The 57,671-nt window shown below is 66.5% G+C and carries 50 protein-coding genes and 2 tRNA genes (1 of these 52 running past the window's edge); 24 read left to right on the top strand and 28 right to left on the bottom strand.

What is annotated here, in order from left to right; translation table 11 throughout:
* Together TK90_RS05525 and TK90_RS05515 are read left to right on the top strand one after the other, a co-directional pair.
* On the top strand, positions 1-1,504 hold the 3' portion of the coding sequence (locus TK90_RS05525) for an EAL domain-containing protein (RefSeq protein WP_041444204.1). Its footprint begins 788 nt before the window's first position; 1,504 of the gene's 2,292 nt are visible here — the last part of the coding sequence; its start codon lies off the left edge, out of view; its stop codon occupies positions 1,502-1,504.
* 549 nt (positions 1,505-2,053) lie between these two features.
* A protein-coding gene (locus TK90_RS05515; RefSeq protein ID WP_148216244.1) for an IS3 family transposase occupies positions 2,054-3,225 on the top strand; the annotation gives its coding sequence in 2 pieces (ribosomal slippage) (positions 2,054-2,312 and positions 2,312-3,225; 1,173 coding nt in all).
* Positions 3,226-3,257: 32 nt separating this feature from the next.
* On the opposite strand, the gene TK90_RS05510 is transcribed toward TK90_RS05515, so the two are convergent.
* Positions 3,258-3,869, bottom strand: a complete 612-nt coding sequence (locus TK90_RS05510; protein WP_012982502.1) for a bifunctional 2-polyprenyl-6-hydroxyphenol methylase/3-demethylubiquinol 3-O-methyltransferase UbiG — start codon at positions 3,867-3,869, stop codon at positions 3,258-3,260.
* Positions 3,870-3,982: 113 nt separating this feature from the next.
* On the opposite strand from TK90_RS05510, the gene TK90_RS05505 reads away from it, so the two are divergent.
* Positions 3,983-7,117: an error-prone DNA polymerase gene (locus tag TK90_RS05505; protein ID WP_012982501.1), complete on the top strand. Its 3,135-nt coding sequence runs from the start codon at positions 3,983-3,985 to the stop codon at positions 7,115-7,117.
* 27 nt (positions 7,118-7,144) lie between these two features.
* Here TK90_RS05505 and TK90_RS05500 read toward each other — a convergent pair whose 3' ends face one another.
* Together TK90_RS05500 and TK90_RS05495 are read right to left on the bottom strand one after the other, a co-directional pair.
* The gene (locus TK90_RS05500; protein ID WP_012982500.1) at positions 7,145-8,575 is read right to left on the bottom strand and encodes a mannose-1-phosphate guanylyltransferase/mannose-6-phosphate isomerase; all 1,431 of its coding nucleotides are present in this window, start codon (positions 8,573-8,575) and stop codon (positions 7,145-7,147) included.
* Positions 8,576-8,580: 5 nt separating this feature from the next.
* Positions 8,581-9,927, bottom strand: coding sequence for a phosphomannomutase/phosphoglucomutase (locus TK90_RS05495; protein ID WP_012982499.1), 1,347 nt, complete (start codon positions 9,925-9,927; stop codon positions 8,581-8,583).
* 183 nt (positions 9,928-10,110) lie between these two features.
* On the opposite strand from TK90_RS05495, the gene TK90_RS05490 reads away from it, so the two are divergent.
* Entirely contained in the window at positions 10,111-10,872 is a 762-nt protein-coding gene (locus TK90_RS05490) for a class I SAM-dependent methyltransferase (RefSeq protein ID WP_012982498.1), read from the top strand.
* Positions 10,873-10,951: 79 nt separating this feature from the next.
* Here TK90_RS05490 and TK90_RS05485 read toward each other — a convergent pair whose 3' ends face one another.
* The 4 genes from TK90_RS05485 to TK90_RS05470 form a co-directional block, all read right to left on the bottom strand.
* Positions 10,952-12,226: a diguanylate cyclase gene (locus TK90_RS05485; protein ID WP_012982497.1), complete on the bottom strand. Its 1,275-nt coding sequence runs from the start codon at positions 12,224-12,226 to the stop codon at positions 10,952-10,954.
* 68 nt (positions 12,227-12,294) lie between these two features.
* On the bottom strand, positions 12,295-12,687 hold the full coding sequence (locus TK90_RS05480; protein ID WP_012982496.1) for a CBS domain-containing protein: 393 nt from the start codon (positions 12,685-12,687) through the stop codon (positions 12,295-12,297).
* Between the two features lie 13 nt (positions 12,688-12,700).
* On the bottom strand, positions 12,701-13,048 hold the full coding sequence (locus tag TK90_RS05475) for a P-II family nitrogen regulator (RefSeq protein ID WP_012982495.1): 348 nt from the start codon (positions 13,046-13,048) through the stop codon (positions 12,701-12,703).
* Positions 13,045-14,565, bottom strand: coding sequence for a DUF1538 domain-containing protein (locus tag TK90_RS05470; protein ID WP_012982494.1), 1,521 nt, complete (start codon positions 14,563-14,565; stop codon positions 13,045-13,047). The genes TK90_RS05475 and TK90_RS05470 overlap by 4 nt, the downstream gene beginning before the upstream one ends.
* 60 nt (positions 14,566-14,625) lie before the next feature.
* Between TK90_RS05470 and TK90_RS05465 the strand changes: the two genes are divergently transcribed.
* Positions 14,626-15,330, top strand: coding sequence for an SDR family NAD(P)-dependent oxidoreductase (locus TK90_RS05465; protein ID WP_012982493.1), 705 nt, complete (start codon positions 14,626-14,628; stop codon positions 15,328-15,330).
* 92 nt (positions 15,331-15,422) lie between these two features.
* Positions 15,423-16,073 carry an OmpW family protein gene (locus TK90_RS05460; protein WP_012982492.1) on the top strand — a complete coding sequence of 217 codons (651 nt, stop codon included), beginning with the start codon at positions 15,423-15,425 and terminating at the stop codon, positions 16,071-16,073.
* A 6-nt stretch (positions 16,074-16,079) separates the two neighbouring features.
* Here the strand turns inward: TK90_RS05460 and TK90_RS05455 are convergent, their stop codons facing one another.
* Genes TK90_RS05455 through TK90_RS05445 form a run of 3 tightly spaced genes read right to left on the bottom strand, consistent with a single transcriptional unit; the run spans position 16,080 to position 19,646 of the window.
* Positions 16,080-16,499 carry an HIT domain-containing protein gene (locus TK90_RS05455; RefSeq protein WP_012982491.1) on the bottom strand — a complete coding sequence of 140 codons (420 nt, stop codon included), beginning with the start codon at positions 16,497-16,499 and terminating at the stop codon, positions 16,080-16,082.
* Entirely contained in the window at positions 16,496-18,472 is a 1,977-nt protein-coding gene (locus TK90_RS05450) for a M1 family metallopeptidase (RefSeq protein WP_012982490.1), read from the bottom strand. Before TK90_RS05450 ends, TK90_RS05455 begins: the two co-directional genes overlap by 4 nt.
* Before the next feature lie 13 nt (positions 18,473-18,485).
* Positions 18,486-19,646, bottom strand: coding sequence for a ChaN family lipoprotein (locus TK90_RS05445; protein WP_012982489.1), 1,161 nt, complete (start codon positions 19,644-19,646; stop codon positions 18,486-18,488).
* A gap of 89 nt (positions 19,647-19,735) precedes the next feature.
* On the opposite strand from TK90_RS05445, the gene TK90_RS05440 reads away from it, so the two are divergent.
* The gene (locus TK90_RS05440; RefSeq protein WP_012982488.1) at positions 19,736-20,524 is read left to right on the top strand and encodes an FkbM family methyltransferase; all 789 of its coding nucleotides are present in this window, start codon (positions 19,736-19,738) and stop codon (positions 20,522-20,524) included.
* 32 nt (positions 20,525-20,556) lie between these two features.
* Complete coding sequence (locus TK90_RS05435; protein ID WP_012982487.1) at positions 20,557-21,360, top strand: creatininase family protein; 804 nt, start codon at positions 20,557-20,559, stop codon at positions 21,358-21,360.
* A gap of 9 nt (positions 21,361-21,369) precedes the next feature.
* Here TK90_RS05435 and TK90_RS05430 read toward each other — a convergent pair whose 3' ends face one another.
* Complete coding sequence (locus TK90_RS05430; RefSeq protein ID WP_012982486.1) at positions 21,370-22,761, bottom strand: M17 family metallopeptidase; 1,392 nt, start codon at positions 22,759-22,761, stop codon at positions 21,370-21,372.
* 88 nt (positions 22,762-22,849) lie between these two features.
* Between TK90_RS05430 and TK90_RS05425 the strand changes: the two genes are divergently transcribed.
* From TK90_RS05425 to mnmD, 4 genes are all read left to right on the top strand, one after another.
* Entirely contained in the window at positions 22,850-23,827 is a 978-nt protein-coding gene (locus TK90_RS05425; RefSeq protein ID WP_012982485.1) for an ABC transporter ATP-binding protein, read from the top strand.
* Positions 23,824-24,606 carry an ABC transporter permease gene (locus TK90_RS05420; RefSeq protein ID WP_012982484.1) on the top strand — a complete coding sequence of 261 codons (783 nt, stop codon included), beginning with the start codon at positions 23,824-23,826 and terminating at the stop codon, positions 24,604-24,606. The genes TK90_RS05425 and TK90_RS05420 overlap by 4 nt, the downstream gene beginning before the upstream one ends.
* Before the next feature lie 111 nt (positions 24,607-24,717).
* Positions 24,718-26,241 (top strand): peptidoglycan DD-metalloendopeptidase family protein, encoded by a 1,524-nt coding sequence (locus TK90_RS05415; RefSeq protein ID WP_012982483.1) that lies wholly within the window; start codon positions 24,718-24,720, stop codon positions 26,239-26,241.
* A gap of 60 nt (positions 26,242-26,301) precedes the next feature.
* Positions 26,302-28,161: a tRNA (5-methylaminomethyl-2-thiouridine)(34)-methyltransferase MnmD gene (gene mnmD, locus TK90_RS05410; RefSeq protein WP_012982482.1), complete on the top strand. Its 1,860-nt coding sequence runs from the start codon at positions 26,302-26,304 to the stop codon at positions 28,159-28,161.
* A gap of 38 nt (positions 28,162-28,199) precedes the next feature.
* Here mnmD and TK90_RS05405 read toward each other — a convergent pair whose 3' ends face one another.
* The 4 genes from TK90_RS05405 to TK90_RS05390 form a co-directional block, all read right to left on the bottom strand.
* Entirely contained in the window at positions 28,200-30,476 is a 2,277-nt protein-coding gene (locus tag TK90_RS05405) for a diguanylate cyclase (protein WP_012982481.1), read from the bottom strand.
* A gap of 146 nt (positions 30,477-30,622) precedes the next feature.
* Positions 30,623-30,709 (bottom strand) — tRNA-Leu (locus TK90_RS05400).
* Between the two features lie 43 nt (positions 30,710-30,752).
* Entirely contained in the window at positions 30,753-32,726 is a 1,974-nt protein-coding gene (locus TK90_RS05395; RefSeq protein ID WP_012982480.1) for a M48 family metallopeptidase, read from the bottom strand.
* Between the two features lie 9 nt (positions 32,727-32,735).
* Positions 32,736-33,320, bottom strand: a complete 585-nt coding sequence (locus TK90_RS05390) for a LemA family protein (RefSeq protein ID WP_012982479.1) — start codon at positions 33,318-33,320, stop codon at positions 32,736-32,738.
* 140 nt (positions 33,321-33,460) lie between these two features.
* On the opposite strand from TK90_RS05390, the gene TK90_RS05385 reads away from it, so the two are divergent.
* The 5 genes from TK90_RS05385 to TK90_RS14650 all read left to right on the top strand — a co-directional run bounded on the left by TK90_RS05385 (position 33,461) and on the right by TK90_RS14650 (position 36,957).
* Positions 33,461-34,285 carry a motility protein A gene (locus TK90_RS05385; RefSeq protein ID WP_012982478.1) on the top strand — a complete coding sequence of 275 codons (825 nt, stop codon included), beginning with the start codon at positions 33,461-33,463 and terminating at the stop codon, positions 34,283-34,285.
* A 2-nt stretch (positions 34,286-34,287) separates the two neighbouring features.
* A complete protein-coding gene (locus tag TK90_RS05380) occupies positions 34,288-35,106 on the top strand; it encodes an OmpA family protein (RefSeq protein WP_012982477.1) in 819 nt (272 codons plus the stop codon).
* Positions 35,107-35,225: 119 nt separating this feature from the next.
* Complete coding sequence (locus TK90_RS05375; protein ID WP_012982476.1) at positions 35,226-36,131, top strand: HPP family protein; 906 nt, start codon at positions 35,226-35,228, stop codon at positions 36,129-36,131.
* Between the two features lie 75 nt (positions 36,132-36,206).
* A tRNA-Arg gene (locus TK90_RS05370) sits at positions 36,207-36,283 on the top strand.
* 347 nt (positions 36,284-36,630) lie between these two features.
* Positions 36,631-36,957 carry a hypothetical protein gene (locus TK90_RS14650; RefSeq protein WP_012982475.1) on the top strand — a complete coding sequence of 109 codons (327 nt, stop codon included), beginning with the start codon at positions 36,631-36,633 and terminating at the stop codon, positions 36,955-36,957.
* On the opposite strand, the gene TK90_RS05360 is transcribed toward TK90_RS14650, so the two are convergent.
* Positions 36,865-37,632, bottom strand: a complete 768-nt coding sequence (locus TK90_RS05360; protein ID WP_012982474.1) for an arylesterase — start codon at positions 37,630-37,632, stop codon at positions 36,865-36,867. The two genes, TK90_RS14650 and TK90_RS05360, sit on opposite strands and share 93 nt — an antisense overlap.
* On the opposite strand from TK90_RS05360, the gene TK90_RS05355 reads away from it, so the two are divergent.
* Positions 37,631-38,341, top strand: a complete 711-nt coding sequence (locus TK90_RS05355) for an ABC transporter ATP-binding protein (protein ID WP_012982473.1) — start codon at positions 37,631-37,633, stop codon at positions 38,339-38,341. The genes TK90_RS05360 and TK90_RS05355 overlap by 2 nt on opposite strands.
* The gene (locus tag TK90_RS05350; protein WP_012982472.1) at positions 38,338-40,860 is read left to right on the top strand and encodes an ABC transporter permease; all 2,523 of its coding nucleotides are present in this window, start codon (positions 38,338-38,340) and stop codon (positions 40,858-40,860) included. Before TK90_RS05355 ends, TK90_RS05350 begins: the two co-directional genes overlap by 4 nt.
* Before the next feature lie 13 nt (positions 40,861-40,873).
* Here the strand turns inward: TK90_RS05350 and TK90_RS05345 are convergent, their stop codons facing one another.
* Positions 40,874-41,755 (bottom strand): undecaprenyl-diphosphate phosphatase, encoded by an 882-nt coding sequence (locus TK90_RS05345; protein ID WP_012982471.1) that lies wholly within the window; start codon positions 41,753-41,755, stop codon positions 40,874-40,876.
* Between the two features lie 258 nt (positions 41,756-42,013).
* Between TK90_RS05345 and TK90_RS05340 the strand changes: the two genes are divergently transcribed.
* Positions 42,014-42,445, top strand: a complete 432-nt coding sequence (locus TK90_RS05340; RefSeq protein ID WP_012982470.1) for an Rrf2 family transcriptional regulator — start codon at positions 42,014-42,016, stop codon at positions 42,443-42,445.
* Positions 42,446-42,468: 23 nt separating this feature from the next.
* Positions 42,469-44,133 carry an ExeM/NucH family extracellular endonuclease gene (locus TK90_RS05335; RefSeq protein ID WP_012982469.1) on the top strand — a complete coding sequence of 555 codons (1,665 nt, stop codon included), beginning with the start codon at positions 42,469-42,471 and terminating at the stop codon, positions 44,131-44,133.
* On the opposite strand, the gene TK90_RS05330 is transcribed toward TK90_RS05335, so the two are convergent.
* The 10 genes from TK90_RS05330 to TK90_RS05285 form a co-directional block, all read right to left on the bottom strand.
* Positions 44,130-45,062: a mechanosensitive ion channel family protein gene (locus TK90_RS05330; protein WP_012982468.1), complete on the bottom strand. Its 933-nt coding sequence runs from the start codon at positions 45,060-45,062 to the stop codon at positions 44,130-44,132. The genes TK90_RS05335 and TK90_RS05330 overlap by 4 nt on opposite strands.
* Before the next feature lie 9 nt (positions 45,063-45,071).
* Positions 45,072-45,878, bottom strand: a complete 807-nt coding sequence (locus tag TK90_RS05325; RefSeq protein ID WP_012982467.1) for a hypothetical protein — start codon at positions 45,876-45,878, stop codon at positions 45,072-45,074.
* A 66-nt stretch (positions 45,879-45,944) separates the two neighbouring features.
* Entirely contained in the window at positions 45,945-47,030 is a 1,086-nt protein-coding gene (locus tag TK90_RS05320) for a PA0069 family radical SAM protein (protein WP_012982466.1), read from the bottom strand.
* 92 nt (positions 47,031-47,122) lie between these two features.
* Positions 47,123-47,614: an O-acetyl-ADP-ribose deacetylase gene (locus TK90_RS05315; protein WP_012982465.1), complete on the bottom strand. Its 492-nt coding sequence runs from the start codon at positions 47,612-47,614 to the stop codon at positions 47,123-47,125.
* A gap of 7 nt (positions 47,615-47,621) precedes the next feature.
* Positions 47,622-48,086, bottom strand: coding sequence for a hypothetical protein (locus tag TK90_RS05310; RefSeq protein WP_012982464.1), 465 nt, complete (start codon positions 48,084-48,086; stop codon positions 47,622-47,624).
* A gap of 123 nt (positions 48,087-48,209) precedes the next feature.
* Complete coding sequence (pyrC, locus tag TK90_RS05305; RefSeq protein ID WP_012982463.1) at positions 48,210-49,247, bottom strand: dihydroorotase; 1,038 nt, start codon at positions 49,245-49,247, stop codon at positions 48,210-48,212.
* A gap of 66 nt (positions 49,248-49,313) precedes the next feature.
* Positions 49,314-49,571: a DUF167 domain-containing protein gene (locus TK90_RS05300; RefSeq protein ID WP_012982462.1), complete on the bottom strand. Its 258-nt coding sequence runs from the start codon at positions 49,569-49,571 to the stop codon at positions 49,314-49,316.
* Between the two features lie 5 nt (positions 49,572-49,576).
* Complete coding sequence (locus tag TK90_RS05295) at positions 49,577-50,323, bottom strand: class I SAM-dependent methyltransferase (protein ID WP_012982461.1); 747 nt, start codon at positions 50,321-50,323, stop codon at positions 49,577-49,579.
* Between the two features lie 72 nt (positions 50,324-50,395).
* Positions 50,396-51,289, bottom strand: coding sequence for a hypothetical protein (locus tag TK90_RS05290; RefSeq protein ID WP_041444312.1), 894 nt, complete (start codon positions 51,287-51,289; stop codon positions 50,396-50,398).
* Positions 51,290-51,453: 164 nt separating this feature from the next.
* The gene (locus tag TK90_RS05285) at positions 51,454-52,311 is read right to left on the bottom strand and encodes an alpha/beta hydrolase (protein WP_012982459.1); all 858 of its coding nucleotides are present in this window, start codon (positions 52,309-52,311) and stop codon (positions 51,454-51,456) included.
* Positions 52,312-52,429: 118 nt separating this feature from the next.
* Between TK90_RS05285 and TK90_RS05280 the strand changes: the two genes are divergently transcribed.
* Positions 52,430-54,631: a bifunctional (p)ppGpp synthetase/guanosine-3',5'-bis(diphosphate) 3'-pyrophosphohydrolase gene (locus TK90_RS05280; RefSeq protein WP_012982458.1), complete on the top strand. Its 2,202-nt coding sequence runs from the start codon at positions 52,430-52,432 to the stop codon at positions 54,629-54,631.
* A gap of 106 nt (positions 54,632-54,737) precedes the next feature.
* Here TK90_RS05280 and TK90_RS15030 read toward each other — a convergent pair whose 3' ends face one another.
* The gene (locus TK90_RS15030; protein WP_012982457.1) at positions 54,738-55,202 is read right to left on the bottom strand and encodes a hypothetical protein; all 465 of its coding nucleotides are present in this window, start codon (positions 55,200-55,202) and stop codon (positions 54,738-54,740) included.
* Between the two features lie 344 nt (positions 55,203-55,546).
* Between TK90_RS15030 and aat the strand changes: the two genes are divergently transcribed.
* Positions 55,547-56,314 (top strand): leucyl/phenylalanyl-tRNA--protein transferase, encoded by a 768-nt coding sequence (gene aat, locus TK90_RS05275; protein ID WP_012982456.1) that lies wholly within the window; start codon positions 55,547-55,549, stop codon positions 56,312-56,314.
* 283 nt (positions 56,315-56,597) lie between these two features.
* Positions 56,598-57,590, top strand: coding sequence for an IS110 family transposase (locus tag TK90_RS05270; RefSeq protein WP_012982455.1), 993 nt, complete (start codon positions 56,598-56,600; stop codon positions 57,588-57,590).
* Positions 57,591-57,671 lie beyond the last annotated feature (81 nt).

Genomic DNA, 57,671 nt, shown 5'->3' with positions numbered 1-57,671 from the left:
AGCGCTGGAGAGCCTGCCCGAGGCCATTGTGATCGACGTGGACATCGCGGCCGACCAGGCCGCGGCCCTGTCCCGCTCCCTGGATCAGGATCCGTCGCTGTTCGACATCCCGCGTGTTCTGCTGACGCCACCAGAAGGCCCTGGAGCCGAGCCGAGCCCTCGGCTTGCGCACATACCGCCGGAGGCGGCGCCCGCGCGTGTCCGTGCAGAGGCGCGCCTCTGCCGCCGACGTCGTCGGGCCGGGCGCGCCCCCGGCACCCTGCGCTCCGGCGATCTGGCACCTCTGCTCGCCCACTGGCGCGCGGGGCTGGCGACTCAGCCCGGGATGGTCGCCCTCGCCTGTATCGAATGGGACGAGGCCTCGAGTCTGATCCGGGAACAGGGGGTAGCCGGTTTCTCGCTGCTTCAGCGGCGTCTGCTGGGACGAATCTCGTCGGGCCTGGCCGCGGGCGAGCGCGTCACCCGATTCAGCGAGAACGCAATCCTGGTGCTGCTCAACCGCGTCGACGCGGAAGCCCTGTCGGACTGGGGTGATGCCCTTTATGCGAAGGTCCCGGCGCCGCATGGTGCCCCGAGCCACGCGCCGTCCCCGGGTTTGAGCATCGGTATCACGGCACTGGCCGACCTTCCCGCGGCGGATGCGGTGGATCAGTCTTTGGCGCTTTGCGCGCAGGCCCGCCGAGAGGGCGGCAACCGTATCCAGCTGGATCCGGCGCTGGTCACACCGGAGTGCGGTGCCGCACAGCAGCAGCACTGGCGCCAGGTGATCACCCGGGCGATTCACGAGCAGCGCCTCTTTCTGGTGTATCAGCCCATCGCCAATATCGCCGGCTCTGATAACGCCGAGCGTTACGAGGTCCTGCTCCGGATTCGCGATCCGGAAGGGCATGTCCAGCTCCCCGGCCCGTTCGTGAACATGGCCGCGCATCTGGACCTCGATCGAGCGCTGGACCGCTGGGTACTGACCAACGCGGTGGACATCCTGGCGGCCCGACTGCGCACCCATCCCGATTCGGTGTTCTTCGTCAAACTCTCGCGGGGATCACTGCGCGATCCGGAACTGGTCGGCTGGCTGGGTCGCATCCTGGCTGATGCGGCCCTGCCGCCTCGGGCACTGGTGCTGCAACTGGCGGAGGAAGACATCGTGGCGGATCCGGAGCAGGCCGAACGGGTCACCGGGGCGTTGCGCGATATCCAGGTGGGAGTGGCCGTGGAACACTTCGGTCTTGCCAGCGACCAACCGACCCAACTCCTGCGCAGCCTGCGACCGGACTACGTGAAGGTCGCCCGTCCTCTGACCCACGGCCTGCACGATGCCGCCGACAAGCTCGCACGCCTGGAGCCACTGCTGAACATTGCCCGCGCCAGCGGCGCCCGCACCATGGCGGCTTATGTCGAGGACGTGGATGGCCTCGCCCTGCTCTGGCAATCCCAGGTCGATCTGGTCCAGGGCAACTTCCTGCGCCAGCCCGATGAAGAGCTGCGCTACGACATCGAGTTCTAGCGGACGGTGCGGTGGTGCCTTCAGTCGCAGGAGGGCCCGGGGCCTACCTTCGGATTAAGCAGGCCGGAGCGGTACCCGAAGAGGTCACCCCATCCTGTTCACATACCGCCACAACCCCTTTTTCTTGTAGGAGCCCAGCCCCCTGGGCGATGGGACGCAGGACATGCCCGATCGGCGAGAGGGCTCGCCTTCTACAGTGGATAGAGCCCCGCCTCGCCAATGAACCGGCGTGCCGCATGCCGCACAAGCCCCCTTCTCCGGTAGGAGCCCAGCCCCCTGGGCGACGGGGCGCTGGATATGCCCGATCGGCGAGAGGGCTCGCCTCCTACAGTGGATAGAGCGCGGCCTCGCCAATGAACCGGCGTGCCGCATGCTGCACAAGCCCCCTTCTCCGGTAGGAGCCCAGCCCCCTGGGCGATGGGGCGCTGGATATGCCCGATCGGCGAGAGGGCTCGCCTCCTACAGTGGGTAGGGTCCAGCGTTGTGCTGGTCTAATGTTGGTGGACACCTCGATCGGTGGAATGATTGGGATCTGATCGAGGAGACGATATGGGACGCAGGAATTTTGATCCGGAGTATAAGCTTCGGGTTGCCCGGATGGTGGTGGACGAGGGCCAGGGTGTGCCGCAGGTGGTGCGGGATACGGGGGTCGGCGAGACGGCGGTCCGGCGCTGGGTCGAGCAGCTCAAGGCGGATCGATCCGGCGAGGCGGGTGATGGTCGCCCCCTGACGCCGGAGCAACGCCGGATCCGGGAGCTGGAGGAAGAGAACCGCCGACTGCGAGAGGACAAGGCCCTACTAAAAAAGGCTTCGGCCTTCTTCGCCCGGGAACTGCTGTGATGGTTCGCTGCATCACGACGCTGGCGAAGAAGGCTCCGGTGAAGCGGGTGTGTGATCTGCTGGAGGTGAACCGGTCGGGCTACTACGCGGCGCAGACGCGCCGCCGGCGGCCGCGCCAGCCGTGTGCACTGGAGGCACGGGTCAAGGAGGCGTTCGAGCAGTCGGAATGGACCTACGGCAGCCGCCGTGTGCAGGCCGCCCTGCGTTCGGACGGTGTGACGGTGGGCCGCTACCGGGTCCGCCGTCTGATGCGGGAACAGGGCCTGCGCCCGGTCTGGAAGCGGGCGTTCGTCGTGACCACCCAGCGGGATGCGACCGCGCCGGTGGTGGAAAACCACCTGGACCGGCAGTTCCAGCCATCGCGCCCGAACGCGGCCTGGGTGACGGATATCACCTACATCCGGACCCGCACCGGCTGGACGTATCTGGCGGCGGTGCTGGACCTGTTCAACCGCAAGGTGGTGGGCTGGTCCATGAGCCGAAGGCTGGATGCCGAGTTGGCCTGCAGTGCGCTACGCATGGCGCTGCAGAGCCGGCAACCCGAGCCCGGTCTGCTGGTCCACTCCGACCAGGGCTGTCAGTACACCAGCGACGCCTGGCGGCGTGTGCTGGCGCAGCACGGCGCCCGGGCCAGCATGAGCCGGCGGGGTAACTGCTGGGACAATGCGGTGGCCGAGCGCTTCTTCCTGAACCTGAAGATGGAGCGGGTCTGGCGGCGGGACTACGCCAACCATGGCGAGGCCACCCGGGACATCACCGACTACATCGTCGGCTTCTACAACGAGCGCCGAATGCACTCGACCTTGGGCTACCTGTCGCCCAACGCCTACGAGCGAAAATGGACAGCCGAACCTCCTATCGAGGTGTCCGAAATCGCTTGACCACTACACGTCGGCGGCGAGCCGGCGTGCTTTCAGGCGGAGCTGGCGGGTCGGGCAATGGCAAGGACGGATGCACGCGTCCCGTGACTCGCGAGCGTGGTGAACTCGTCGATCACAAACCCCGCCCTCGCCACCTGCTCCCGAAACGATTCTTCGTAGGTCACGCGGCCGAAGTCGATGGTCGTGATGCGTCTGAGCAGGGGTTTGAAGCGTTCCATCCAGCGGGAGGGGCGAGTCTGGAAGGTCTGGGTGAAAAACACCTTCCCCTCCGGCTTCAGCAAGCCGCGGCAGTGGCGCAGCGCGCCGTCGGGGTCCGGCAGGAGCATGAAGCTGGCGGAGAAATAGATCGCGTCGTACGGGCCGCCCGTGTGGTCGTAGATGGACTCGAGGCAGGCCTCGGCGCAATCGGCCAGGGGCGAGTCGCGCAGGGCTTGCCGGGCGTGCTTGATGTAGTCGGCATCGATATCGATCCCCGTGATGACGAGCCCCTTCGCGCGCGCCGTCTCGGCATTGGCGAGCAGCGCGCCGGCGGTGCCGATGCCCACGTCCAGCAGGGCCGCCCCTTCCGGCAGCCGCCGCATGACCTCGGCATACCACTGCGAGGTCAGGCGCAGGATCAGCAGGTTGTAGATAGCGCTGCGCATAGGAGATTCGTCACTGGGATCGGCCGGTAGCGGGCCTACCATACCGGAGCCGGCGCACCGGCTCGAAGCCAGGGTTTCTTGCCAGCCCGGAATACTGTTTATATAAACAGTATATGGATCCCACTACCCCCGAACCGCCGGAGTACGCCGAGCTTATGGCGGTCAGCAACTTCTCGTTCCTGCGCGGGGCTTCGCACCCGGAGGAGCTGGTGGAGCGGGCCCGGGCGCTGGGCTATCGCGCGCTGGCGCTGACCGATATCGCCTCGCTGGCCGGCGTGGTGCGCGCGCACGCGGCGGCGAAGGAATGTGGCTTGCACCTGATCCTGGGGGCGACCTTCCAGCTCGCGGACGGCCCCGCTCTGACCCTGCTGGTACGCAATGCGGCGGGCTACGCCGCGCTGTGCCGCCTGATCACTCAGGCGCGCGGGGCAGCGGACAAGGGGCATTACCACCTGACCCGGGCGGACCTCGACGTCCTGCCCGCCGAGGCGCGGGCTGGCTGGCACGTCCTGCTGCGTATCGAACCCGAGCCCGCAGAACCGGCGCTCGCCGAAGCCGTCCGCTGGCTGGCCGGATGGGCCACGCCGGGTCAGGCCCATCTGGCGGTCAGCCAGTTGCGTACGCCGGAGGATGCCACGCTCGCAACCCGCGCACGACAGCTCGCCGAGGCGACGAGACTCCCGATCGTCGCCTGCGGCGACGTGCACATGCACAGCCGGGGCCGGCGTGCGTTGCAGGACGTGCTCACCGCTCTGCGCCAGCGCACCACGGTCGCCGAGGCGGCCCCGGCGCGCTTCCCCAACGGCGAGCGCTGCCTGCGCCCGCGCGACGACCTGGCCACGTTGTATCCCGCCCCCTGGCTCGCGGCCAGTGTGCGGATCGCGCGGGACTGCGACTTTTCGCTGGATGCGGTCACCTACCGCTACCCGACCGATCCCCTGCCCCGGGACACGAGCCCGGCCGCCTACCTGCGCGAGGAAACCCTCAAGGGGGCACGGGGGCGCTGGCCCGACGGCATCCCGCCGAAGGTGACGGAGCAGATCGAGCGCGAGCTCGGGATCATCGCGCAGCTTGGCTACGAGCCCTACTTTCTGACGGTCTACGACATCGTGCGCTTTGCCCGCGGCCGCGGGATCCTGTGCCAGGGGCGCGGCTCGGCGGCGAATTCTGCCGTGTGCTATGCCCTCGGCATTACGGCGGTGGACCCCTCGCGCTCCAGCATGCTGTTCGAGCGCTTCATCTCCGCCGAGCGCGGCGAGCCACCGGATATCGACGTCGACTTCGAGCACGAGCGCCGCGAGGAGGTCATCCAGTACATCTACCAGCGCTACGGCCGCGAGCGCGCGGCGCTGGCCTGTACCGTGATCCGCTACCGCCGCCGCAGCGCCCTGCGCGACGTCGGCCGCGCCCTGGGCATCTCGCGCGCACGACTGGATGCGCTGACCGCCAACCTCGCCTGGTGGGACGACGGCATCCCCGCCGAGCGGCTGCGCGAGGTCGGGCTGGACCCGGATGGCGCCCTGGCCCGGCAGTGGCAGGCCCTGACCGCCGAGCTGCTGGGCTTTCCCCGCCACCTGTCGCAGCACACCGGCGGCTTCGTGATCGCCGAGGGCCGGCTGGACGAGCTGGTGCCGATCGAGAACGCGGCAATGCCGGAGCGCTCGGTGATCCAGTGGGACAAGGACGACCTGGATGCCGTGGGCCTGTTGAAGATCGACGTGCTGGCACTGGGCATGCTCTCCTGCGTGCGCCGCGCGCTGGAGCTAATGGCCCAGCACCGGGGCCGCGACTGGGGCCTGGCCGACGTCCCCGCCGAGGACCCGGCGGTCTATCGCATGCTGCAGAAGGCCGACACCCTGGGCATATTCCAGATCGAGTCGCGCGCGCAGATGAGCATGCTGCCCCGCCTGAAACCGGCAAACTTCTACGACCTGGTGATCGAGATCGCCATCGTGCGCCCCGGCCCGATCCAGGGCGAGATGGTGCACCCGTACCTGAAGCGCCGCGCCCACCCGGAGCGGGTAAGCTACCCGAACGCAGAGGTGAAGCGCGTACTCGGGCGCACCCTGGGCGTGCCGATCTTCCAGGAACAGGTGATCGAGCTGGCGATGGTCGCGGCCGGCTTCTCCGCTGGCGAGGCGGACGGGCTGCGCCGCGCGATCGGGGCCTGGCGCCGCACCGGCCAGCTCGCGCGCTACCGCGAACGCTTGATGGACGGGATGCGGCAACGCGGCTATCCGGAGAAATTCGCCGAGCAGCTGTACAAGCAGATCCTCGGCTTTGGCGAGTACGGCTTTCCCGAGTCCCACTCGGCCAGCTTTGCGCTGATCACCTGGGTCTCGTCCTGGCTCAAGTGCCATGAACCGGCGATCTTCGCCTGCGCCCTGCTGAACAGCCAGCCGATGGGCTTCTACGCCCCGGCGCAGATCGTCGCCGATGCGCGCCGCCACGGCGTGGAGGTGCGCCCGGTGGATGTGCGCTGCAGTGACTGGGACTGCACGGTGGAGCCCGTAGCCGGAAGCGACGCGCTGGCCCTGCGCCTGGGCCTGAACCGGGTCGGCGGGCTCGCGCAGGCCGTGGCCGAGCGTGTCGTCGCCGCGCGCGCCGAACGCCCGTTCGCGGACGTACCGGATCTGGTCGCCCGCGCTGCACTCACCCGCGCCCAGGCCAACCGCCTGGCCCGCGCCGACGCCCTGAAGGGGCTGGCCGGCAACCGCCACCAGGCGCGCTGGGCGACCGAGGCGGTGGAGGAACCCCTGCCCCTGTTCGCCGACGCCCCGGCCGAGACGGTGCGCGAGGCCGACGTAACCCCGCTGCTGCCGGGCCCGGATGCGGTGGACGACCTGGTGCAGGACTATGCCACCCAGGGCCTGAGCCTGGGCCCGCACCCGCTGGCGCTGATGCGCCCGTTCCTGGAGCAAAGACGTTTACCCACCGCCGCCCGGCTACTGGAACGCCCCGGGCACCCCGGCGCCCGCTATGCCGGCCTCGTGATCACCCGCCAGCGGCCCGGCTCGGCCCATGGCACGGTATTCCTGACACTGGAGGACGAAAGCGGCACGCTGAACCTGATCGTCTGGCCGGACCGGGTGGAGCGCTTTCGCGCCGAGGTCCTGCACGGCCGCCTGCTGGAGGCCCACGGCGAGTGGCAGTACAGCGAGGGGGTCGGCCACTTGATCGTGCAGCGCCTGATCGACCGCAGCGACTGGCTGGGCGAGCTGACCACCCGCTCCCGCGACTTCGGCTAGCTCGAGGGATCGCCTCTCGGGCGGTATTCAGACGCGGCCGTAGAGGTCCTCCAGCCGCACGATGTCGTCCTCGCCCAGATAGCTGCCGGACTGGATCTCGATCAGCTCCAGCGGGATCGCGCCCGGGTTTTCCAGCGAGTGGATCTGCCCGATCGGCACATAGGTGGACTGGTTCTCCGTTACCAGATAGGTCTCTTCGCCGTTGCGCACTCGCGCGGTGCCGCTGACGACCACCCAGTGCTCCGCGCGGTGGTGATGCATCTGCAGCGAGAGCTTCGCCCCGGGTTTCACGGTAATGCGCTTGACCTGATAGCGCCGCCCGACGTCCACACACTCGTAGCAGCCCCAGGGGCGATACACCGCCGGGTGGTCCACATGCTCGCTGCGGTTGTCCGATTTCAGCCGCTCGACGATGCGCTTGACGTCCTGCACGCGATCACGGTCCGCCACCAGTACCGCATCACGCGTGGCGACCACCGCGAGGTTGCGCAAGCCGATCCCCGCGACCAGCAGGCCATCGGCATCGACCACACAGCCCTCGCTGTCCTCCAGCAGGCAATCGCCGCGCAGGGTATTGCCCTGCTCGTCGGTGCCGCGTACCCCGGCCAGCGCGGACCAGGAGCCAATGTCACTCCAGCCCGCAGCCAGGGGCGTAACCGCCGCGCGGTCGGTGCGCTCCATTACGGCATAGTCCACCGAGATGTTCGGGGCCCGGGCAAACGACTCCGGGTCCACGCGCAGGAAATCGAGGTCCTCGCGCGCGCCCTCCAGCGCGGACTGACAGGCCGTCACGATCTCGGGCTCGAAGCGCTCCAGCTCCTGCAGATACTGCGAGGCGCGGAACACGAACATGCCGCTGTTCCAGAGATAGCCCCCCTGGCTCAGGTACTCGCTTGCGGTGGCGGCATCGGGCTTTTCGACAAAACGCGCGACCCGCGCACCGGCCTCGCCCAGCGACTCGCCCTGCTGGATATAGCCGTAGCCGGTCTCGGGCGTCACGGGCACGATCCCGAAGGTGACCAGATAGCCGGCCTCCGCCAGCGCCACGGTGCGGCCCACGGCAGCCTGGAAGGCATCGCCATCGCCGATGTGGTGATCGGCGGCCAGGACCAGCAGCAAAGGGTCACGCCCCTCTGCCCGGGCCTGCAGTGCCGCCAGGGCAATTGCCGGGGCCGTGTTGCGCCCCTCCGGCTCCAGCAGGATGCGCGCCTGCTCGACACCAATCGCCCGCAGTTGTTCGGCGGCCAGAAAGCGATGCTCGACGTTGGCCAGCACCAGCGGTGGCGCCGTGTGCAGGCCCTCCAGTCGGGTGACGGTCTGCTGCAGCAGTGTCTGGTCGCCGGTCAGGGGCAGGAACTGCTTGGGGTAGTGGCTGCGCGACACCGGCCACAGCCGCGTGCCGGTCCCGCCCGCCAGGATCACCGGCTGCAGTTGGTTCTGGATATCGGCAGGCGCCATCGTTGTTATCCCCGTATCAGGCGGGAAAGCTCTTCCACGCGGCGCTCCAGCAGGGCTGGATCGGCACGGGTCTCGACGTTCAGCCGCAGCAGCGGCTCGGTATTGGAGCTGCGCAGGTTAAAGCGCCAGTCCGAGAATTCGAGGCTGACCCCATCGGTCCGATCCTCCACCCCGCCCTGCCCGGCAAAGGCCTTCAGTACGCGGTCGGTGGCCATCGCAACATCCGCGACCTCGAAGTTCAGCTCGCCGCTGCAGGGGTAGCGGGCCATGCGCTCCGCCACCATGTCGCCCAGCGGCTGGCCACGCCGCCCCATCAGTTCGGCCACTCGCAGCCAGGGCAGCATCCCGCTGTCGCAGTAGTAGAAGTCGCGGAAGTAGTGGTGGGCACTCATCTCGCCGCCGTAGATGGCATCCTCATGACGCAGCCGCTCCTTCATGAACGCATGCCCGGTTTTCGACTGTATCGGCTCGCCACCCGCGGCTCGCACCATCTCGATGGTGTTCCAGGTCAGGCGTGGATCGTGGACGATCCGCTCGCCGGGTTGTCCGGCTTCCAGACAGGCCTGCGCCAGAAGCCCCACGATGTAGTAACCCTCGATGAAATTCCCCGCCGCATCGAAGAAGAAGCAGCGGTCGAAATCGCCATCCCAGGCCACCCCCAGATCCGCCCCATGCCGGCGCACGGCATCCGCCGTCGCCGCGCGGTTCTGCGGCAACAGCGGGTTGGGGATGCCATTGGGGAAATGTCCGTCCGGCTCGAAATTCACGTGGATCAGCTCGAACGGCAGATGCGGTTCCAGTGCCTCCAGCACCGGGCCCGCACCACCATTGCCCGGGTTCACGACTACGCGCAGCTTCGGCAGGGCCTCGCGGTCGACCGATGCGAGCAGTCTGGCAATGTAGTCCGGCCGGTGGTCCAGCGGATGCACCTGGCCCTGCGGCATGGGGCGGAAGTCGCCGCGCTCCGCGCATGCCCGGATCGCCTGCAGCCCGGAGTCGCCACTGATCGGACGTGCCTCGCTGCGCACGAGCTTGAGTCCGTTGTAATCCAGCGGATTGTGGCTGGCGGTAACCATCACCCCGCCGCCGGCCCCGTAGTGCGCAGTCGCAAAGTAGACCTCTTCGGTCCCGCACAGGCCGATGTCGGCCACATCGCTGCCGCCAGCGGTCAGTCCTTCGGTCAGGGCCTGGGCCAGTGCCGGGCTGGACAGGCGGATATCGTGCCCCACTACCGTGCGGCCAGGACGGACCTCTTCGGCAAAGGCGCGTCCGATGGCGTATACCACCTCGGGGTTGAGTTGATCCGGCACGCGGCCGCGTACGTCATACGCCTTGAAACAATCGATCTTCATGCAGTTCCCTTCCGGCCCCCTCCGACTCCCGGCCCCGCCGGCAGCGCGCAATCCTTTCTCCTCATGATACATAGCAGAGCCGCGGCATGATGCGACGGGCATTACAACGAGCCGAGTGCCGTTACTTGACGATCAAGCGTCATACCCCCGACCATGGTGGGTTTATCAAACGAGGAGAAGCCGATGAGTGAGCCGCAAGTGAAGACCGAGGAGAAGAAGCAGCATTTCGACGATATCTACGTCGCCGAGACCCCTGTGCCGTTCAAGGAGCGCATCATCGACGCGCTCGATTACATCTCCGACGACTTCAACCGGCAAACCTTCGACCGGCTGATTCTCCCCTGGGCGCAGCAGCAGGCGGAAGCAGGCAAGACCCTGAACTACGTCGACCTGTGCTGCTGCTTTGGCAACACCACCATGGCGGCCGTGCACGGTATGGATGTCGAGGCAATCCGCGCCAACTGGGCCGATGAGCAGGCCTGCAAGATGGTCGCCGCCCCGCGCCGCCTGCCCATCAGGACCACCGGGATCGACATCTCCGGCAACGCCCTGGCCTACGGCAAGAGCGCGGGTCTGTTCGACCAGACCTTCGAGGCCGACTTGAACCAGGCCGACGCCGAGACGCGCAACGCGATCGAGCAGTCGATGGAAGAGGCGGACATCGTCATCTCCACCGCGTCGCTGGTTTATCTGGACCCGCCGGCCATCGAAAGCCTGGTGGACGCCTTCGCACGCGGCAAGGGCGAAGGCTACATGCTGGTGAATTTTCTCAACCCCTTCGCACTAGAAAAAGCGGACGCCACCAAGCGTTTGTTGCTGAATCGTCTGGACTTTGTCGGCAGTACCGCGACCCGTCACCGTCGTCTTTCCCCGCTGGAGCAGGAAAACTACCCCGGCGAAGACTGGGCCCTGCTGGAAATCTGGGTGCTGCGTCGCCGCGGATAAGCCGTTTCCGGCGCGTCCGCGCACGCATGAAAAAGGCCGGCGTCTGCCGGCCTTTTTTGTGTCTGAAGAATCGGCTGCCCTACAGGGCCACGACCCGATCACGCCCTGCCTGCTTCGCCTGGTACATGGCCTCGTCCGCGCGCCGCGCGAGGAGCTTCGCGCTGTCGCCGGAGGCGAGTTCGGCGACCCCGAAGCTCGCCGTCACACCGGGCACCCCGGGCACGCTCATGGTGGAGACGGCCTGGCGCAGTTTCTCGGCCAGGGCCGTCGCCCCGACCAGTCGCGTCTCGGGCACCACGATGATGAACTCCTCGCCACCCCAGCGACCCAGGGTGTCCGCGTCGCGCAGCTCCGCGCTCACCGTTTGCGCCAGCGCCTTGAGGACCTCGTCACCCGCCTCGTGCCCGTACTGATCATTTACGGCCTTGAAGTGATCCAGATCGAACATGATCAGGCTCAGCGGACGACCATAGCGCTGGCTGCGCTCGATCTCCGCCTCCAGCGTGTTCCCGAGGCTTAGCCGATTCGCGACGCCGGTCAGCCAGTCGGTATGCGCCACCCGGCGAATCTCGTCTTCCATGCGCAGCCGGTCGGTCACATCCTTGCCCAGGGCGACGTAATGCGAGATTTTGCCGTGGTCATCGAGCACCGGGGTGATGGTCTGCTCCAGGTGGATCAGGGAACCATCGCGGCGCCGATTCAGGAATTCGCCCCGGAAGCTCTCGCCGCGCTCCAGTGCCCGCCACATCCCTTGATAGAACGCGTCATCCTGGCGGCCCGACTTGAAGCGCCGGGGATTCTCGCCCAGCACCTCGCTGCGCGAGTAGCCCATCAGCTCCTCGAACGCGGCATTGACGTAGGTGATCGTGCCTTCAGGATCAGTAATCAGCACCGGGTCCCCGGACACTTCAACCGCCGTCGACAACAGCCTTAGCTGCTCATCGCGTGCCCGTTCGTCCGTCACGTCCTGTTGCAGGGACACATAGTGGGTGACCCGCTCGGGCGCCTCCTCGGCATACACGGGGGAGATATACGAGCGCACCACGTACGTGCTGCCATCCTTGCGATAGTTGATGACCTCGCCATCGAAGGTCTCGCCTGCACTGAGTGCAGCGCGCAGGCGGTCGAGGATTACCCGTGATGTCCGCGGGCCCTGCAGCAGGCGCGGGGTCTCGCCCAGCACCTCGTCCGCCGCGTATCCCGTCATCTGCTCGAATCCAGCATTCACGTAGACAATGCGCGGCCCGTCGTCGAGGTCCGCGTCCGTGATCAGGACGGAGTGGCGCGACTGGTCGATGGCTGCATCCAGCAGCCGGAGTTTCTCGAACCCCTCGATGTACGCGACAGTGGCCACGGGACTCCTTTGAAGTGGATTAGCCTGGGACCGGTACTACCGGTCCGAGTGTCCCGCGGCGTGGAGGTTCATTCCATATCCGCCATTTCGAGAATCGATCCCACGATATCGCTGGTGGTGACGATTCCTTCCAGGGTATTGCCCCGCAGCACGACCAGGCGCCGGATGCCCTGATTGACCATCAGCCGGGCCACGTACTTCACATCCATCTCGGCCGGTACGGTGATCACCGGCTTCGCACAGACATCATAGACATTGGAGAGGTCGATATCGCCCTCCTCCGCGACGATGGTCTTCAGGATTGTCGTGTAGGTGATGATGCCGTAGGCGTCGTGCTCGTGCTGCTTGTCCACCACCAGGGACTTGACGTTGTGCCGCCGCATCAACTGCATCGCCTCGCGCAAGGGCGCGAGCGGCGACACGGTAATCACATTGGACTTCAGGATGTCGCTTACCAGCATGCTCGAGTCCTCCTCAGATTTCTTCCTTAACGTGTTCCTGGAACTGCTCGATCTGCTTGCGTCCGATCCCGGCCAAGTGGGCAATATCCACGGTGAATGCAACGCCGCGCGGGTCGCCCTCGAGTTCCAGGTCCTGGCTGACGGCCTTGAGCACGTTCAGCGCGACCTTCTTCTCCAGCACCCACATCAATACGGACTGGCTGCCCTCATAGGTCATCCCCAGAAACGTCTTGCGCGCCTCCGCTCCGATGCCGCGGGCATCCATGATGGTCACACCACCGGCACCCGCGACCTTCGCAGTTTCGATGGCGCGCTGTTCCAGATCGTCCGGAAGCACGGCGATCAGTGCCGAAAATCTCATGGCGAATCCTCCTGTTGCGCGCGGCCCCTGCCGGTCCAGCGCTCGTAGATATCCACCACGATGGCGTAGACCATCACGGTGACGATGGGGAAGATCGAGGCAAAGGCAATCAGGCCGAAGCCGTCGATCAGGACATTGCGGTCTTCCAGGTGGGTAGCCAGGCCGATGCCGAGGGCCGTCACCAGGGGCACGGTCACCTCGGAGGTTGTGACCCCACCCAGGTCGAAGGCCAGCGCCACGATCTGCTTGGGCGCGAGAACCGTCAGCACGATCACCAGCAGGTAACCACCCATGATGTAGTGATGGATCGAATCCCCGGCCAGGATGCGGTGGACACCGATGGTGATGCCGATGGCCACGCCCAGCGCGACCAGGATGCGGATTACATTGCCGCGCAATGAACCGCGCGCGGCTTCCTCGGCCTTCTGGCCAATCGCGATCAATGCCGGCTCCGCCATCGTGGTCGCGAAGCCGATGGAGAACGCGAACAGATAGACCCACAGGAACAGTTCGTTCGTGATCAGCTGCTCGGCCATGCTCTCGCCGATCGGGAACAGGCCCAGCTTGAGCCCCACCACGAAGGCGTACAGGCCCAGCACCACCAGCACGAACCCGAAAATGACCCGGGGCAGATACGGGATGCGCTTGCGCAGCACGAAGTACTGGAACACCACGATCACCGCGATGATCGGTGCCACATCGCGCAGCATCAGCAAGAGGTCCATGCCCATCGCGGACAGCCAGTGTTCCTCGCCCGCGCCCGGCAGATCCGTGTCCGCATCCATGGCCGCGGTCTCGCCATTGCCCGGGGCATCGACCTCCGCCCCGGCAAACACGATGATCCCGTACAGCTGCACCGTGATCATCGGCACCATCACCGCCAGTGCCACCAGGCCAAAGCCATCGCGCAGCGGGTTTCGCCCGCTGATCGAGGCCGCCAGGCCCAGGCCCAGCGCCGCCACCAGCGGCACGGTGACGATATTGGTGGTCACCCCGCCCGAGTCGTAGGCCAGCCCGACGATCTCTTCGGGGGCAAAAAAGGTGACCAGCACCACCAGCACGTAGCCCGTCAGAATGTACCAGTGCAGCGGGTGTCCCATGACGGTGCGCAGGATGCCCAGCGCCACCACGGCACCCACCGACAGCGCGACGATCAGGCGCAGAACGAGGCCCTTGATGCGCCCCTCGCTGATCAGCTCCGCCTGCTCGGCCACCGCGATCAGGGCCGGTTCCGCGATCACCGTGGCGAAGCCGAGGGTGAAGCCGAACGCCATCAGCAACAGCAACGAGCCGCGCCGGGCCAGGGCATTCGAAAGGTTCTTCCCGATGGGGAAGATCCCCATCTCCAGGCCCTGCAGGAACAGCGCCACGCCAAAGACCACGATGGTCAGCCCGACCACCATGGGCAGCAGCCCTTCCGGCACCGTGCGCAGCACCAGCGCCTGGAACACCGCGACCACGATCACGATGGGCGCCAGATTGCGCGCCGCATGGCCCAGCGTGTGGAGAAAGTTCATGCGCTCCCTTGCCGAGGCATGGCCCCGGAATCAATTCCCCGCGCGGCGGTCGCAGGCAGTATGGAATCCCTGCAGATACCCTATCGCGCCGTGGTCATCGGTGCCACGGGCGGGCTCGGCGCCGCGTTCGTCGAACACCTCGAAAACGACCCGAACTGCGAACGGGTAGTGGGACTTGGCCGCCACAGCGAGCCGCCCGTGGATCTCCTCGACGAAGCCAGCATCGAACACGCCGCCGGCTGGCTGCGCGAGCAGGCGCCCGAGTGGGACCTGATTCTGGACGCCACCGGCATCCTGACCCTCAACGGCCACGGGCCGGAGAAGCGCTTGCGCGACCTGGACCCGGCGATTATGGCGCGCTCATTCGCCATCAACGCCATCGGCCCGGCCCTGCTGTTCAAGCACCTGGCACCTTTGGTGCCGCGTCAGCGCAAGGGCATCCTGGCCACTCTATCGGCCCGAGTCGGCTCCATCGAGGACAATCAGTTGGGCGGATGGGTGAGCTACCGCGCCTCCAAGGCCGCGCTCAACCAGATCGTCCGCACGACGGCGCTGGAGCTGCGGTTCAGCCATCGCCAGGCCACGGTGATCGCCCTGCAGCCCGGGACCTGTGCAACCCGCCTGTCGGAGCCCTATCGGGCCCGTGCCCCCGAGGTGCTCGCGCCGGAATACGCAACCGGCGAACTCCTGAAGGTACTGGATCGTCTGGACGCGTCGAACTCCGGGGAATTCTACGACTTCGAGGGTCAGCAGCTGCCGTTCTAGAAACCGATGCCGCGCATGATCTGCATCAACAAGCGCTAATGCGAGGCGGGCAATAGTACCTCCGAACATTCACATTGTCGGAGGAACCGAACATGCGCCGTACCCTGACCTTTCGTGCCCTTGCCCTGGCCGGCCTGCTGGCCCCGGCGGCCCTGATCCCGGCCCATGCGACCGCCTCCAGCGCGGATGTCTCCGCCGGCGACTGGCTGCTGCGCGGCGGCCTGATCTACATCTCGCCCAAGTCCGACAACGGCGAACTGACCCCGGCCGATCTGAGCGTGGACGTCGGTTCCAGCACACGCCCGACCGGCACCGTGACCTACATGTTCACCGACAACCTGGGCCTGGAATTGCTGGTCGGGATCCCGTTCAAGCACGACATCGCACTGGAAGGTCTGGGCAACGTCGGCTACACCCGCCACCTGCCGCCGACCCTGAGCCTGCAGTACCACTTCAACACCGGATCGGCGTTCCGCCCGTACCTGGGGGCCGGCGTGAACTACACCCACTTCTTTGACACGACCACTCGCGGTGCACTATCCGACAGCCGCCTGCGCCTCGACGATTCCTGGGGTGTCGCCCTCCAGGCCGGCATCGACATCGCGCTGGACGACAACTGGTTCCTGAACACCGAGGTGCGCTGGATCGACATCGAGAGCACGGCCCGCCTGAACGGCCAGCGTATCGGCACGGTCGAGGTCGACCCGTGGACCTTCGGGATGAACGTCGGCTACCGCTTCTGAACCGACCTAGCCGAGCCCTGCCACGAGGCCGAGGACCCGCTGCATGCGGTCCTCGGCCTCGTTCTTTTGCAGGCCCCGCTCGGCGGGGACACCCCAGACCGGGCCCGGCCAGGCCGGATCGCCCGGCTGACGCGCGACATGGTGCAGGTGCAGCTGCCCGACAATATTGCCCAGCTTGGCCACATTCAGGGTCTGCGGCTCGAAGGCCGCCTGCATCGCCCTCGCCAGCGCCGTGGACTCGCGCGCCAGAACAGCCGCATCGTCGGAATCAAGCTCATGCAGCTCGCGCAGGCCTGCACGACGCGGGACCAGGATGAACCACGGGATTGCCGCGTGATCCATCAGCAGCAGCGTCGACAGGGGCCAGTCCGCGACGAACCAGGTGTCCGCGCGCAGGCGCGCATCCAGCGCGAACGCCTCCTTCATTGCAGTTCCTTCCAGATCCCCGGCGTGGCCCAGTGCCCGGTGCTGCGCTGGTCCCCTTCCAGCAGGACATAGCTGTAGTGCGCCCGGTGGCGCAGCTCGCCCGCCAGTGCGCGGCGTTGCTGCGCATCGGGACCCGCAATCACGACCACATCCTCGCCGGGCACGGCCCAGGCGGCGGCGTCCGGGGACTCGGGCAGATCGCTGTCGATCGCCGCCGGCGATTCCGGCCAGTCGCGGGCGCGGAGCCAGTCGCGCACCGATTTGGGTTCGCCCAGTACGATGCGGGTCCCTTCCACGTTCTGGCTCTGTTCGGCTGCGCGCCCCAGCCAGGGCGCGACCTCGACCGGCCGCGCCGAACCCAGCGCGATCACCTGCGTGTCCGGGTCCAGTGCGGCGCGGCGCAGGATCGCCGGGGATTCGTCTTCGGCCAGATGGCGAAACAGCCGCCAGTCCGGGTCCGCGGCGACGCGCAACGGCTCGGCATCCAGCTCCACCACGAACGACTTTTCGCTCTCGGCCAGTGCCAGCCAGAACGTCTCCGACCCCTGTTCGCTCTCGACCACAAGCGGTACCCGCAGATCCCAGGGTTTGTCATCGCCGGACTGACGCAACGTGCCCGACAGCGTCCACCCGTTCTCGTCCTGGTCGACGGCGAGATCGGCCAGCTCGAGCCCCGGCGCGCCGCGCCGCTCGATCCACTGGCGGAAGAACGGCTCCAGATCCTCGTCGGTAGCGGAATCGAAGGCCGCGATCAGCGCATTCCAGTCTGCCTCGCGCCCTTTCCAGTCGCTGTAGAGCGTGCGAGCACCCTCCAGAAACGCGTCACGCCCGACCCAGTCTTCCAGCATCCGCCAGATCATCGCACCACGGTGATAGCCGGCGATGCGCAGCGCGCCCTGGTTGCCGCCCTGGTACTCGCCATGTGCGCGATCTTCGTCCGCCGGGAGCGCCGCATAGTCGCGCAGCCACTGCCCCCGCTCCTCGCGGCCCTCGCCTGCCTCCCGCTTGAACTGGTAATCCGCCATGTAGGTGGTCAGGCCTTCCGACCAGTTCCCGCCCGAACGGTCGACGTAGACCCCCGTACCCCACCACATGTGCAGGACCTCGTGCCCCAGCGAGGTATGCGGGATGAACGGGAGCGGGATCACCTGTTCGCCCAGCAGGGTAAAGCCGGAGAACGCCAGTCCGACCGGTTGCGGCGAGGCCGCAACGGTCAGGCTCTTGAACGGATACGGCCCGATCTCGGATTCGAAGCGCTCGATGTACTCGGCGGTCTTCTCGCGGTAGGCCTCGCCAAAGGCCTCGTGCAGCGACTGCGGGAACAGGGTACGCACCTGCCACCCATCGCCCTCGATCACGCCCAACTCCCAAATGCCGGAGGCGAGCGCCAAATGGCGCGCAGCGGGGTGTTCGTAAAGGGCTTGATAGCGCTCGCCCACGCGCGTGTCATCGATCAGCGAGCCGGAGACCACGGCCTTCTGGCCACCGTCCACCGTCAGTTGAATCCGCATGGGAACGGGCTCGTCCTCCAGCGCGGGATACCAGCCGGCTCCAGCCGGCAGGAACCCGGCCTCCTCGCCCAGGAATCCCGATCCCGGCCGCGCCTGGTCAGGCTGCGACAACCGCGCGCCATACTCGACGACCAGGAGGCCGGTACCCCGCTTCGTCAGGGCATCGCCCAGCTCCAGCCACCCCGACTCGGTCAACTCGTATTCGATGGAATCGCCATCCAGCGTTACGGCGTCGATCCCCATGGCGGGATCAAGGCGCAATCGGCTCGGCGGGCTCCGGTCCAGGAGCTCCAGGTCCAGCACCAGACGCCCGTCGAAGCTCGATTCGCCCGGGTGCAGGTGCACGTTCAGGCCGATCGGGAAGTCGGAATCGAGTTCGGCGTAGTCGTTACCGGCCGCCGAAGCGACCACGAAGCCCAGCGACGCCAGAAGGCCAATCGAGATCCACCATGCCGCGCGCATATTGCCCCCTCGTTTACTCGGCGTACGGGAATCGGGCTACGCGCTCTTCCGGCTGGCCGTTGCGCTCGATCTCCAGCGGCAGCCACGTCCCCGGGGTCACGCGCTGCACGATCCGTTGCAGATCCGACGGACGCTCCACTGGCTGGTCGCCGGCGCGAAGGACTCGGTCGCCCCCTTCCAGCCCGGCCGCCTCGCCCACCGAACCGGACTGGACACCCTGGATAATTACGCCGCTGTCCTCGTCGCCGCGTAGCTGCACTCCGAGGACGGGCGAGGTGCGGTCGAAGCGATCGCCATCGGCAATCCCGAACACCGCACGCGCCAGGTCCGGATCGGCCGCCGAGCAGTCCTCACGGTATTCGCGGGGCAGCAGGACCGGGGCCTGCTCAAAGCCCAGATCCGCCAGCTGATGCGGTACGCCATGGCCATACTGCAGGTGGCCGGAACCGATAATCCCGACCACCAGCGGCGGCTCGTCGGAAGCCTCCAGGATCTCGGCGATGCCGGCGGCCATCATGCGGTCCCAGGCCAACTGTGAGCCGATGAACCGATCGGAGTCGCGCTCCATGCCCGCCGGATGGCGCTCCATCACCCCCAACAGATGCTCACGGTATGCCTCCGGCGGATCAGCTGGCTGACTGACCCCGTAACGCTCATCCTCCGGTACCGCCTCCCAGCCCTCTTGCCCAAGGCGCTGTACCAACGTGCGTTCGGCGTTCAGCGCCACCAGCGGCACATCATGGACGCGGGCGAAATGCAGAATCGGCCAGTACAGCTCCGGGTCGAATCCCCAGTGGGTGTACCAGTCGCTGTCGCGCAGGAACGCCTCCGCATCCAGCTCGCCGGCCACCCACTGATCCAGCACCGGCTGCACCGAGCGCGGCAGCATCTCGAGCCCGATCACCATATCCGGACGCTGCCCGTGCAGGGCCGCCAGCGTGCCCAGCTGCCAGCGGTGATGGTCCATACGATCGTGGCGCTCGCCCAGGAGTACCGCATCCGCCTGCGCCAGTTCGGTAAACAGCTCCGTCCGGTCCAGCTCCTCGCCCGCAGGGGTCGCCCACTGGCCCGGGGCCGGACAGGCCGCGCCCGCCACGCCAGACAACATCGGCCCGACCAGCAGGGCGGCGATTATTACGCCAGGACCCCGCCATCGGATTCCTCTGCTTTGCATGCCATTCTCCTCTGGGGACCGGCCCGGTCCCGACCCTACTCTCCGACCCCGTGATGGCTGCCACGTTCCGCGTCCGGTAGCCTGCCATTATGGACACGTCCGAGGACACCACCACGCGCAACCGGCTCCCCCAGCGCCTGCAGGCATGGCTGGGCACGCTGCGCTCAATGGCGATCTACTGGCGTCCCGGGCGCCAGGCCGGCCTGCGCCGGCTCTATTCGGTATTCGTCCAGCCCGGCGATCTTGTGTTCGATATCGGGGCCCACATCGGTGATCGCACGCGGGCCTTCGCCGCGCTCGGGGCGCGCGTGGTCGCGCTCGAGCCACAGCCCCAGATCCTCCTGCTGCTGCGCAAGGCCACCACGAGGCTTTCCGATGTGCGGATTCGCCGCGAGGCCGCAGGCCCTGAAAATGGTACCGCGCAACTGGAGGTCAGTCGCAGCCACCCCACCGTCTCCTCCGTCTCGCGGCGTTTTACGCGCGAGATTGCCCAACGCAACCGCAGCTTTCGCAATGTGAGCTGGGACGAACAGATTGCGGTCCCAATGGTCACGCTGGACCAGCTCATCGTCGATCATGGCCTGCCAGCCTTCTGCAAGATCGACGTCGAGGGACTGGAGGCCGAGGTCCTGCGCGGCCTTAGCCAGCCGATCCCCGCCCTGTCGTTCGAGTTTGTGGCCGGCGCCGAGGAGGTCACCGAGGACTGTCTTGCGCAACTGATCGCCCTGGGGGACTACGAGTACAACCTGATCGTGGGTGAACAGCGCCGCTTCCGGTTCGACACCTGGCAGGACGCGGGGGCCATCCGCTCCTGGCTGGAGCAGCATGTGGAGCGCATCGGTTCCGGCGACATCTACGCCCGACTGCGCGGGGCTTGACCCGGGCGACGCTCGCGGACAACGCTGCCTGAATGGACACCCGCAACCTGATCCGCTGGCAGGACCTGACCACCGAGGCCGTTGCCGACCATGCCCGTCGCGACGCGGTCGTAGTGCTGCCCATGGCCGCGATCGAGCAGCATGGCGCCCACCTGCCACTGGACACGGACCTGCGCATCGGCCTGGGCCTGCTGGATGCGGCGGCGCCACTCCTCCCGAGTGACCTCGAGCCGCTGGTACTGCCGCCGATGGCGATCGCCACCAGCGCCGAACACACCCATTTCGCCGGGACGCTGAGCCTCACACCGGAGACGGCGCTGGCCCTGTTGCGCGAGATCGGGGCCGCCGTCGCCCATGCCGGCTTTCGCCGCCTGGTGCTGGCCAACAGTCACGGGGGCAATACCGCGATTATGGAGCTCGCCGCGCTGGACCTGCGCCGGGACTATGGACTGCTGGTCAGCAAGCACCATTACTTCCTGCAATACCTGCCGGACACTCTCGACATCCCCGAGCGCGAGCGTCGACATGGCCTGCACGGCGGCCTGATCGAGACGGCAATGATGCGCATGCTGGCACCGACACTCGTCCAGATGGATCGCGCGCAAGACGCCCGTTCGTTGGGCGAGGACCTCGAGGACACGACCCGGCGCCTGGGCCCCACCGGCGAAACCGCATTCGCCTGGATGGCGGACGACCTCAACCCCGGCGGCGTGGTGGGAGCCGCGGATCGCGCCACTCCCGAGCTGGGTCAGGTGCTGATCGACCACTACGCCAAGGGGCTGGCCCAGGCGATCACCGATACCGCCGCCTTCCCGATCGAACGTCTGGCCCGCTGACGACCCCACTTACGCTTTCTGGCGGGCGTAACGCTCTTCCAGTGCCCCATACAGCGCGCGCAGCCCCATCGCCTCGCCGCCCTTGGGGCGGCCCGGCCGGGCGCGGACGTTGAACGCCATGATGTCGAAATGCAGCCAGGGCACGTCTTCCGGCACGAACTCCTTCAGGAACAGCCCCGCCGTGATCGCGCCGGCATAGCCGCCGGTCGAGCTGTTCACGATATCGGCCACATCGCTGTCCAGCATGTAGCGGTACGGGGCATGCAGCGGCAGCGGGCAGACCGGGTCGTCCCAGGCCCTGGCCGGGGCTTCCAGTGACTTCGCCCAGGCATCATCGCTGGCAAAGACGGCGCTGATCTCCGTGCCGACTGCGACGCGGGCCGCGCCGGTCAGGGTGGCGAAGTCCACCAGCAGGTCCGGGTGGAAGCTCCCGGCCCGGTCCAGCAGGTCCGCGAGTACCAGCCGTCCTTCCGCGTCGGTATTGTCCACCTCGATCGTCTTGCCGTTGCGCGCGGTCAGCACATCGCCGGGGCGGAACGCACGCGAACCCACCGCGTTCTCCACCGCGCCGATCAGTACCGTCAGCCGCACCGGCAGTTCCGTCGCCATAATCAGGCGCGCGAGGCCCAGGACGATCGCGGCCCCGCCCATGTCCTTTTTCATCTGGCGCATGGAGTTACCCGGCTTCAGGTTCAGGCCTCCGGAATCGAAACAGACGCCCTTGCCCACCAGCACCACGGACGGGGCACCCGCCGGGCCCCAGGTCAGTTCAATCACGCGCGGGCCATGCGCGCTCGCCTCGCCCACCGCATACACGCAGGGGTACGACTTCTCCAGCGCATCACTGTCGCTGACTACGTGCAGGCTGCAGCCAAAGGTTTCGGCCAGCTCGCGCGCGGTCAGGGCCAGATTGGCCGGCATCATGTCGGCGGCCGGCGTGTTGATCAGGTCCCGGGTCATGGCAATGGACTCGATATAGGCCTGCACCCGCTTGCGGTCCACTGCTTCGGGCCAGACCAGCCGCGGCGCCGGCCGATCCTCGGCCGCGCGGTAGCGGTCGAAGCGGTAACACCCCAGGCCCCAGCCGATCGCCGCCTGCTCCTGGGTCGCCGGCTCCAGCCCGTCCGTCTCAAGACGATAGAGCCCGGTGGCCAGGGTCTCGGCGGCTGCGGCCAGCATCCACAGCGGCGTCCCGGCATCGAACCCCACCAGGACCGCGGCCACCCGTCCCTGTTCGCCCGGCACGCGCAGAACCTGACCGTCCTTGCCCTCGAAGCGGGCCGCCTCGGCCCACGCGCGCCAGGTCGGCGGTGCCGCCTCGAGATGGGCTTCCAGGGTGTCGGTGGTAACGGGTACCAGATCGATGGCATCGTCGGCGGCGTCAACAAAGACAGAATCCACGCGGCTTTCCTCCCGGTTCGGCCAAAACGGCCATAATAACGTCCGTCGGCCGCCCCGGCCGGTACACCCACCGCCACAGGATGTGAGCATGACACCAGCGCTGGAAATTCGCGGCCTGCGCAAGATCTACAAGAACGGATTCGAGGCCCTCAAGGGCATCGATCTCGAGGTGGCGCCCGGGAGTTTCTTCGCCCTGCTGGGTCCCAATGGCGCCGGCAAGTCGACCACCATTGGCATTATCACCTCGCTGATCAACAAGACGGCCGGCGAGGTGCGCGTGTTCGGGCACGACCTCGACCGCGATCAGCAGGCCGTGAAGCGCTCGATCGGTCTGGTCCCGCAGGAGTTCAACTTCAACAACTTCGAGCCGATCGGCGAGATCGTGGTGAACCAGGCGGGCTACTACGGCATCCCGCGCCACGAAGCCTGGCGACGCACCGAGCACTACCTGCGCGAGCTGGGGCTGTGGGAGAAGCGCAAGGACATGGCGCGGACCCTGTCCGGCGGGATGAAACGGCGCCTGATGATTGCCCGCGCCCTGGTGCACGAGCCCCGTCTGCTGATCCTGGACGAGCCGACCGCCGGCGTGGACATCGAGCTGCGCCGCTCGATGTGGGATTTTCTGCGGCGCATCAATACCGATGGCCGCAGCATCATCCTGACCACGCACTACCTGGAAGAGGCGGAGTCCCTCTGTCGCAACATCGCGATCATCGATGACGGCCAGATCGTCGAGAACACGACGATGAAGCAGCTGCTCGCGAAGCTCGAGACCGAAACCATGGTCCTGGACCTCAGCGAGCCCGTCCGGCAGCTGCCCCACGACTCCGAAATCCCGCTGCGCCAGATCGACGAACTCACCCTGGAGGCCGACATCCAGCGCGGGCAGCACCTGAACGACCTCTTCCGTGTGCTGGACCATGCAGGGCTGCGGGTTCAGAGCATGCGCAACAAGTCGAACCGACTGGAAGAGCTGTTTCTCCGCATGACCCGTAGCGACGCCGCCCCGAGCCACCTGACTCAGGGGGCCGAGGGCGCCGCCGAACAGCCGGAGAACCCGCAATGAGCGCTCGCCACCTGCACGACTACTGGGTCGCCTTTCGCACCATTGTGACCAAGGAGGTGCTGCGCTTCGCGCGTATCTGGGTGCAGACCATCCTGCCACCGGTGATCACCACCGCCCTGTACTTCATTATCTTCGGGGGGCTGATCGGCGAGCGCATCGGCGACATGGACGGCTTTCGCTACATGGACTTCATCGTCCCCGGGCTGATCATGCTGGCGGTGATCACCAACAGCTACTCGAACGTCGTATCGTCCTTTTTCGGCTCAAAGTTCCAGCGCCATATTGAGGAGATGCTGGTCTCGCCAATCCCGAACAGCGTAATCATCCTGGGTTTTGTGTTCGGGGGGGTGGCCCGCGGGCTCAGCGTCGGCGTGGCGGTCCTGCTTGTTTCCCTGTTCTTCAGCCCTCTGAGCATCCACAACATCGGCGTGATGCTGGTCGTCGTCCTGCTCACCTCAATCCTGTTCGCGCTGGCTGGACTGATCAACGGCGTATTCGCCCGCACCTTCGACGACATCGCGATCGTGCCCACTTTCGTGCTCACGCCCCTGACCTATCTCGGCGGCGTGTTCTATTCGGTCAGCCTGCTCCCCGAGTTCTGGCAGGGCGTGTCGATGCTCAACCCGATCCTCTACATGGTGGACGGATTCCGCTACGGCAGTCTTGGGTCCAGTGACTTCCCGATCATGGTCTCGTTTGCCGTAATTGTGGCCTTCATCGCGGTCTTGTACACGGCGGCCCTGATACTGTTGAACAAGGGGATCGGGATCCGGTCCTGATGCATCACGACAATGCCACCCTGCCCGCGACTCCGCGCAACGTGGGCAAGAGGGGGTTTATTACCGGAAAAAACGTGGTATAAAGCGGAAACTTTTCCGGGTAGAGGCCATATGGGCGTCAAACGAAAGATTCCACCCGTCTTTCTTCTCGGCGCGGCCGGGCTCGCTGTAGCAATCAGCGCCAGTCTCCTTCTCGCTTCACAACCCGCAGAAACCTCGCAACCGCTGGACATTGCAGCGCTGCAGGCCGGGTCCAACGGCAAGATGTCGCCGATGGTCCCCAGCATTTCTTCCAATGGCCGGAATGGTCAGGCCGAGCGTCTCTCGCAGTCGCGCCATACGGCTCCAGCCGAACACACCGGTTCGCACTTCGATGCCGAAGCCACCAAGGTGGCCTACGCGACCGATTTGATTAATGATTCCGGCTTTGACGACGAGACCGACTACCCCACCTCCTACGAAACCTTCGACCTCGACGAAGGCGACGACCGCGTGGTGGAAGACGACCGCTCGGACTGGAACACCCATACGCTAGACCAGGGCGAACGCCTGACCAGCCTCTGGCAACGCGACTGGGATCTGCCGCTGGCGACCCTGTACCGCCTGCTGGACGACGACGAGAACGCCTCCATCCTCAATCGCATCCGCCCGGGTCAGGAGATCGAGTGGCAGGTCGACGAGGAAGGCTACCTGACCCATCTGCGCCTGTGGACCGACCGCGCCAGCGGCTACGAGTGGGTCCGCGAAGACGACGGTTGGGATTTTGAACGGGGCGAAGTCGAAAACGGTCGCGAAGTCAGCCATATGGTGATCAGCGCCGAGATCGAGGGCAATATCTCCGCCGCGTTGGCCGAACGCACCGATCTTTCGCCACGCGCGGCCGGTGCCATTGCCGTATTGCTGGATCGCTACCTTCCGGTGCGCACCCACGCCCGCAGCGGTGACGAGTTCACCCTGCTGCTGGAGATGGAAACCCTGGTCGGTGACGACACCCCGCACAACCTGCGCCTGCTGGCGTTTGACTACGAAGGTCAGCGCATTTCGGTGCGCGCCGCGCGTAATACCAACGGCCGCTTCTACACGCCGGACGGCGAGAGCCTTTTGCCACCATTCGACCGCCGCCCGTTCTCGGGCAATTACCGCATCAGCTCCAACTTTGACCCGCGTCGGCGGCATCCGGTGACGGGTCGTGTGGCCCCACACTCCGGCACCGACTTCGCGATGCCGATTGGTACGCCCGTGAACGCCCCCGCCGACGGACGCGTCACCCGAGTCGAGAACCACCCCTATGCCGGGCGTTTCATCGTCATCGAACACGGACAGGGATACTCCACTCGCTATCTCCACCTGCACCGGCAACTGGTCAGCGTCGGAGACACCGTGAAACGCGGGGACCGTATCGCGCTATCCGGCAATACCGGCCGCTCAACCGGGCCGCATCTGCATTACGAGATCCACGTGAACAACCAGCCGCGCGACCCGATGCGCGTCGAACTCCCCGAAAGCGAGTCGCTCGCGGGCGAGGAACTGGAGAAGTTCAAGAGCCTGAGCCAGACCCTGCTGGCGCAGCTCGACAACAGCGAACGCAACACGCAGGTCGCATTCACACCCTACGACGAGTTGCTGAGCCAGTAACGCATAGCCTTTGCTACAGGTTGGCACCTCACCTCGTTACAGGTGGGGCGCGCTTCGATTGTGACCCCCGTACATTCTCCTGCTATCCCGTGTGAACCACTGACGCAGGCGCACCTCGTCTGGCGCGACGGGCGCCCGTACGCACCCGAATACCAGGACGCCTATTTTGGTTCGGACGATCCCAGCGCCGAGGCCTTCGAGGTCTTCATCCAGGCCAACGACCTCCCGCGCCGATTTGCCGCCGGCGGAACGGTTGCCATCGGAGAAACCGGTTTTGGTACAGGCCTCAACGTCCTGCTGACGCTGCAACAGTGGCGGCAACACGCGCCGCCCGGTGCCTTCCTGTCGATACTGAGCCTGGAAGCCCACCCATTGTCGCTCGACGATCTGCGGGAGGTCCATCGGCACCTGGACCTGGACGACGCAGACAGCCAGGCCCTGTGCGCGCAGTATCCGCCGCCGATCAGCGGCCTGCACCGAATTGTGTTCCCCGGAGCCCGGGCCATCCTGACGCTCGGTCTGGGCGATGCCGCCCCCCTGCTGGCGCAGATCCGCGGCGGTATCGATGCCTGGTTCCTGGACGGTTTCGCGCCGCGTTCGAACCCGGGCCTGTGGAATACGGCGGTCTTTCGCCAGATCGCGCGGCTTTCCCACCCGGGTGCCACCTTTGGCACCTATACCGCGGCCGGTCAGGTACGCCGGGATCTGGAGGCCGTGGGATTTGCAGTCAAACGCGCCCCGGGACATGGCCAGAAGCGTGAACGCCTGCAAGGCTGCTATCGCGGAACCGTACCGGACGCGCACAAGCGGCCCCGGGTTGCGGTCATCGGTGCCGGCGTTGCCGGGCTCGCCTCTGCATTTGCATTGCACAACAGAGGCTGCGAAGTCGGGGTATTCGACCCTGCCGGCGCCGGGGGCGGCGCGTCCGGAAACCCGGCCGCGGTCCTGTTGCCCAACCCTCACCCCAAAGACACGGAGCTGAATCATCTGGCCCTCGCCGGCATGCGCTCGACCCGTGCCCTGCTCGGCGAAATTACCGCACAAACCGGCATTGACCCCGTGCTGGCGGAAGGCGTCTCCTTTCATGGCGTCAGCGCCCATGGCCGCAAGCGGGTGCAGCGCCTGCTGCGCGCAGGGCGGGAGCACACCGGGGCGTTGTTCGAGCCCGAGGGCGGGCCGGATTCGGGTCCGGAGCCACGTCTGTACTATCCCGGGGGGTGCGGCCTTAATCTCGCCCGGCTTTGTACGGCCCTCGCGCAGTCGCTCCCGCCTGTGGAGACCCGCCTGATCACCGGTCTGCGCCTCACCGACGAGGGCCTGATACTGGAAGCCGAACCGGCCGAATCCAACGCCGATCCTCTCCCATGGGATCACGTGATCGTCGCAACGGCGGCTTCCGGGTTGCACACCCTGTGCCCGGAGCTGGAACAGGTATCGACCGTTTCCGGGCAAATGACGCGGGTCCGTGCCCCGCTCCCGGACTGGGGCGGACAGGTCGCGACGGGACAGGGGTACTGCATCCCGCTCGGTCCGGGCGAGGCCTGGATTGGGGCTACGTATCGGCGGACACAGATGCCGGATGCAGCGGACGCCGCACCCGACACCACTCCCCGCGCCGAGGACGACCAGCTCAACCTCGAACACCTGAGCTGGGTTCCCGGACTCGGCGACCCCGCACAGGTCGAGACGCTGGAACGCTGGGCGGGGACCCGTGCCGTGGTACGCGATCGCTTGCCTCTGGCCGGTGCGAGCCTCCGCGACCCCCGCCGCCGGATCTGGCTGAATGTGGCCCACGGCTCGCGCGGGCTGCTGTACGCGCCCCTGGCCGCGGAATTGCTGGCTGACCGCCTGCTGGGTCTTCCGGAACCGCTGCTGGACAGCACCTCTGGCCGCCTCGACCCGCAACGCCCCCTCTCCTAGTCGCGAAGAACACGCCCCACTAGCGGAGTGTTGGCGACTTACGCCCGCGGCGTGGAGCGTCCATCGTTATGGGGTGCATCACCCGCCAGGCCGACATCATTGTGCCCCTGCGCCTTGACCTGATACATCGCACGATCGGCCGCAACCATCAGGTCCGACAGATGCCGGCCTACATCCGGATAGAAGGCCACACCAATACTGGATGTGATTTTCAGCTCCACGAATTCGCCAGGACCGGTGTGGACCTCGAACGTATTATTGAGGTCCTGCTGAACCCGCTGGGCCAGATGAAGGCCCTCTTCACGCTCATCCAGCGGCGCGGTCAGGACGATGAACTCGTCCCCACCCAGACGGACGAGGACGTCGTCCGGGCGCAGGTGCGATTTCAGCCTTTCCGCGACCCGGCGCAAGAGCTGATCGCCCACGGCATGACCATAGCGGTCATTCACCGGCTTGAAATGATCCAGATCGATGAAGAGCAGCGCGAGGCGCCCCCCCTGACGCTCGGCGCGCGCCGCTAACCGCGGGAACGCACGATCCATTGCCGCCCGGTTGGCCATCCCGGTCAGGGGGTCTTCCCAGGCCATGGTCTTCAACTTGACTTCGAGTTCCCGCCGATCCGTGACATCAAGCGCGTGCCAGACAACGGCGGGAAGGCCGTTGATTGCGCGCGCAAGAGGCCGGATCCGTGCCTCGAACCAGCGCGCACCGGTTTCATGCTCGGGGATCCCCAGGCGCTTCAGCAGATCCACGTCCAGACGGTATTCGTTCGTTTGCAGTGTCCCTTCGTCGATCGCCCGGTTCACCATTTCCAGGAAGTTCGCCGCCACGTCCGAGGGAAACAACTGATCCAGGGTGTCGCCAAGGAGGGCCGGGGCCATCTCCTGTCGATGGCAAGCCTCCCCGAACACGTGTCGAACCGTTCCCTCCGAATCGACCACAAAGGCATACCCCGGAATGGCCTCGAACATCGCGTCCTGTAGATCCCGCGCCGCCGTCAGTGCGTCGAACAACAACCGGTTTTCATTGACGTCGACGAACGTCAACAGCCATGCACGGCCTTGCTCCCAGTCCACAGGCACCCAGCGCAACAGGAAAAATCGACAGCCCCCTTGAGACACGCATATGCGAACCTCGCGCCCATGCGTCTCGGCCGGCGTATCGGTGAAATCGAGGTTGGGTGGAAGCCGATCGAGATCATCCGGATGCACAAGATCCAACTGGGCCAGCACCGTATTCACAGGCGGTTGTTGCCCCAGCATCCGAACAAACGCCGGGTTTGCCCAGAGGATGCGTCGCCCCGACACCACCAGCGTCGGGTCTTCCAGCCGATTCACCAGACCCCGGTAGCGATCAAGGTCGCGACGACGTGCCTGCAGACCCGTCCCGACACGATAGGTGTAGCCGCCCACCGCAAGTGCGCCCACGAACCCCAATGCCCACCAGGCCATCGGGCGATCCGTACCCCTGTGCGTCGGGTCAACATCGGCCAGCAGCTGCCATTCGCCCCCCGGGAAACGAATCCGATGCCGGTACGACGCCTCTTCGTCGAGGCCATGCGGGTTGTAGAACAACGGGCCGGCCTCGCCCACACCATCCCGGCCGCGCAGGGCCAGCAACAGCGTCCCCCGTTGTTCACCGATGCCCGCACGCTCCAGCAAGGCCTCAAAATCGAGCGCTATGCTGCTGATGCTCAGCTGGTTTGCATGCTCGTCAATGACTAGGTGAGAAGGCCCATCTGGAGCGGGATCCGTGTCCACCGGGGCGCGCACCAAGAGCCCATAGCCACCCTGAACCAGCGGCCAGGGGCCCGCTACGACCACCTCTCGTTCGTTCAGGACTCGGCGAAAGGAATCCGCCTGTTCGGGATGAGTCGCGAGATTGAGCCCGACCACGTCCTCGTTCCCCTCGAGGGGATAGACGAATTCGATGATTGGCCCCCGTGCCAGCGTCAGGGAGATCACCAGGTCTTCATGCCCGCGGTAGATGCGCTCGGCTACGCGCTCGAACTCGTCGCTTTCCAGGTCCGGATGCACATAGGCGTAGGCCGCCAGGCCGATGGTCGAATGCACCAGCCCATTGATCAGGCTTTCCACCTGAGTGCGCAGACTGGCGAGCTCGCCCGCCACCGCGGCACTCTGGCGATCTTCCAGCTCGATCTTCCAGGCGCGGTCAATCAGCAGAAACAGCCCGAGGAACACGAGAGCGGCCGCCAGGCCCAGAACAAAGGGACCCGCCGTGGAGTGCGAATCCCGGCCCTCGTGCCGAGGCGCGTCGTCAGGGGCTTCCGTGCGCGTGTGGGTACTGTCATCCATGCCCAGACCTGTCACTACCAGCGGAATACCCACTATGCGCCCAAAACGCCCCCCTGTGAACGGTGAGATCGCTGCTCGGCAAAGGCCCAGAAACATGCTTCCGCGAGGCATGAAAGGTCCAGATAACACGGGCGGAAGGAACGGTATGGTGGGGGCGGCCGGACTCGAACCGGCACAGCCTTGCGGCCGAGGCATTTTAAGTGCCTTGCGTCTACCCGTTTCGCCACGCCCCCGGGGACTCGCATCATACCGGCTGCGCAAGCCCCGTGTGGAGTGTCAGTCGTGCGACTCGCTCCCCTGCGAGCCGTCCGCCATCTCGGCGATGGGCAGCGGGATGTGCAATGCAGCGGCCATGGCGCGCAACAGCTCGATCTCGGCCACCTGAACACCACCGCCGCGCTGAACCGTCGCCAGCATCGCCTCCACCAGTGTCCGCTTGTCCTTGACCCGCAGCTGGTCGAGCCGCTCCAGGGCCTTGTCCAGCACGGATGCCCAGGCAGTGCCGGCAGTAGCCTGCTCGAGCTCCGGCGGGGCTTCCGACTCCAGCGGCATGATGCCCGTGAGCGCCGCCACACCGGCATTGAACGCTGTAACCGCCGCATCGGGATCATCCGGATGGCCGTGATGGGCCAGAACCGCGAGCACGTAGCGCGCCTGCCCGCCGTTGTCGGCCAGCCGACGGCGCCCTCCCGAACGGGCCTGCGAGGGCCGTTCGATATCCTGCAGCTGGCGCCGGACGAGCCGCCCGAGCGCATACTCGAAGGCCGATACCCGTTCATCGGCCTGAATCAACTCGTCGACCAGACGCGACAGGACTTCACGTTCCTGTGGCGGGTGTCGGCGCAGCACGGGGAAGGCCATCTCCAGCAGCGGGATGCGCAGATCCGGGCTGAGTTCCGGCACTTCCTGAAGCAGTTCACGTACCCGCTTTTCGCTGTCTTCGCCGCGCGTCTCGAGGATGCGCATCAGCTGGGCATCGCGCACTTCGGAATCGGACGAAATAAGCAGATACAGCATGGCCTCGGCGGCCCAGCGGTCGGAATGCACCGAGCGTTCCAGGGCGCTGGGCACCGCGGCGACCAAGAATCCCGCCCCGAGGATATGCGCAAGGCCAGGGTCGCCAATCGCCTCGAGCAGGGCCTCCGGGTGTAGCCCCAGCCCACCCCCGGCCTTCGGCTCGGCCTGTTCGCGCGCGGCTTCGGCCTCCTGCTCCTCGCGCCGGCGCCGCGCATCTTCCTGCATCCGTTTTTGCACGGCCTCGAGCTCCGAGGGGTCGAAACCCGGCTCGATCTTGCGGATGCGATCCTCCAGTGGCGGATGCGTCGCGAACATCCGCCCCAGCCCGCCATTGACGAACAGCATGTGGCCGACCTCTTCGCTGTCCGCGTTGAGGCCGGAATAGCTGGCCCCGATCTTCTTCAGTGCCCCTGCAATGCCCTCCGGCTGGCGCGTGAACTGCACGGCCGAGGCGTCCGCCAGGTATTCGCGCTGACGTGATACCGACGCCCGAATCCAGCGCCCGAAGAACAGGCCGATGTAACCGACGATCATCAGCACCAGGCCGGCGACTACGATCCCGCCGGCGTTGCGGTTGTTACGTGAAAAGCGCATGGCCAAAAGCACGCGCTGCCCGATCAGCGCCATCACCAGAATCCCGAACAGCATCCCGACCAGGCGGATGTTCATGCGCATGTCGCCATTGAGGATGTGTCCGAACTCGTGGGCGACCACGCCCTGCAACTCGTCTCGGTTCAGGTGTTCCAGCGCACCGCGCGTCACCGCAACCGCCGCATCCGAAGGCGAATACCCGGCTGCGAAGGCATTGATCCCCGGCTCCTGCTCCAGCACGTAGACCTCGGGCACCGGCACGCCCGAGGCAATCGCGACCTCTTCCACCACGTTCATCAGGCGTCGACGCAACGGGTCCCGGGTATCCCCCTCGATTCGCGTACCCCCGAGCTCGCGCGCCACCGCGCCACCGCCGTCGCGCAGGCTCAGCATGCGATAGAGACTGCCCAGGCCAATCAGCCCCACGGTGAACGCACTGGTCCAGCCGACCACGTCCAGGTTGTCGCGAAGAAACTCCCGGGTGAGCCAGGGTTCGCCCGGTGCGGTCGCCTGCGCCTGGCCGAACAGCACCAGCGCGATCAGGTTCATCACCACCACAATCGCCAGCACGGCCAGCATGAACAGGCCCAGCAGCCAGCGCGTGCGCCGCTGGGCACGGTCCTGATGCTCAAAGAAATCCATGCCCTGTCCCTATGAGAAGTTGACCTCGACCGGCTCGCGCTTTTGCGGATCCTCGATCTCCAGCAATTGTGCCGGGCGGAAGCCGAAGTTGTTCGCGATCAGCGTGTTCGGAAACATCTCGCGCAGGATGTTGTACTGCATCACCGCGTCGTTGTAGCCCTGACGCGCGAAGGCCACGCGGTTCTCGGTGCTGGTCAGCTCCTCGGAGAGCTGCATCATGTTCTCGTTGGCCTTCAGGTCCGGATAGTTCTCGGACAGCGCGAACAAGCGTCCCAGGGCGCCGGACAGCCCCTGCTCGGCCCCGGACAGCTGGCGCACGGCCTCGCTGTTCGTGGGGTCCCCGCCCACCTGCTTCAGCCGATCCATGGCCTGATTGCGCGCCTGGATCACTGCTTCCAGCGTGTCGCGCTCATGGCTCATGTAGCGTTCCGCGACTTTCACCAGGTTGGGGATCAGGTCGTAGCGCCGGGTCAGCTGGACGTCGATCTGGGCAAACGCGTTCTTGTAGCGGTTGCGCGCCGTCACCAGCCGGTTGTATGTCCAGACCGCCCAGACCACGAGCAGCACCACAATCGCGATCAGCACCCATTCCATGCCGGCCTCTCCCTCAGCGAACAAAGCCCCGAGTGTACGCAGGAACGACGCCGCCGGCGAACGCAGGGGCCTGCGTGAACCCGGCGCAGCCGTGCTATACCCTGACCCCCATCAACCCCCGGAGCCTTACGGATTCCTGAATGAATCTCTCGACCCTTCTCGGCATTATCGGCAGCCTGCTGGTTTTCGGCAGCGTGATCGCCTTTTCCTCGCAGGACCTGCATGCCTTCCTGAACCTGCCGGGGCTGGGCATCGTGCTCGGCGGTACGATCGCCGCGACCCTGATGAGCTACCCCTTTCACGAGGTGGTGCGCGTCTTCCGTGCGGGGGCGCACGCCATCCGCGAGGAGCGCTACGACATCGCCCGCGACCTGGAAGAGATCGTTCAGGTCTCGCGCTACTGGTACTCGCAGAACCTGCGCGGCGTCCAGCAGCGCCTGGAGCAGGTCCAGAATCCGTTCCTGCGCACCGGCATCCAGCTGGTGATCGATGACACCCCGATGGACGACATCCAGGACCTGCTCAACTGGCGCATGGCCCGCCTGCGCGCCCGCGAACAGGCCGATGCGCAGATGTTTCGCACCATGGCCACCTATGCCCCGGCCTTCGGCATGCTGGGGACACTGATTGGCCTGATCAATCTGCTGCTGACCACCGAGACCGATGACTTCACCATCATCGCGGTCAACCTCGGGATCGCCCTGATCACCACGTTCTACGGCATCCTGCTGGCAAACCTCGTGTTCCGCCCGATCGCGATCAAGCTGGAACGGCGCACCGAGGGCCGCGTCGTGCTGATGACCATGGTGCTCGAAGGCATCATGCTGATGCGCAAGGGCCGCAGCCCGGGGTACATCCGCGAGACCCTGCGTTCGTTCATGGAGAACCACCGCGACGAGATCCGCCAGACCGAGCCAAACGGCGAACCCGATCCGGATGAAGCCGAACGCCAGGAACGCACCTGAGCATGCCCAGCCCCGGATACTCCACCTCCAACCGCGCGGCCATGCAGGCCGAGATGGACGCCCAGGCGGCGACGCGACCGGAACAGGCCTTTCTCGGCTCCTATCCCGGCGAGCGCCAGCGCGATGACGAGCACGCCTGGATCCTCACCTACCTCGACGTCCTCACCCTGGTCATCGTCATATTCGTAATCATGCTGACCTTCATGGACCCGCGCGACGACCGTCCCCTGGCCAGCGCGGCCCAGCCGATCCAGCTCGCCCATCCCGATCGCCAGGCCCTCCTCGACCCGTTGGTCGCGCCGCTAACAGGAAACCTCGGGGATCTCGAAGGGCGGCTCCATGAACCGCTGCCGGAAGTGGACGACCCCGATCTCGAGGGCACGGCCACGACCGCATCCAGAATGCGCGAGCAGGCACCTCAGGGCGTCGAGGTCGTGGAGCACCCCGGCCGCACCGAGCTGCGCATCCAGGACGAGATCCTGTTCGCCAGCGGGCAGGCCGATCTGCAACCGGAAGGCCGGATGTTGCTGGCCCAACTGGAGCCCCTGCTGGACGAGCACGACGGCCTGATCACCGTCGAGGGACACACCGACAACATCCCGATTGCGACGGAGCGCTTTCCGTCCAACTGGGAGCTCTCCTCGGCCCGCGCCAGCGGCGTGGTCCGCTATCTGCTGGACCAGGGGCTCGAGGCCGAGCGACTGCGCGCCGTGGGCCGGGCCGACACCCAGCCTGTGGCCAGCAACGACACCGCACGCGGCCGTTCCGAGAACCGGCGTGTCGCGCTGATCCTCGAGTCTCCAACGGCCGCGCATCCATGACGGTCGAGGGATTCCCATGCCTGCCCCGGGAATCCCGCAGCACGCAACCCACCACTTGACCGCAGACCCTCCGCCCATAAAGCTGTGCACCTTATTCAGCTTATGAGCAACTGGCGGACATGCGCACAGGACGCGGCCTCCTACTCGGCGACTTCCTCGACACCACCAATCACAAGGACAAGCTGATCGCCCTGATCGGCGCCGTGGTCGGGCTGTATCTGTCACTGGAGGTCGCGGCCTCGGTCACCGAAAGCGGCATCAACGGACTCATCCTGGCCTCGCTGGGCGCTACCGCCGTGCTGCTCTTCGCCGCACCTCGGGCCGCGCTGTCGCAGCCCTGGAATGTCCTTGGCGGGCATGCCATTGCCGCCATTGTCGGAGTCGCCGTCCGGCAGGCGGTAGACCACCCGCTGTTGGCCGCCGCGCTCGCGGTCGGCCTCACCGTCTACGCGATGTACTACCTGCGCTGCCTGCACCCACCCGGGGGCGCCACAGCGCTGTATGCCGTGGTCGGCGGGGCGTCGGTCGAGGAACTCGGCCTGCTGTTCATCCTGCACCCCGTGCTGTCCAGCGTGGCCGTCATGCTGATGGTCGCCATAGTGATCAACTACCCTTTTCCATGGCGTCGCTACCCGGCGGCCCTGGCGCGCCTGGACGAGCCCTCACCCGCCGGCCCATCCGGTGCACTGGAACGTGCGGGCTTGAGCCAGGCGGACCTGGAGCACGCGATGCGCGATCTCAATCTGTATCTCGACATGACCGAGGACGACCTGGCCCGCCTCTATCTGCTGGCACGACGCCACCATGAGCACCCGGACGCGATCAATCCTGCGGATATTCGACCCGGACAGTGCTACAGCAACGGCGCCCAGGACCACGCCTGGAGCGTGCGCAAGGTCCTGGCGCGGGATGCCGACCTGATCACGTATCGCGTCATCAGCGGCGCGGGCGTTCCCGAGGAAGGCCGCTGCTCCGTGACGGACTTTGTTGCCTGGGCACACCATCGCCTGGACGCTCCAGGGTGACCAGTACCATAGCCTGGGCACCGCCAGGCCCCTTTGGCGCGAATCCCGACACATGCTTATACTCGCGGCGCGGCTGTCTCCGTAGCTCAGCTGGATAGAGCAGCCCCCTCCTAAGGGGCAGGTCGCAGGTTCGAATCCTGCCGGGGACACCACCTTCCATTAGTGTTTCCTTAAGGAAACACTAATCAACGTACACGCTCGCGCTCGAGTCGCTCTTGCATGCGAACAAGGCGCGGCGACTGCCGTGCAGTCATTCTGCACAAGGGAGTCGCAACGCCGTGCGCATGCCCGTTTCTGATAACAACGGGCGGCCGAGCCCCTTCGGGGTTGGCACCCCAGGTTCCCCGATCCTGCGTTGCGGCACTTGCTGGTAGAACCACTACCCGCTGCGCACCGCGCCTTGTCTCGGAAAACCTGGGGTGCCAACGCGAGCGTGTACGTTGATCAGTGTTTCCTTAACGAACTGGTGTCGGCGGAAAATCCGCCGTAAGGTACGTCAATGGCGACGCTTACCACGGAACAGGCCGAACGGCTGGTCGACCTCCTGGCCCCACTGATCGGGGTGCAGGGAGAAGTGGACGGCCGCATGGTGGAACTGGTCGAGGTCCTCGACGAAGGCCCCCGCGGCGAGCCGGGTATCGCATTGATGGAGACTGGCCTGGACCGCCCGATTCAGGCCAACCAGTACGGCGACCCGCTTTCGCGGCACTCGCTGGTTCGCACCCTGCCGCTGCTATCCGAGGTCGAACGCGACATCCATCCGGTGCTGCGCCAGCTCCTCCCAGAGGACGTCTTGACGGATCTGCGACGGGCGCTCGGAAACTGAAACGGCATCGTCCAGACAGGCTTCTATCCCGCGCATCATGGGCTCCAGGTGGGGCCATACCGCATCCAGCATGTAGGGCTGCGCCTCGGGCGTCGGATGGATCCCGTCATCCATGATCATCCCGTCGCGAAAGGCGACCTCGTGCAGGAAGAACGGCTCGAACACCAGCCCGCGTTCCCGCGCCAGATCGGCGAAGACGGCCTCGAACCGCTGACTGTACTGGGGGCCGTAGTTGGGCGGAATGCGGATCCCGAGCAGCAGGGTCTGGGCGCCCGCCGCGTCGATCGCCTCCAGCATCGCCTCCAGGTTCTCGCGCATGGCCCGTGGCGAGAGTCCGCGCAGGCCGTCGTTGCCCCCCAGGGCCAGGATCACAAGGTCGGGGCTCTCGCGTTCGAGGACCTCCGGCAGGCGTTCGCGCCCCCCGGCCGTCGTTTCGCCACTGATCGAGGCATTCGCCACGTGCCAGGGATGATTGCGCTCACTCAGACGCTCTTCCAGAAGCCCCACCCAGCTTTCCGCATCGCTCATCCCGAATGCCGCGCTCAGGGAATCACCGAACACCAGCACCTTCGCGGGTTCTTCCCCCGAATTTTCCGAGCTGATGGAATTCGCAAGGCCAAGCGGACTCCATAGCAACGCGAGCCACGCAATAATGACCAGGGAATAACGCCACATGGATGCATCCTCATCTTCGGTTCTGGAAGCCCGCGACCTGCAACAGCGGATCGCCGGCCCCAGCGGTGTACTGGATATTCTGCGCGGAGTCTCGCTCTCGGTTCACACCGGCGAGACCGTTGCCATCCTCGGCGCCTCCGGCTCTGGCAAGTCCACATTGCTGGGACTTCTAGCAGGTCTGGACGCCCCAAGTGCCGGAGAAGTTCGCTTGCTGGGGCAAACGATCAGTGAGCTGGACGAGGATGGCCGGGCGGCCCTGCGCGCCGGGCGCGTCGGCTTTGTTTTCCAGTCGTTCCAGCTCCTCCCGGCACTGACGGCCTTCGAGAACGTGCTCCTCCCGCTTGAACTGAACCCCGAGCACGAGGCGCGCTCGCAAACCGAGATCTCCGCCTGGGCCCGCGACGCGCTGAAACGCGTCGGGCTGAGCGAGCGCGAAGCCCACTACCCGCACCAGCTCTCGGGCGGCGAGCAGCAGCGCGTCGCCATTGCCCGCGCGATCGTGGATCGCCCCGCCGTGTTGTTCGCCGACGAGCCCACCGGCAATCTCGACGGCCAGACCGGTAGCCGCATCATCGAACTGCTGTTCAGCCTGGCCCGACAACCGGATGACCACGGTCAGCGCACGGCGCTGATCCTGGTGACACACGACGCCGATCTCGCGCAGCAATGCGACCGCATCCTCCATATCCAGGACGGCGTGCTGGCATGACACGTCTTTCCGGGCGCGGTGGTCCGCGCGAATGGCTTCGCGGTACCTGGCGCGAGTGGCGCAGCGCCGAGTTGCGCGTGCTTGCCGCGGCGCTGGTCGTCGCGGTGGCGGCGGTCGCGGCGGTGGGTTTTTTCACCGACCGGGTGGATCGGGGCATGGCGCAGCAGGCGACCCTGCTGCTGGGCGGTGACATGGCCGTGGTCGGCGACCAGCCGATCGCGGAGGACTGGCTCGCGGAGGCCGAACGCCGAGGCCTGCAGACCGCCCGCACCGCCGCGCTGCCCAGCGTGCTGTTTACCCCCGAGGACGACTCCCGCCTGTCCGCGCTGCGCGCGGTGGACCGTGACTGGCCTCTGCTGGGCGAGGCGCTCGTAAGAGACGTCCCGGATGCCGACCCCGAGGTACACACGCAGGGTCCGGAACCCGGTACGGCCTGGCTGGAAGGCGCTCTGCTGCAGGCCCTGGAGCTCGAGGTTGGCGATACGGTCGAGGTCGGCGAACTGGTGCTGGAAGTGGCCGGCGAGATCGCCCGCGAACCCGACCGCGGCAGCGCCCTGCTGGATATCGCACCCCGGCTGATGCTCGCCTATGACGATCTCGAGGTCAGCGGGCTGATCGGACCCGGCAGTCGCGTGCGCTACGAACTCTTTGCGACCGGCCCGGCGGCCCAGATCGAAAGCTACCGCGACTGGATCGAGGAGCGGCTGGAGCCGGGTCAGCGCCTGCGCGAGCTTGATGACGCCAACCCGGAGCTGCAGGTCGCCATCGAGCGGGCCGAGCGCTTTCTCGGGCTGGCCTCGCTGATGGCAGTCCTGCTGGCCGGGGCGGCGATCGCGGTGGCCGCCCATCATTTTGCCCAGCGCCGCGCGGATGCCGCCGCGGTCATGCGGGCGCTGGGGGCCAGCGGGCGCCATGTACTCAGGCTTTATTTTGGCCATGTCCTGATCATTGCCCTGCTCGCCAGTGGGATCGGACTGGCCATCGGATTTGCCGCGCAGTTTGTGCTCTCCGCGCTGCTCGGGGAATGGCTGGCGGGCGACCTGCCGCCGCCGGGGCTCCGCCCGGTGGCGGCGGGCCTCGGCGTGGGACTGATTACCGCGGTCGGCTTCGCCCTGCCCGCGTTGCTGCGCATCGGCCAGGTGTCTCCCCTGCGCGTGCTGCGCCGCGATCTGGGGCTCCCGCCCGCGTCCGTCTGGCTGTCGGGACTGCTGGCCCTGCTGGCCTTCGGTGCGCTGTTGTACTGGCAGGCGGCCGACCCGCGTCTGGCCGCCTGGGTCCTGCTCGGGACCGCGGGCGCGCTAATCGTGCTCGGGGCACTGGGCCTGCTGCTGGTGCTGGCCCTGCGCCCGCTGCGCAATCATGGAGGTATGGCCATGCGCTTTGGTCTGGCCAACCTTTCCCGCCGTGGCGGACTGAGCGCCGTGCAACTGGTCGCCTTCAGCATCGGCATCCTTGCACTATTGCTGCTGGCGATCGTGCGCGTGGACCTGCTCTCCGCCTGGGACGCGAGCATCCCCGCCGATGCACCGAACCAGTTCTTCGTCAACATCCAGCCCGGGCAGGAAGAGGCCTTTGCCGACCGAATCGAGGCCTCCGGGCTCGAACGCCCGCAGTTGGACCCAATGATTCGCGGGCGCCTGATCGCGATCAACGACCAGCCGGTCCAGCCCGATGATTTTGACGACGACCAGACCCGGCGTCTGGTGGATCGCGAGTTCAACCTTTCCTACGCGGAAGAACCGCCAGAGCACAACCGCGTGGTGGAAGGCCACTGGTTCCACCACGGGCCGACCGGCGAGGATGCGGACGGCGCATGGTCGGTCGAGGCCGGTTTGATGGAACGTTTCGGTCTGGAGATTGGCGACAGCCTGACCTTCCGAGTGGGCGGGCAACCCGTGCGCGGCATGATCGCCAACGTGCGCGAGGTCGACTGGGACAGCTTCCGGGTCAATTTCTTTGTGATCGGCCCACCCGCTCTGTTGGGCGAACAGCCGCGCACCTACATCACCGCACTGCATGTGCCGGAGGGGATGGGCGCCGAGCAGAACCGCTGGCTGCGGGAATTCCCGGCCGTCTCCGCGATCGACGTCGGCGCGATCCTCGAGCAGGTTCGTGACGTGATGGATCAGGCCACCCGCGCCGTGGAGTATGTGTTCCTGTTTACACTGCTCGCGGGCCTGACCGTGCTGTTTGCGGCTGTGCAGGCCACACGCGACGTGCGCCGCCGCGAGACCGCCCTGCTGCGCACCCTGGGGGCCCGACGCCACCACATCCGGCGGGCGTTGCTGGCCGAGTTTGGCAGCCTGGGCTTTCTGGCGGGTCTGCTGGCAGCCGTCATCGCGACCGCCGTGGGAGGCCTGCTGGCCTGGCAGGTATTCGAGTTCGACTACCGCGTCAACCCGATGACCTTCGTGTTCGGGATTGTCGGCGGGACCCTGGGCATTGCGCTGGCCGGCTGGCTGGGAACGCGTAGCGTGCTGCGCCAGGCGCCACTCGGGGTCCTGCGCGGCCCCGAGTGATGCGCCACGGCCATCAGTGACCGTACATGATGTCCACGTCGAGGAAGCCGAACAGGACCAGGGCCGCCAGCGCCCAGACATAGAAGGAAAAGACCTTCAGGCGCGCGCGATAGAGGAAGAACAGCACCATCTTCAGGGAGACGACCCCGACCACAGCCGAGACCACGAACCCCACGATCAGCGGCGTCCAGGTCAGATCCCCCAACCCGTTGCCGTTGATCCAGACGTCCAGCGACTGTACGGCGGTGGCCGCCAGGATGGTCGGGATCGCGAGGAAGAAGCTGTATTCCGCCGCCCAGCGCCGCTTGAGGCCCGAGAACAGCGCGAAGGTGATGGTCATGCCGCTGCGGCTCAGGCCGGGCACCAGCGCAAAGCCCTGGGCCACACCAATGATCGTGGCGATCTTCGGCCCCAGCTTGCGCAGGCCCAACGGGCGGCGACTGAGACGGTCTGTCCACCACAGCAGGATGCCCGTGAGCGTGAGCGTACCGGCGATCAGCGTCGGGTTGGCAAACACGTGCTCGAAGCTCGCCTTCAGCGTAAAGCCGATCACGGCCGTCGCGAACACCGACAAGCCGCAAAGCAGTGCCAGGCGCAGGAATAGCATCTCGCGACCCGCGCTTCCGCCCGCCGAGGCCCATTGCCAGCTCTCTCGAGCAATCCCGCCACTCAGGCGCCACAGGCTCTGGCGGAACACATAGACGATCGATACCAGCGTGCCGACATGCACCACCAGGTCGAACAGGATCATCTCCGGGCTTTCCGGTGGCGGCAGCGGCTCGCCACTGAGGATCAGCCAGTGCTGGGTCAGTACCAGGTGGGCAGTCGAACTGACCGGCAAGAACATGAAGATTCCCTGCACGACTCCGAGCAAGGTGGCAACCCAAACTGTCATTCCGATTCCGGTTTTGTCCCAAAGGCGGGCGCAGTATACGGAAACGGCCCGGGAAACGTTGTTACCGGGTTCGCGCCCCGGCACTCGGTTTCATATACCCAACGTACTTGTTTTTGCGCCAGCACACGCTTATCGTACTGCTATACATTCACATAGCCGTATATTTGGCAGCCGACCAACCGAACCCGTGCGACCCGCGAGAACGTACGGGACCTGGCGAGCGCCGATCTGGCCTGCAAACCGCCAACGAGTCACCCCATGCAACTCACTCGCTTTACTGATTTCTCCCTGCGCGTGCTGATGTACCTCACGGTTCAGCCCGACGACCAGCGGGTCACCGTCACCGATATCTCCGAACGTTTCGGCATCCCGCGCAACCACCTGGTCAAGATCGTTCACCAGTTGGGCCAGAAGGGGTATCTGATCACCCGCCGCGGCAAGGGCGGCGGCATCTCGCTCGCGCGCGCCCCCGAGTCGATCAATATCGGGGCCGTCGTACGCGACATGGAGCCCAACCTCAAGGTCGTCGATTGCGAGAGCCCGATGTGTCCAATCCTGCCCGGCTGCCAGCTGCGCGGGGTACTGGACGACGCCCGCGATGCCTTCCTCGCCGTACTCGATCAGTACACCGTGCGCGATGTCACCCAGTCACCCGAGCACCTGCGGTCCCTGCTACGCTATAGCGCCTGACCCGCAGACCTGAGGACGCCGCCATGGAACGGCACGTGCCCTCCCGCCGACCGCTATGGGCCGCAACCCTGCTGCTTGCGGCCCTTACGCTCGTCGCACCGCCTGCGCTTGCGCTGGCACCCGCCTGCCCGTCCGATAACGCCAGCCTTACCACCAACGAACTGCTGGCCGACCCGCCTGGGCACGATACACCCGTCGTGCTGGAGGGCATCGTTACCGGCGTGTTCATGGGCAACGATCAACTGGGCGGCTTTTACCTGCAGAACGACGAATCCGACAGGGCAACCGGACTGTTCGTCTATGCCCCGGGCCAGGAGCCAGTTACGCCGGGTGACCGTCTGCGCGTACAGGGCCGGTTTGGCCATCATCACGGCCGTCCCCAGCTCGCCCGCGTCGACGGGATCAAGACCTGTGGCAGCGGCCGTCTGCCCGAGCCCGTGACGCTCGAGCTCCCGCGCGATGCCCAGCGCCTGTCGGACTTCGAAGACGTGCGCGTGCGCTTTGAACAGACGCTGACGGTAACCGGGCACCACGAGCTTGAGCGCTACGGCAGCCTGACGCTCTCCGCCGGCGGGCGCCTGTGGCACCCTGGCCAGACCGGCGAATTCGACGACCACGACCACGCGGAACGCCGCATCGTGCTGGACGATGGCAGCTACCGTGCCCGCCCGGACCCCGTCCCCTATCTCGACGACCAGGGGACACGCCGTGTCGGCAGCCAGGTCACGGGCCTGACCGGTATCCTGACGCATGCCTTCGACGCCCACCGCCTGCACCCGACCCAATCGCCACAGTGGGAAGGTGGCGCCCGGCCCGAGGCGCCCGAGCGGGCGGCAGACGGCGCACTGCGCATCGCCACCGCCAACCTGGAGAACGACTTCGTCACGCTGGGCGAGCGCGGCGCGTCCAGTCGCGCCGAGCGCGTGCGGCAGGAGGCCAAGCTGAATACCGCCCTGCGCCCCCTGAAAGCGGACGTGATTACGACGATCGAACTGGAAAACCGGCCCGCCGCGCGCGAACGCCTGATCGAACGCCTGAACCAGCACGGCGATATCACCTACCAGGCCGTCCGCCATCCCGCACCGGGGACGGACGCGATCAAGGTGGGCATGAGCTACCGGCCCGATCGACTGGAACTACTGGATGCCGTCGCCGACGGAGACCGCGTGCATCATCGCCCACCGTTGCTCGCATGGTTCGGCACCCTGGACGGCGAGCCCCTGTTCGGGATCGTCGCGGTGCACTTCAAGGCCAAATCCGGATGCCCCTCCAGCGGCGACATCGATCGCGGTCAGGGCTGCTGGAACGAGCGGCGCACAGCGCAGGCCGAACGCCTGGCGCAGTGGATCGAACAGGAGCGTCGCGACGGGCTGCCCGTAATCATTGCCGGCGACCTGAACGCCTATGCCGCGGAGGACCCGCTTCGCCTCCTGCGCGAGGCAGGCAAGCGCGACCTGGTCCATGCCGAACCCGACCAGGCCTACAGCTACGTCTTTCGCGGTCAGTCCGGTCAACTGGACTATCTACTCGGCCCGCGAGACCTGGAGGAACGGGTTGGCAAGGCGGGCTCGTGGGCGATCAACGCCGATGAACCGGCCTTTCTGGGCTTCGACGGAAGCCAGCCCGCCGAGGGGCCCTGGCGAGCCTCGGACCACGACCCGGTCTGGCTGGACCTGCAGCGCGACTAGTCGCGCGTCGAATGTCGCTCGGACTCGGGCGTGTCCCCGTCGGCCTCGGGCGCAGCGGCCTTCTCGGCGGCCTCCGTCTCCTCTTCGCTCAGGTTGTCCCGGATCAGGCGCACCGGGATCGGCCCGCCATCGATATGGCTCAGCGTGCGCTGCGGGAACGGGATCTCGATGCCCGCCTCGTCCAGCGCGGCCTTCACCTGCATGTGCATGCTGTTGCGCAGGTCCAGGAACTTCTCCCGCCGCGCCCAGACCGACAGCTGAATCTTCAGTGCGGAATCCCCGTATTCAAGGAAGATGAACAGCGGCTTGGGCTCCTCCAGACAGACCGGGTTGCGGTCCGCCACGTCCATCAGGATGTCACGCAGCGCCTTCAGATCGGTGCGATAGGCGACCCCGATCTGCATGTCCAGGCGGCGAATCGGGAAGCGCGTCATGTTGGTGATCTGCGACTTCACCAGGCTTTCGTTGGGTACCCGCACCAACAGGTTGTCGAAGGTGCGCAGCTTCACCGACAGCAGGTCGATGGACAGCACCTCCCCGGTCGCGTCCCCCACCTTGATGATGTCGCCGACCGAGAAGGGCCGCTCCCCAATCAGGAACAGCCCCGAGATCAGGTTGGACGCCGAGGTCTGCGAGGCAAAGCCCAGCGCGACCGTCAGGATGCCCGCCGCCCCCAGCAGCACGGTGAGATCGAAACCCAGTTCGCGCAGCCCGGAGACCACCGCCAGAACGATAATCACGTAGAAGCTGATGCGACGCATCAGCATGATCTGCTGGGCATCCATGTGCCGGCCGAAGGCCCGGGTCAGGTTGCGCGAGACCAGTCGTGCCAGGATCAACCCGACGATGATGTACAGGGAGGCCCGCAGCGCGGCGAGGAAAGCGTCGCTGGTCAGGAAGTCCATGGTGCTTTGCATCCAGGCGTCCATCCTTCGTTCCTATTGAAACAGGGCGCTGAACGCCCGCACCATCACATGCCGCCCACCCACCTCGCGCGGCTCGGCAATCCGCTCAGCGCCCTCGGCCTCGGCGGGCGGCCCGGCGTCGATCTTCATCGCCGCCATGTCCTTGTCATCCTCGCGCTCCATGCGGACCGCCGGGGTCCACAGGCGGTTGCGGCGATCGGCATAGACCGGCAGACGCGGCACCGGCAGATTCACGCGCTCCAGGAACAGCGCATCCACCGCCTTGTTGTGGATCGTCAGCGGCGTAACCACGCGATGCGGGCGCTCCGGGACGTCCTCCAGGGCCAGCCGCGCCTGGGTGCGCGTGGCATAGCAGAGCTCGCCTTCCACGGTGTTGGGTCCAAACCAGGTGTCAGAGGGCGCGTAAACCGGGAACTCGTGGGCCCGTGCATCGCCCAGATAGAACTGCACCCAGGCGGGCGAACTGAGAAACAGGGTGACCCGGCCCTGGGCCGGCACATAGAACGGGTTCTCCGGCCGACTGACCATCGGACGGTCAGCCAGCGCGATACGCAATTCCGGCTGGGTGTCGCCGGTGGCACCGGCAAAGCGCAGGCGCTCCGAGAGCGACTCGGGCCACTCGGAATCGGTTGGTACCTCGATATCCAGCGTCGCATCGGCCGCGTCTCGCGGCCGGTCCAGCCCAAGGCGCCATTCCGCTTGGGTATGCTCAAGCCAGATATCCAGCGGTCCCACGGACCAGCGCCCGATACGTCCCCGCGGCAACGACCAGCGGCCCCACCAGGTCGGTCGCTTCCCTGTCTTGTCCTTCTCGGTCATCCCTGGGGGTGTCCTGTGTCCGTTGCCGATGTATTCGCGCCCACTGTAGCGCACTCCAGCCTATTCCTAGAATAGATCCAGCTGTGGGTCGCGCTCGGCCTTCGGCGCGGCGGGCGGATGAAAGCGCGTGGTATCCAGCTCCGCAAGACGCCCCGCCAGACCCGCCCGGCGCCGGGCCAGCCGAAAGCGCTGACGCAGCAATGCGGCATACGGGCCCGTGCCAACCATGCGGTGCCCGAAAGTCGAGTCATACAGTCGGCCCCCATGCGCCTCACGCAGCCGCTGCAGCACATGGTCCGCTTTCAGTGGGTGATGCGTGCGCAGCCAGTCCTCGAACAGCGGCGCCACCTCCCGCGGCAGGCGCAGCAGTACGTACCCGGCGCTCGTGGCACCGGCCTCGCGTGCCGCATCCAGCAGCGATTCCAGTTCGCCATCGGTCAGAACCGGGATCAGGGGTGCCACCAGCACCGCGACCGACACTCCGGCCTCGCTCAGACGACGCATGGTCTCCAGACGTCGCTGGGGGGCGGCCGCGCGGGGTTCCAGGTGTCGGGACAACACCCGGTCCAGGGTAGTCACGGAAATCGCCACCTGTACCAGCCCCTGCTCGGCCATGGGCCCCAGCAGGTCCAGGTCGCGCTCCACCAGCGCGGACTTCGTAACGATGGACACGGGATGACACGCCTCGGCCAGCACCTCCAGGACCTCTCGCGTGATGCGCCACTCGCGTTCCACCGGCTGGTAGGCGTCCGTGTTGATGCCCAGCGCCAGCGGCGTCACGCGATGCGCGGGCCGGGCCAGTTCGCGGCGCAGGCAATCCGCTGCGCCGACTTTGGCGAACAGCCGGCTCTCGAAATCCAGCCCTGGCGATAGTCCGACATAGGCATGCGCCGGCCGTGCGAAGCAGTAGGCACACCCGTGTTCACAGCCGCGATAGGGGTTCAGGGACAGCTCGAACGGGACATCCGGGGACTGGTTCCAGGACAGGACAGTGCGCGGGTGCTCCGGCGTCACTTCGGTACGCAGCGACCGGGGCTCCTCGTCATCGCCCACCCAGCCATCGTCGAACGGCTCGCAGTGCGTGGTCTCGAAGCGTGCCAGGGGCTGGATCGTCGCACCGCGGCCACGAACCGGTCCATCGCCCTGGCTCATCGAAGCGTACCGTCGAGGGAAATTCGGATCCATGTACAAGCGCGAACGCGAGCGCGTGCGTGGATCCATGCTTCACTAGAAGACAGCATCCGTCAGCGCTCGAGCCGAACCCGGTAGAGGTCCGCATCGGCCGCACTGAATGCGCAGACCAGCAGGCGACGAAACTGACCCTCCTGCGCACGCAGCTGTTCCAGCGCGATATCCGCCGCGCGGTCCTTGGGGAAGCGATAGACACCCGTGCTGATGAGGGGAAAGGCGACCTCGCTCAGGCCGTACTCCTGTGCCAGTTCCAGGCTTGAGCGGTAACAGGAGGCCAGCAGCGTGTCCTCGTCCGCCTGGCCGCCCTGCCACACGGGACCGACGGTGTGGATGATGTATTCGGCCGGGAGGCGAAACCCGGGGGTGATGCGCGCGTCGCCGGTCGGGCAGCCCCCAATGGCACGGGTCACCTCCAGCAGCTCGGGGCCGGCGGCGCGATGAATGGCCCCGTCAACCCCGCCACCGCCCAGCAGGCTCTCGTTGGCGGCGTTGACGATCGCATCCACCTCCAGGGTGGTGATGTCGCCCTGTACGACCGAGATCATGGCTGCCCTAGGCCGGCACCATCCAGAGGGTCAGTGACAGCAGGATGGCCGTCATGCTCAGGCCGATCACCGGCAGCATCATCACCCCGGCCAGTGCCTCGCGCCGGAACAGGCGAAACGCCATCCCAATGAGCGTCAACGCCCAGCCAAAGGCGACGAAGAACGCCAGTGCGAAGATCTCGTTGCCCCATAGCACGATCAGCGCCACCGGCAGCGCCAGGTTCAGGAACACCACCCCCAGTTCCTGCGAGCCGGCGGCACGCCCCGCGGTCAGCGCGTAGCCATAGGCGGCCCAGACCATCACCATGCCAAAGGCCAGCGCGCCTGCGGCCGGCGACTCCAGCGGCGCGCGCAGGATGGCCGCGCCATGCGGCTCCAGGCCCACGCCCAATGCGATGATCAGCAGGCCCACCCCCACACTGATCAGCAGCCAGAACCACAAGGTTCCGCGTTGTACGTCCGGTTCGGTCATGTGCCCTCCCTGGGGTCGGAATTGGATACGCCGTGCAAACAATGCCTGTACTACCGGGGACCACCGCGACGGCTTGAGGTTCGGCCCCGCCACGGTCGGTGCCGGCTCCGTCACGCCGCGGGGTCAGTGGCGCGCCAGCTGCCAGGCGACCGTCTCGCCCGCGCGCAGCGGCACGCCCGGATCGTGGCCGAACAGCACCGCCTCCGGAACAGTCCAGTCCACCCGCTCCAGCGTGATGCTGTCGGTGTTGCGCGGCAGGCGGTAGAAATCCGGGCCGTGGAAGCTGGCGAAACCCTCCAGCTTGTCCAGCGCATCCACCGAGGCGAAGGCCTCGGCATAGAATTCGATCGCCGCATGAGCCGAGTAGATCCCCGCGCAGCCACAAGCGGACTCCTTCGCATGTCGCGGGTGCGGCGCGCTGTCGGTCCCGAGGAAGAAGCGCGGGTGGCCGCTGGTAGCCGCACGCAACAGGGCCTGACGGTGACCTTCGCGCTTCAGGATCGGCAGGCAGTAGTGATGCGGACGGATCCCGCCGACGAACAGCGCATTGCGGTTGTACAGCAGGTGCTGCGGGGTGATGGTCGCGGCGATGTTATCCGGACCCGACTCGACAAACGCCACGCCCGATTCCGTGGTCGTGTGTTCCAGCACCACGCGCAGTTCCGGGAACTCGCGAATCAGCGGCTGCAGATGCCGTTCGATAAACACCGCCTCGCGGTCGAAGATGTCGACCTCCGGATCGGTCACCTCGCCATGCACCAGGAGCGGCAGGTCGACCCGCTGCATCGCCTCGAACACGGGGTAGCATCGCCGGATATCCGACACCCCGCTGGCCGCGTTGGTCGTCGCCCCCGCGGGATACAGCTTCACGCCGTGAATGAACCCGCTGGCCTTGGCGGCCTCGATCATCCCGGGCGTAGTCGCCTCGGTCAGATAAAGCGTCATCAGCGGCTCGAAATCCGCCTCATCCGGAAGGGCCGCGAGGATGCGCTCGCGATACTCGGCTGCTGCCTCCACCGTCGTCACCGGTGGCTTCAGGTTCGGCATGATGATCGCGCGGCGAAAACGCCTTGCGGTATCCGGCAGCACGCTGCCCAGTACATCGCCATCGCGCAGGTGCAGGTGCCAGTCGTCGGGTCGGGTAATCGTCAGACGGTTCATGGGATCCTGGAAGGGTCGCGGGAGCCCTGGCGGCTCCATTAAGGAAACGCTGATAATCTCCGGCGATCAGGATAACGCGCGGCGCAGGTCCGCCTCGCTGTAACCCTCGATCGCCACGGTCTTGTCGCGCGCGGTCGCACCCGCCACAACGCTCACGTCACGGGCCGGGCAACCCAGCGCCTTCGCCAGCAGGGCACAAACGGCCTCGTTTGCCCGGCCTTTCTCTGGTGGGGCCTGCACCCGAAGCTTGAGGATATCCCCCATCCAGGGGCCAATCGCATCGCGCTTGCTGCCCGGCGCCACGCGGACCCTAAGGCGAGCCAAACCGCCTAGTCGGCCGGCCGGGTCGCCAGGTAGGCGCTGAACACGCCGAGCTGCACATCGCGCTTGACGTCGCGGAAACCGACATCCTCCAGTACGCCCATGATCTTCTCCGGCGGCACGCACTCGTTGATCGTGTCCCAGAAATAGCGCATCAGAAGATGCCCATCCGGGTCACGGGTGAGCAGACGGCTGAGAAACGGGATGAAGTCGCGAAAGTAGAACCGCGCCATCTTGAACTGGCGCTCGGTGCTGGGGCGCGAGACCTCGAGGATCATGCAGCGACCGCCCGGCTTGAGCACACGGAAGTACTCGCCAAACAGCTCATGCAGGTCGCGCACATGGCGCAGGCCGTAGCCCATGTAGACGCGGTCGAACTGCTTGTCCGGCAGCGGCAGCTGCTCGCCCAGACCCTCGATGAAGCGCGCCTTGATCGAGCGCCGGGCCACATCGATCATGCCGCGGCTGGGATCGACACAGGTGATGTTCTCGTCACCGACCACCTTGCGCACCTCGCGCGCCACTGGGCCCGTGCCCGTCGCGACATCCAGGATATCCATGCCGGGCTGCAGGCCGGATTGCTTCAGCGCGTAGCGACGATACGCCTGACCAGTGCCGAGAAAGCCCCAGCGCAGGATGCGGTCGTAATGCGGTGCCGTCCGGTCGAACAGATCGTCGACAAACGCCCGCTTTTCCGACTCGTCGCCGTAGTAGTCCTTCAGTACCGGATGCGGCTTGTACCCCGGATCATTCATCCACTTCCCCCTTCTGCGCGCCGCGCGCGCCCAATACCGTTTCAACGCCCGCGAGAGGCGGGGCCCTGCGGGCTAGCCTTCGCGGTACAGCCCTTCGATCTCCACTAACAGCTCGCTGCGGCAGATATCGCCATGCAGCAGCAGGATATCCACGTCTTCGCCCAGGCACTCGCGCAGATGCCGCTGCGCACGAGGCCCGTCCGCCCGGTGGCGCAGATAGACCTTCAGCATCGACAGGTCACCGGGATCGCGCAACGCCACAGTGCCCTCTTCGGAGGCCGCCGCCAGCAGCACCCCGATGTTGCGCAGGCTCTCGTCGATCTGGGCCTCAAGGTCGTCCGCGTGCCGGCTTTCGTGGCCCACGATGCTGGCCGTCCCGGAGATGAACAATTCCGCGGCCCCGCACGCCTCCTGGCTCATCCGCGCCCGCGCGAACGACGGGCTGCGCGGCCCGTACTGCCGCGGATAGCGAAACGCGCTGACCTGCCGCGGATTCTCGATACGCAGCGTGGTCTCGCGCATGGCGATGAAGTAGATCAGCATGCCGTCGACATGCGTACCAATAGCCGTCGCCGCCGGCAGGTGCCGCTCGAAATCCGGCAGCGCCTCGAACACCCGGGCGCGCCCGGCACAAAAACTGCGGTAGCGCTCCTGGCCGTTCAGTTCCTGGTTGATCGCGGGGAAATAGTTCCAGGCGCGCACCAGGTGTCCGAACCCCCGCTGCTGGCAGGCGTCGAGGATCGCATGATAGGCCTGCTCGGTGATCGCCTCGGGGTCCTCGTCGGCGCCATGCGGCCGATACCAGCAGCCCACGAGCCGATCCCCCGCATGCGCCAGCATCAGGTCATCGATTTCTTCGGTGCGCACCGCGCCCGCCGCATACCAGAGCTCGGGTGCCGCCTCGCGCCCTTGCGGGATCTCCAGCGGCTCGAGCCCAAGGGCAATATCGATCCCGTCCGGGCGCAGCGTGGCCCCGGTAACGCGACCGAAACGCAGCGTGAGTACCGGCGCGTCGCCCCGGCCTTCCTGCCGGCTGATCGCGAGCCCCGGTGGGCCTAATTCAAGCTGAGGCATTCATGCGTCCATGCCGTTCATGACGGGCACAAAAGGCGCCGATTTTAGCACCCCACCTACTCCCCGTCCCGATTCGTCGCATCCTGCGGGCGCAGCTCCAGGCCGGCATCCTCCAGAAACTCGCGCAGGCCCTCAATGTAGCGCGAGCCGGTCGCCCGAAAGGCATCATTGTGCCCGCCGTCCATCTCCATTAGCTGTGCTTCGCCGCCGCTCGCCTCCAGCAGGCGCTCGGCATGCGCAAACGGCACGATCTCGTCCTCGCGCGCATGGGCAAACAGCAACGGCGCCTCGATCGCCCCGACCCGTCCCAGCACGTCGTATTCATGCCGGATCAGCGCCCGCACCGGGAGCCAGGGGTAGACCTCCGCCCCCAGATCGGCAGCCGAGGTAAAGGCCGCCTCCAGGATCACGGCCGCAGGGCTCTTGGTCTCGGCCAGTCGCGCCGCCACGGCTGCGCCCAGGGAGCGTCCGAACAGCACGATTTCCTCGGGTTCGTACTCGAGATGCTCGCGCAGCCAGTTCCACGCCGCACGGGCGTCCTCATAGGTGCCCTCCTCGTGAGGTCGCCCCTGGCTCTGGCCGTACCCGCGATAATCGATAATCAGCACCGCAAGCCCCAGATGATGGAACTGCTCGAGCGACTCCAGGCGATGCCCGATGTTCCCCGCGTTGCCATGCAGAAACAGCAAGACCGGCGCATTATCCTCCGGACCCGGCAGGTACCACCCGTGCAGCCGCACGCCGTCTTCGGTCTCAAGCGCCACGTCCTCGTATTCCAGCCCGATGTTCGCGGGGCTGCCAACCACATTGCTACTGGGCATGTAGATCAGCCGATCCTGCGTCAGGTAGATCAGGCCTACGACCAGGGCGTACCCAACCGCGAGAATCAGCGCCAGTTTGAACAGGTTCAGCATGATTCGATCGTGACCCGGCATGGGTCCGATGGCAAGCCAAACGGGTCGACCGTCGTATGAATCCCCTTCGGACAGAGCCTTTGCCCGGCGGACGGCTGACGTACAATACCAAGCGATCATGCGCCATTCGCTACTCACCAACACCGAGCTGCAGGGCCTGGACCGCGACCCGCTGGTCGCGCGCTTTGCCGGGCCCAACGGCGATGCCGCGTCCGCAGCCGCGCTCGCGGATGCGCTGGACCTGGCGCTCACCTCGGTGGATGCCTCCGGCCTGGAGTCTCATCCGCTGGACGTGGCCGAGGTCCTGCGTCACCTGAACGTCGACCGGCAGACCATCACCGCCGCGCTCCTGGTCAGCGCCTATCTGGCTCGACAGATCGACGAGCGCGCCCTCAAGGAACGCTTCGGCGACTCGATTGCGCGCCTGACCGTCAACGTCGCGGCCCTGGTCAGCCGCAGGTTCGAGGCCCCGGTCGGGCGCCCGGAACAGGCCGAACGCCTGCGCCGCATGTTGATGGCGATGGTCGACGACGTTCGCGCGGTACTGATCAAGCTCGCCTACCGGGTGCAGCATCTGCGCCTGGCCGTGAAGGAACCAGACGACGGCGCCCGCGTGCTCGCACAGGAGACCCTGGACGTGATCGCCCCGCTGGCGAACCGCCTGGGGGTGGGCCAGTTGAAATGGGAGATGGAAGACCTCGCCCTGCGCATCCTCGAACCCGAGACCTACCGCGAGATCGCCAAGGGACTGGAGGAGAACCGCACCGAACGCGAGGCCTATGTCGAGCGCTTCGCCCATACCCTCCACGACCGGCTGGCCGAAGCCGGCATCCAGGCGCGTGTGTTCGGGCGGCCCAAGCACATCTACAGCATCTGGAAGAAGATGCAGCGCAAGCAGACCTCGCTGGACGAGCTCTACGACCTGCGTGCCACGCGGGTAATCGTTGACGAACTCGCCACCTGCTACACCGTGCTCGGCATCGTGCATAACGACTGGCGCCACCTGCCCAGCGAGTTCGACGACTACATCGCCAACCCCAAGGACAACGGCTACCAGTCGCTGCACACCGCCGTGGTCGGCCCCGAGGGCAAGGTCGTCGAGGTGCAGATCCGCACCCGCGAAATGGACGACTTCGCCGAACTCGGGGTCGCCGCGCACTGGCGCTACAAGGAGGGGGGACGCGAGGATCAGGCACTCAACCGCGCGATCAGCAGCCTGCGCCAGTTACTGGAGGCCGCCGACAACTCCGACCAGAACCTGCTCGACGAAATCCAGAGCGAGCCACTGCATCAGCGCGTATTCGTGCTCACGCCCCAGGGCGAGGTGATGGACCTGACCCAGGGCGCCACGCCGCTGGACTTCGCCTACGCCGTGCACACCGAGGTCGGTCACCGCTGCCGGGGTGCCAAGGTGGACGGGCACATCGTCCCGCTGACCTACAAGCTGAAGTCCGGCGAACGCGTCGAGGTGCTCACCACCCGCGAGGGCGGCCCCAGCCGCGACTGGCTCAACCCCAATCTCGGCTACCTGAACACCGCCCGCGCCCGCTCCAAGGTGCGCACCTGGTTCCGCCAGCAGCACCAGGACGAACACCTGGCCACCGGCAAGCACCTGCTCGACCGCGAATGCCAGCGCCTGGGCTGTGGTTCGAACCTGGACCGCAACGCGCTCGCCGACGCCATGAAGTTCCAGACCTTCGACGAGCTGCTGATCGCGCTCGGTGCCGGCGACATCACCACCAGCCAGATCGCCGGTCGCATCTCCCACCAGCTGCGCGAACAACGCCAGGCGGAAAAGGCCCGCGCCAAACAGGCCGCCCCGCCCCAACCCGCGGAACCACGCCGGGAAGAACGCATCCAGGACGACGAGATCCGCATCCGCGGCGTCGGTGGCCTGCTGACCTCCCGCGCGCGCTGCTGCAACCCGCAGCCGGGCGACGCGATCGTCGGCTTCATCACGCGCGGGGCCGGCGTCTCCGTCCACCGCAGCGACTGCGTCAACATCCTGCGCATGCCGGAGGAAAAACGCGGCCGCCTGATCCCCGTCTCCTGGGGCGACGAGCCCGAGCGCGAACCCATCACCCTCGAGCTCGAAGCGCACGACCGCGCCGGCCTGCTGGGCGAAGTCGGCAATGCCTTCTCCGCCAGCGGCATCAACCTGCTGCGCGTGAACACCCGAACCGACCCCAACGACCGCAGCGTCCACATGGAACTCGAAGCCGAGATCACCGACCTCGGCGAACTCAGCACCCTCTTCGACCGCCTGCAATCCCTCGGCAGCGTCCAGTCCGTGCGCCGCATCCCCAACCGCTCAACCTGACGCCGCCACAAACTCCAGCCGCCCCGCCGGCAACCGCCAAACCTCAGCCAGCCCTGCCACATTCCCTCAGCTCCTTCATCGAATCAGTATGATCTGTGTTTTAGAGTCACGGATTTTGGCGCGGGCGATGACGACCTGTTTGCGTGCAACGGCAGCCAGGGGCAACGGGCTTGGGTTTGCCCCTGGCGAGGAGCCGCTTATAGCTGGTGCTGAGGTCCCGATACCCCAGGGCGACGGACAATGCGGCCATGAACGCGACAGGCTTGACGTCCGCTCGGCCGCCATGGGGTGCGATAAAGGCTTTCACCCGGCACGCATCCGCACAATGGATCGGAAGGTTCAGGTCGGGGGCGACGTCCAGCACTGCGCGTTCGTCGCCCCCGGTCGTTTCGCACACGACCTGATCATGGCCCACGCAGGTCGCAAGGGCCGTATGGAGGGCGTCGGACGCGTTTTCTACACTGAGGGTACGCCCCGCGTGCAAATCGTGGATCACGACATGGGCCCTGGCTACATCGATCCCCAGGCAACGCGGAGTGCCATTAAAGGCATTCAAATCGGTATCAGGCATGATGAAACCTCGACTTCGGATTGTCTGCGGGCGCGCCGCTGCGGCCCAACCAAGTCAACAACAAAAGAAGCCGGCCCGCCGCCGGGCCGTGATGTCGAGGGCCGAATGCCCCATCACGGGTCGGTCGCGGGGGCAGGAGCGAGCCTGGGGGCGGCCAGCCCCAGGCTCGCTCCCAACCACCCCCGTTATCTCGCATCTCCAACAGGCAATCCCGGCTGCAGCGCAGCGAAAAGCCGGGGCCTCCTGCGCTCCGCCCTGTGGCCGAAGACAAAGATCCCGGATCGCCGCGCAGCGGCGTCCGGGATGACCTCGGGTATGCACCGCCCTCCACGGAGAGGCACCCCATGACCGGTGGCCCGCAAATCACCCTGCCCTGGCTCGACCCGGAGCACCCGGACGCGCCATTCCCGGACCCGGCGCATGCCCTGCCCGATCCGAACGGCCTGTTGGCCGCCGGCGGCGATCTCTCCGTGCCACGGCTGCTGAATGCCTATCGCTCCGGTGTGTTCCCCTGGTTCGAGGCCGGGCAGCCGATCCTGTGGTGGAGCCCGGACCCGCGCGCGGTGCTGGAACCGGGTCACTTCCGGATGCACCGCAGCCTGAAAAAGGCGATCCGCAATCGCGGCTACACGGTCAGCTTCGATCGCGCCTTCGAGGCCGTGATCGAAGCCTGCGCCGGGCCGCGCGAGTACGCCGAGGGCACCTGGATTACCGCAAGCATGCAGCAGGCCTACATCGCGATGCACCGCACGGGGCACGCGCACTCGGTGGAGGTCTGGGACGGTCCGCGTCTGATCGGCGGACTCTACGGCGTGGCCGTGGGGCGGCTGTTCTGCGGCGAGTCGATGTTCTCGCGCGAGCGCGACGCCTCCAAGATCGCGCTGGCCTGGCTTTGCCGCCACCTGGTCGCCTGGGACTGGCCCCTGGTGGATGTGCAGATGGAGACTGAGCACCTGCGCAACCTCGGCGCCATCACCCTCCCCCGGCGCGAGTTCATCGCACGCATTCGCGAGCTCACAAACGAACCCGTCGAGCCGGGCCCCTGGTGCACCACGCCGACCCAGAGCCCCCTCGACCCCGACTGGAACACCCCCCCATCACACCCCTCGTAATACCTTTCGCACCACCCCCGTAGGAGCCTGCTTGCAGGCGAAGCCCCTGCCAAAGTCAGACGCGGGCGGAAGCTTCGCCTGCAAGCAGGCTCCTTGTGTCTTGCGGTTCACGGATCGCTACCATGAACCGTATTGGGCTCGGGTAACCCGTCAGGCTCCTGAGGTCACGAACCTGTTCTGTAGATTGGCCCCGAGTCCTTTCTCATCTCGAAGTTTGAACGGTATCCAAGACCCCCCTCCGTGACGGACGGGTGAGGCTGTACGGACAAGGCGAGAGGACGAGATGGCTCATATTGGCGTTGATGTTAGCAAGAACAAGCTCGACTGCATGTGGGTCCGGGATCTGGAGGCGGGCAAGGTGAAGCCCAAGGTGTTCCCGAACCGCCAAGACCAGTACCGGGAGCTGCTGCACTGGCTCGAGCGCAACACCGGCGAGACCCCCGAGGGGCTCCATGTGTATCTGGAGGCCACTGGCATCTACCACGAGCCGCTGGCGTACTGGCTTCATGATCAGGGGGTGCAGGTCCACGTGCTGAACCCGGCCCAGGTGCGTTCGCATGCCAAGGGCATGGGGGTGCGCAACAAGACCGACCGCAAGGACAGCATGATGCTGGCCCGCTACGGCATCGAACGCGCACCACGGCGCTGGCAGCCCGAACCGCCGGAGGTGCGGGAACTCAAGCGCCTGCTCAGCCGCCTGGAGGCTCTGGAACAGGATATGCGGCGCGAAGAGAACCGCCTGGAGAAGGCGCGTTTCAGTGAGGACACCCTCGCTCAGGCGTCGATCGACAACGTCCTGCAGGCCCTGCGTGAGGAACACCGTCGGCTCCAGCAGCAGATCGACGATCACTTCGACGCCCATCACCACCTGAAGCGGGATCGGACCTTGCTGGAGAGCATCCCCGGCATCGGCCGCGTGCTGTCGGCCTCGATGACCGCAGCGCTGCGCAGCCGCGCGTTCACGAGCGCTCGACAAGCGGCGGCGTTCCATGGGCTGGCGCCGGTCCTGGAAGAATCGGGGGCCACGGTCCGGCGGCCCTCGCGGTTGGCAAAGATCGGTTCCAGCCGACTGCGCAAGGCGCTCTACATGGCGGCGGTGGTGGCGACCCGGTACAACCCGGACGTGCGACACCAACATCAACGTCTGCTGACACGCGGCAAGGCCAAGATGTCGGCGATCGGGGCGGCCATGCGCAAACTCCTGCACATCGCCTTCGGTGTGCTCAAATCCCAAACCCCGTATCAAGCCCGCCATGAAACCCCTTGCACCCCGTAGGGCAAGACGGTATCTACAATTGGCGCTATTACGCAGGATTCGGTAGCTCCGGACGGAGATCGCCACGACGCTGCGAGGCGC

The organism is Thioalkalivibrio sp. K90mix (genome assembly GCF_000025545.1).
Lineage (GTDB): Bacteria > Pseudomonadota > Gammaproteobacteria > Ectothiorhodospirales > Ectothiorhodospiraceae > Thioalkalivibrio.
The sequence above is the reverse complement of the archived record's forward strand: the minus strand, read 5'-3'. Positions and strand labels throughout refer to the sequence as shown.

Coding starts and splice junctions, on each gene's coding strand:
- TK90_RS05280 (WP_012982458.1), top strand. CDS start 52,430: ATGCGCCATTCGCTACTCACCAACACCGAGCTGCAGGGCCTGGACCGC.
- TK90_RS05445 (WP_012982489.1), bottom strand. CDS start 19,646: ATGCAAAGCAGAGGAATCCGATGGCGGGGTCCTGGCGTAATAATCGCC.
- TK90_RS05390 (WP_012982479.1), bottom strand. CDS start 33,320: ATGGAATGGGTGCTGATCGCGATTGTGGTGCTGCTCGTGGTCTGGGCG.
- TK90_RS05475 (WP_012982495.1), bottom strand. CDS start 13,048: ATGAGATTTTCGGCACTGATCGCCGTGCTTCCGGACGATCTGGAACAG.
- TK90_RS05340 (WP_012982470.1), top strand. CDS start 42,014: ATGCAACTCACTCGCTTTACTGATTTCTCCCTGCGCGTGCTGATGTAC.
- TK90_RS05330 (WP_012982468.1), bottom strand. CDS start 45,062: ATGGACGCCTGGATGCAAAGCACCATGGACTTCCTGACCAGCGACGCT.
- TK90_RS05435 (WP_012982487.1), top strand. CDS start 20,557: ATGGACACCCGCAACCTGATCCGCTGGCAGGACCTGACCACCGAGGCC.
- TK90_RS05375 (WP_012982476.1), top strand. CDS start 35,226: ATGCGCACAGGACGCGGCCTCCTACTCGGCGACTTCCTCGACACCACC.
- TK90_RS05450 (WP_012982490.1), bottom strand. CDS start 18,472: ATGCGCGCGGCATGGTGGATCTCGATTGGCCTTCTGGCGTCGCTGGGC.
- TK90_RS05315 (WP_012982465.1), bottom strand. CDS start 47,614: ATGATCTCGGTCGTACAGGGCGACATCACCACCCTGGAGGTGGATGCG.
- TK90_RS05510 (WP_012982502.1), bottom strand. CDS start 3,869: ATGCGCAGCGCTATCTACAACCTGCTGATCCTGCGCCTGACCTCGCAG.
- TK90_RS05345 (WP_012982471.1), bottom strand. CDS start 41,755: ATGACAGTTTGGGTTGCCACCTTGCTCGGAGTCGTGCAGGGAATCTTC.
- TK90_RS05335 (WP_012982469.1), top strand. CDS start 42,469: ATGGAACGGCACGTGCCCTCCCGCCGACCGCTATGGGCCGCAACCCTG.
- TK90_RS05320 (WP_012982466.1), bottom strand. CDS start 47,030: ATGAGCCAGGGCGATGGACCGGTTCGTGGCCGCGGTGCGACGATCCAG.
- TK90_RS05420 (WP_012982484.1), top strand. CDS start 23,824: ATGAGCGCTCGCCACCTGCACGACTACTGGGTCGCCTTTCGCACCATT.
- TK90_RS05470 (WP_012982494.1), bottom strand. CDS start 14,565: ATGAACTTTCTCCACACGCTGGGCCATGCGGCGCGCAATCTGGCGCCC.
- TK90_RS05490 (WP_012982498.1), top strand. CDS start 10,111: ATGAGTGAGCCGCAAGTGAAGACCGAGGAGAAGAAGCAGCATTTCGAC.
- TK90_RS05380 (WP_012982477.1), top strand. CDS start 34,288: ATGCCCAGCCCCGGATACTCCACCTCCAACCGCGCGGCCATGCAGGCC.
- TK90_RS05455 (WP_012982491.1), bottom strand. CDS start 16,499: ATGAAGGAGGCGTTCGCGCTGGATGCGCGCCTGCGCGCGGACACCTGG.
- TK90_RS05360 (WP_012982474.1), bottom strand. CDS start 37,632: ATGTGGCGTTATTCCCTGGTCATTATTGCGTGGCTCGCGTTGCTATGG.
- aat (WP_012982456.1), top strand. CDS start 55,547: ATGACCGGTGGCCCGCAAATCACCCTGCCCTGGCTCGACCCGGAGCAC.
- TK90_RS05505 (WP_012982501.1), top strand. CDS start 3,983: ATGGATCCCACTACCCCCGAACCGCCGGAGTACGCCGAGCTTATGGCG.
- TK90_RS05465 (WP_012982493.1), top strand. CDS start 14,626: ATGGAATCCCTGCAGATACCCTATCGCGCCGTGGTCATCGGTGCCACG.
- TK90_RS05500 (WP_012982500.1), bottom strand. CDS start 8,575: ATGGCGCCTGCCGATATCCAGAACCAACTGCAGCCGGTGATCCTGGCG.
- TK90_RS15030 (WP_012982457.1), bottom strand. CDS start 55,202: ATGCCTGATACCGATTTGAATGCCTTTAATGGCACTCCGCGTTGCCTG.
- pyrC (WP_012982463.1), bottom strand. CDS start 49,247: ATGAACCGTCTGACGATTACCCGACCCGACGACTGGCACCTGCACCTG.
- TK90_RS05415 (WP_012982483.1), top strand. CDS start 24,718: ATGGGCGTCAAACGAAAGATTCCACCCGTCTTTCTTCTCGGCGCGGCC.
- TK90_RS05325 (WP_012982467.1), bottom strand. CDS start 45,878: ATGACCGAGAAGGACAAGACAGGGAAGCGACCGACCTGGTGGGGCCGC.
- TK90_RS05405 (WP_012982481.1), bottom strand. CDS start 30,476: ATGGATGACAGTACCCACACGCGCACGGAAGCCCCTGACGACGCGCCT.
- TK90_RS05285 (WP_012982459.1), bottom strand. CDS start 52,311: ATGCTGAACCTGTTCAAACTGGCGCTGATTCTCGCGGTTGGGTACGCC.
- TK90_RS05310 (WP_012982464.1), bottom strand. CDS start 48,086: ATGACCGAACCGGACGTACAACGCGGAACCTTGTGGTTCTGGCTGCTG.
- TK90_RS05425 (WP_012982485.1), top strand. CDS start 22,850: ATGACACCAGCGCTGGAAATTCGCGGCCTGCGCAAGATCTACAAGAAC.
- TK90_RS05385 (WP_012982478.1), top strand. CDS start 33,461: ATGAATCTCTCGACCCTTCTCGGCATTATCGGCAGCCTGCTGGTTTTC.
- TK90_RS05460 (WP_012982492.1), top strand. CDS start 15,423: ATGCGCCGTACCCTGACCTTTCGTGCCCTTGCCCTGGCCGGCCTGCTG.
- TK90_RS05440 (WP_012982488.1), top strand. CDS start 19,736: ATGGACACGTCCGAGGACACCACCACGCGCAACCGGCTCCCCCAGCGC.
- TK90_RS05495 (WP_012982499.1), bottom strand. CDS start 9,927: ATGAAGATCGATTGTTTCAAGGCGTATGACGTACGCGGCCGCGTGCCG.
- TK90_RS05395 (WP_012982480.1), bottom strand. CDS start 32,726: ATGGATTTCTTTGAGCATCAGGACCGTGCCCAGCGGCGCACGCGCTGG.
- TK90_RS05350 (WP_012982472.1), top strand. CDS start 38,338: ATGACACGTCTTTCCGGGCGCGGTGGTCCGCGCGAATGGCTTCGCGGT.
- TK90_RS05480 (WP_012982496.1), bottom strand. CDS start 12,687: ATGCTGGTAAGCGACATCCTGAAGTCCAATGTGATTACCGTGTCGCCG.
- TK90_RS14650 (WP_012982475.1), top strand. CDS start 36,631: ATGGCGACGCTTACCACGGAACAGGCCGAACGGCTGGTCGACCTCCTG.
- TK90_RS05270 (WP_012982455.1), top strand. CDS start 56,598: ATGGCTCATATTGGCGTTGATGTTAGCAAGAACAAGCTCGACTGCATG.
- TK90_RS05355 (WP_012982473.1), top strand. CDS start 37,631: ATGGATGCATCCTCATCTTCGGTTCTGGAAGCCCGCGACCTGCAACAG.
- TK90_RS05295 (WP_012982461.1), bottom strand. CDS start 50,323: ATGAATGATCCGGGGTACAAGCCGCATCCGGTACTGAAGGACTACTAC.